The 57,671-nt window shown below is 38.8% G+C and carries 52 protein-coding genes and 1 pseudogene (1 of these 53 running past the window's edge); 37 read left to right on the plus strand and 16 right to left on the minus strand.

What is annotated here, in order from left to right:
• Positions 1 to 166 precede the first annotated feature (166 nt).
• The 3 genes from V6260_RS00005 to V6260_RS00015 all read left to right on the plus strand — a co-directional run bounded on the left by V6260_RS00005 (position 167) and on the right by V6260_RS00015 (position 2,311).
• A complete protein-coding gene (locus V6260_RS00005; RefSeq protein WP_341591905.1) occupies positions 167 to 694 on the plus strand; it encodes a VC2046/SO_2500 family protein in 528 nt (175 codons plus the stop codon).
• Between the two features lie 189 nt (positions 695 to 883).
• The gene (locus V6260_RS00010; protein WP_341591906.1) at positions 884 to 1,186 is read left to right on the plus strand and encodes a DUF6172 family protein; all 303 of its coding nucleotides are present in this window, start codon (positions 884 to 886) and stop codon (positions 1,184 to 1,186) included.
• Positions 1,187 to 1,393: 207 nt separating this feature from the next.
• Complete coding sequence (locus V6260_RS00015) at positions 1,394 to 2,311, plus strand: diguanylate cyclase (RefSeq protein WP_341591907.1); 918 nt, start codon at positions 1,394 to 1,396, stop codon at positions 2,309 to 2,311.
• A gap of 45 nt (positions 2,312 to 2,356) precedes the next feature.
• On the opposite strand, the gene V6260_RS00020 is transcribed toward V6260_RS00015, so the two are convergent.
• From V6260_RS00020 to V6260_RS00030, 3 genes are all read right to left on the minus strand, one after another.
• Positions 2,357 to 2,836: a YchJ family protein gene (locus tag V6260_RS00020; protein WP_341591908.1), complete on the minus strand. Its 480-nt coding sequence runs from the start codon at positions 2,834 to 2,836 to the stop codon at positions 2,357 to 2,359.
• A gap of 38 nt (positions 2,837 to 2,874) precedes the next feature.
• Positions 2,875 to 3,306, minus strand: a complete 432-nt coding sequence (locus V6260_RS00025; protein ID WP_341591909.1) for a SulA-like leucine-rich domain-containing protein — start codon at positions 3,304 to 3,306, stop codon at positions 2,875 to 2,877.
• A gap of 269 nt (positions 3,307 to 3,575) precedes the next feature.
• A complete protein-coding gene (locus tag V6260_RS00030) occupies positions 3,576 to 4,040 on the minus strand; it encodes a sel1 repeat family protein (protein ID WP_341591910.1) in 465 nt (154 codons plus the stop codon).
• 117 nt (positions 4,041 to 4,157) lie between these two features.
• Between V6260_RS00030 and V6260_RS00035 the strand changes: the two genes are divergently transcribed.
• Positions 4,158 to 5,450, plus strand: a complete 1,293-nt coding sequence (locus V6260_RS00035) for an NCS2 family permease (protein WP_341591911.1) — start codon at positions 4,158 to 4,160, stop codon at positions 5,448 to 5,450.
• 74 nt (positions 5,451 to 5,524) lie between these two features.
• On the opposite strand, the gene V6260_RS00040 is transcribed toward V6260_RS00035, so the two are convergent.
• Positions 5,525 to 6,283: a hypothetical protein gene (locus V6260_RS00040; RefSeq protein WP_341591912.1), complete on the minus strand. Its 759-nt coding sequence runs from the start codon at positions 6,281 to 6,283 to the stop codon at positions 5,525 to 5,527.
• A gap of 298 nt (positions 6,284 to 6,581) precedes the next feature.
• Between V6260_RS00040 and cysB the strand changes: the two genes are divergently transcribed.
• Positions 6,582 to 7,559 (plus strand): HTH-type transcriptional regulator CysB, encoded by a 978-nt coding sequence (cysB, locus tag V6260_RS00045; protein ID WP_341591913.1) that lies wholly within the window; start codon positions 6,582 to 6,584, stop codon positions 7,557 to 7,559.
• Between the two features lie 87 nt (positions 7,560 to 7,646).
• Here the strand turns inward: cysB and V6260_RS00050 are convergent, their stop codons facing one another.
• From V6260_RS00050 to pabB, 3 genes are all read right to left on the minus strand, one after another.
• A complete protein-coding gene (locus V6260_RS00050; RefSeq protein ID WP_341591914.1) occupies positions 7,647 to 9,023 on the minus strand; it encodes an L-serine ammonia-lyase in 1,377 nt (458 codons plus the stop codon).
• Between the two features lie 101 nt (positions 9,024 to 9,124).
• Positions 9,125 to 9,700, minus strand: coding sequence for a CoA pyrophosphatase (locus tag V6260_RS00055; protein WP_341591915.1), 576 nt, complete (start codon positions 9,698 to 9,700; stop codon positions 9,125 to 9,127).
• 6 nt (positions 9,701 to 9,706) lie between these two features.
• Positions 9,707 to 11,053 (minus strand): aminodeoxychorismate synthase component I, encoded by a 1,347-nt coding sequence (gene pabB / locus V6260_RS00060; protein WP_341591916.1) that lies wholly within the window; start codon positions 11,051 to 11,053, stop codon positions 9,707 to 9,709.
• 167 nt (positions 11,054 to 11,220) lie between these two features.
• On the opposite strand from pabB, the gene V6260_RS00065 reads away from it, so the two are divergent.
• The 5 genes from V6260_RS00065 (at position 11,221) to V6260_RS00085 (ending at position 19,285) form a co-directional block, all read left to right on the plus strand.
• Positions 11,221 to 12,747 carry a fumarate hydratase gene (locus V6260_RS00065; RefSeq protein ID WP_341591917.1) on the plus strand — a complete coding sequence of 509 codons (1,527 nt, stop codon included), beginning with the start codon at positions 11,221 to 11,223 and terminating at the stop codon, positions 12,745 to 12,747.
• A gap of 426 nt (positions 12,748 to 13,173) precedes the next feature.
• Positions 13,174 to 14,214, plus strand: coding sequence for a Glu/Leu/Phe/Val dehydrogenase (locus tag V6260_RS00070; protein ID WP_341591918.1), 1,041 nt, complete (start codon positions 13,174 to 13,176; stop codon positions 14,212 to 14,214).
• A 184-nt stretch (positions 14,215 to 14,398) separates the two neighbouring features.
• Entirely contained in the window at positions 14,399 to 15,037 is a 639-nt protein-coding gene (locus V6260_RS00075) for a chloramphenicol acetyltransferase (protein WP_341592569.1), read from the plus strand.
• 139 nt (positions 15,038 to 15,176) lie between these two features.
• Positions 15,177 to 16,001, plus strand: coding sequence for a M90 family metallopeptidase (locus V6260_RS00080; protein ID WP_341591919.1), 825 nt, complete (start codon positions 15,177 to 15,179; stop codon positions 15,999 to 16,001).
• Between the two features lie 104 nt (positions 16,002 to 16,105).
• Positions 16,106 to 19,285, plus strand: a complete 3,180-nt coding sequence (locus V6260_RS00085; protein ID WP_341591920.1) for an amidohydrolase family protein — start codon at positions 16,106 to 16,108, stop codon at positions 19,283 to 19,285.
• A gap of 40 nt (positions 19,286 to 19,325) precedes the next feature.
• On the opposite strand, the gene V6260_RS00090 is transcribed toward V6260_RS00085, so the two are convergent.
• Positions 19,326 to 19,898, minus strand: coding sequence for a TetR/AcrR family transcriptional regulator (locus V6260_RS00090; RefSeq protein WP_341591921.1), 573 nt, complete (start codon positions 19,896 to 19,898; stop codon positions 19,326 to 19,328).
• A 96-nt stretch (positions 19,899 to 19,994) separates the two neighbouring features.
• Here V6260_RS00090 and V6260_RS00095 point away from each other — a divergent pair, with 96 nt between their 5' ends.
• Positions 19,995 to 20,471, plus strand: coding sequence for an HPP family protein (locus V6260_RS00095; RefSeq protein WP_341591922.1), 477 nt, complete (start codon positions 19,995 to 19,997; stop codon positions 20,469 to 20,471).
• Positions 20,472 to 20,501: 30 nt separating this feature from the next.
• Here V6260_RS00095 and V6260_RS00100 read toward each other — a convergent pair whose 3' ends face one another.
• Positions 20,502 to 20,858 (minus strand): hypothetical protein, encoded by a 357-nt coding sequence (locus V6260_RS00100; RefSeq protein ID WP_007375880.1) that lies wholly within the window; start codon positions 20,856 to 20,858, stop codon positions 20,502 to 20,504.
• Positions 20,859 to 21,008: 150 nt separating this feature from the next.
• Between V6260_RS00100 and V6260_RS00105 the strand changes: the two genes are divergently transcribed.
• The gene (locus tag V6260_RS00105) at positions 21,009 to 21,761 is read left to right on the plus strand and encodes a Nif3-like dinuclear metal center hexameric protein (protein WP_341591923.1); all 753 of its coding nucleotides are present in this window, start codon (positions 21,009 to 21,011) and stop codon (positions 21,759 to 21,761) included.
• A 44-nt stretch (positions 21,762 to 21,805) separates the two neighbouring features.
• On the opposite strand, the pseudogene V6260_RS00110 reads toward V6260_RS00105, so the two are convergent.
• The 3 genes and pseudogenes from V6260_RS00110 to V6260_RS00120 form a co-directional block, all read right to left on the minus strand.
• A pseudogene (locus V6260_RS00110) lies at positions 21,806 to 22,614 on the minus strand (YdcF family protein).
• 42 nt (positions 22,615 to 22,656) lie between these two features.
• Positions 22,657 to 23,544, minus strand: coding sequence for a LysR family transcriptional regulator (locus tag V6260_RS00115; protein ID WP_341591924.1), 888 nt, complete (start codon positions 23,542 to 23,544; stop codon positions 22,657 to 22,659).
• 383 nt (positions 23,545 to 23,927) lie between these two features.
• Complete coding sequence (locus tag V6260_RS00120) at positions 23,928 to 26,297, minus strand: sensor domain-containing phosphodiesterase (protein ID WP_341592570.1); 2,370 nt, start codon at positions 26,295 to 26,297, stop codon at positions 23,928 to 23,930.
• 177 nt (positions 26,298 to 26,474) lie between these two features.
• Here V6260_RS00120 and pyrC point away from each other — a divergent pair, with 177 nt between their 5' ends.
• The 9 genes from pyrC (at position 26,475) to V6260_RS00165 (ending at position 35,018) form a co-directional block, all read left to right on the plus strand.
• Positions 26,475 to 27,524 carry a dihydroorotase gene (gene pyrC / locus V6260_RS00125; protein ID WP_341591925.1) on the plus strand — a complete coding sequence of 350 codons (1,050 nt, stop codon included), beginning with the start codon at positions 26,475 to 26,477 and terminating at the stop codon, positions 27,522 to 27,524.
• A gap of 371 nt (positions 27,525 to 27,895) precedes the next feature.
• Complete coding sequence (locus tag V6260_RS00130) at positions 27,896 to 28,099, plus strand: cold-shock protein (protein ID WP_004588138.1); 204 nt, start codon at positions 27,896 to 27,898, stop codon at positions 28,097 to 28,099.
• Between the two features lie 861 nt (positions 28,100 to 28,960).
• A complete protein-coding gene (locus V6260_RS00135) occupies positions 28,961 to 29,731 on the plus strand; it encodes a DUF3450 domain-containing protein (protein ID WP_341591926.1) in 771 nt (256 codons plus the stop codon).
• 7 nt (positions 29,732 to 29,738) lie between these two features.
• A complete protein-coding gene (locus V6260_RS00140; protein WP_341591927.1) occupies positions 29,739 to 31,103 on the plus strand; it encodes a MotA/TolQ/ExbB proton channel family protein in 1,365 nt (454 codons plus the stop codon).
• Entirely contained in the window at positions 31,103 to 31,627 is a 525-nt protein-coding gene (locus V6260_RS00145; RefSeq protein WP_002961709.1) for a MotA/TolQ/ExbB proton channel family protein, read from the plus strand. The genes V6260_RS00140 and V6260_RS00145 overlap by 1 nt, the downstream gene beginning before the upstream one ends.
• A 14-nt stretch (positions 31,628 to 31,641) precedes the next feature.
• A complete protein-coding gene (locus tag V6260_RS00150; RefSeq protein ID WP_341591928.1) occupies positions 31,642 to 32,046 on the plus strand; it encodes an ExbD/TolR family protein in 405 nt (134 codons plus the stop codon).
• The gene (locus V6260_RS00155; protein WP_007583869.1) at positions 32,046 to 32,663 is read left to right on the plus strand and encodes an energy transducer TonB; all 618 of its coding nucleotides are present in this window, start codon (positions 32,046 to 32,048) and stop codon (positions 32,661 to 32,663) included. The genes V6260_RS00150 and V6260_RS00155 overlap by 1 nt, the downstream gene beginning before the upstream one ends.
• Positions 32,664 to 32,674: 11 nt before the next feature.
• Entirely contained in the window at positions 32,675 to 33,913 is a 1,239-nt protein-coding gene (locus V6260_RS00160) for a tetratricopeptide repeat protein (RefSeq protein ID WP_341591929.1), read from the plus strand.
• A 61-nt stretch (positions 33,914 to 33,974) separates the two neighbouring features.
• Positions 33,975 to 35,018: a hypothetical protein gene (locus V6260_RS00165; protein WP_341591930.1), complete on the plus strand. Its 1,044-nt coding sequence runs from the start codon at positions 33,975 to 33,977 to the stop codon at positions 35,016 to 35,018.
• Positions 35,019 to 35,034: 16 nt separating this feature from the next.
• Here the strand turns inward: V6260_RS00165 and V6260_RS00170 are convergent, their stop codons facing one another.
• Positions 35,035 to 35,361, minus strand: coding sequence for a conjugal transfer protein TraR (locus V6260_RS00170; RefSeq protein WP_341591931.1), 327 nt, complete (start codon positions 35,359 to 35,361; stop codon positions 35,035 to 35,037).
• 61 nt (positions 35,362 to 35,422) lie between these two features.
• Entirely contained in the window at positions 35,423 to 36,403 is a 981-nt protein-coding gene (locus V6260_RS00175; RefSeq protein ID WP_341591932.1) for a tRNA-dihydrouridine synthase, read from the minus strand.
• Positions 36,404 to 36,628: 225 nt separating this feature from the next.
• On the opposite strand from V6260_RS00175, the gene V6260_RS00180 reads away from it, so the two are divergent.
• The 12 genes from V6260_RS00180 (at position 36,629) to adk (ending at position 49,068) form a co-directional block, all read left to right on the plus strand.
• Positions 36,629 to 37,015 (plus strand): hypothetical protein, encoded by a 387-nt coding sequence (locus V6260_RS00180; protein ID WP_341591933.1) that lies wholly within the window; start codon positions 36,629 to 36,631, stop codon positions 37,013 to 37,015.
• Between the two features lie 97 nt (positions 37,016 to 37,112).
• On the plus strand, positions 37,113 to 37,940 hold the full coding sequence (locus V6260_RS00185) for a DUF692 domain-containing protein (protein ID WP_425355699.1): 828 nt from the start codon (positions 37,113 to 37,115) through the stop codon (positions 37,938 to 37,940).
• Between the two features lie 36 nt (positions 37,941 to 37,976).
• Positions 37,977 to 38,729: a DNA-binding domain-containing protein gene (locus tag V6260_RS00190; protein ID WP_341591935.1), complete on the plus strand. Its 753-nt coding sequence runs from the start codon at positions 37,977 to 37,979 to the stop codon at positions 38,727 to 38,729.
• A gap of 72 nt (positions 38,730 to 38,801) precedes the next feature.
• Complete coding sequence (locus V6260_RS00195; protein ID WP_341591936.1) at positions 38,802 to 38,924, plus strand: hypothetical protein; 123 nt, start codon at positions 38,802 to 38,804, stop codon at positions 38,922 to 38,924.
• Positions 38,925 to 39,096: 172 nt separating this feature from the next.
• Positions 39,097 to 39,642 (plus strand): adenine phosphoribosyltransferase, encoded by a 546-nt coding sequence (gene apt / locus V6260_RS00200; RefSeq protein WP_007375861.1) that lies wholly within the window; start codon positions 39,097 to 39,099, stop codon positions 39,640 to 39,642.
• Between the two features lie 3 nt (positions 39,643 to 39,645).
• Positions 39,646 to 42,171, plus strand: coding sequence for a DNA polymerase III subunit gamma/tau (dnaX, locus tag V6260_RS00205; RefSeq protein WP_341591937.1), 2,526 nt, complete (start codon positions 39,646 to 39,648; stop codon positions 42,169 to 42,171).
• A 60-nt stretch (positions 42,172 to 42,231) separates the two neighbouring features.
• Complete coding sequence (locus tag V6260_RS00210) at positions 42,232 to 42,558, plus strand: YbaB/EbfC family nucleoid-associated protein (protein WP_002962306.1); 327 nt, start codon at positions 42,232 to 42,234, stop codon at positions 42,556 to 42,558.
• A 7-nt stretch (positions 42,559 to 42,565) separates the two neighbouring features.
• Positions 42,566 to 43,174: a recombination mediator RecR gene (recR, locus tag V6260_RS00215; RefSeq protein WP_341591938.1), complete on the plus strand. Its 609-nt coding sequence runs from the start codon at positions 42,566 to 42,568 to the stop codon at positions 43,172 to 43,174.
• A gap of 396 nt (positions 43,175 to 43,570) precedes the next feature.
• Positions 43,571 to 45,472, plus strand: coding sequence for an MFS transporter (locus V6260_RS00220; protein WP_341591939.1), 1,902 nt, complete (start codon positions 43,571 to 43,573; stop codon positions 45,470 to 45,472).
• Between the two features lie 4 nt (positions 45,473 to 45,476).
• On the plus strand, positions 45,477 to 46,214 hold the full coding sequence (locus V6260_RS00225) for an RluA family pseudouridine synthase (protein ID WP_341591940.1): 738 nt from the start codon (positions 45,477 to 45,479) through the stop codon (positions 46,212 to 46,214).
• A gap of 118 nt (positions 46,215 to 46,332) precedes the next feature.
• Positions 46,333 to 48,246 (plus strand): molecular chaperone HtpG, encoded by a 1,914-nt coding sequence (gene htpG, locus V6260_RS00230; RefSeq protein ID WP_341591941.1) that lies wholly within the window; start codon positions 46,333 to 46,335, stop codon positions 48,244 to 48,246.
• A gap of 177 nt (positions 48,247 to 48,423) precedes the next feature.
• Positions 48,424 to 49,068 (plus strand): adenylate kinase, encoded by a 645-nt coding sequence (gene adk, locus V6260_RS00235; protein ID WP_341591942.1) that lies wholly within the window; start codon positions 48,424 to 48,426, stop codon positions 49,066 to 49,068.
• A gap of 63 nt (positions 49,069 to 49,131) precedes the next feature.
• On the opposite strand, the gene V6260_RS00240 is transcribed toward adk, so the two are convergent.
• Both V6260_RS00240 and V6260_RS00245 read right to left on the minus strand, forming a co-directional pair.
• Entirely contained in the window at positions 49,132 to 49,920 is a 789-nt protein-coding gene (locus V6260_RS00240; protein ID WP_341591943.1) for a nucleoside-binding protein, read from the minus strand.
• A 134-nt stretch (positions 49,921 to 50,054) separates the two neighbouring features.
• Positions 50,055 to 51,368, minus strand: a complete 1,314-nt coding sequence (locus V6260_RS00245) for a Na+/H+ antiporter NhaC family protein (protein ID WP_210999663.1) — start codon at positions 51,366 to 51,368, stop codon at positions 50,055 to 50,057.
• Positions 51,369 to 51,722: 354 nt separating this feature from the next.
• Between V6260_RS00245 and dapB the strand changes: the two genes are divergently transcribed.
• The 4 genes from dapB to greA form a co-directional block, all read left to right on the plus strand.
• Entirely contained in the window at positions 51,723 to 52,526 is an 804-nt protein-coding gene (gene dapB, locus V6260_RS00250; protein WP_341591944.1) for a 4-hydroxy-tetrahydrodipicolinate reductase, read from the plus strand.
• A gap of 362 nt (positions 52,527 to 52,888) precedes the next feature.
• A complete protein-coding gene (gene carA, locus V6260_RS00255) occupies positions 52,889 to 54,025 on the plus strand; it encodes a glutamine-hydrolyzing carbamoyl-phosphate synthase small subunit (protein ID WP_341591945.1) in 1,137 nt (378 codons plus the stop codon).
• A gap of 16 nt (positions 54,026 to 54,041) precedes the next feature.
• Complete coding sequence (gene carB, locus V6260_RS00260; protein ID WP_341591946.1) at positions 54,042 to 57,260, plus strand: carbamoyl-phosphate synthase large subunit; 3,219 nt, start codon at positions 54,042 to 54,044, stop codon at positions 57,258 to 57,260.
• Between the two features lie 47 nt (positions 57,261 to 57,307).
• Positions 57,308 to 57,671: the 5' portion of a transcription elongation factor GreA gene (greA, locus tag V6260_RS00265; RefSeq protein WP_058549162.1), read on the plus strand. 113 nt of this gene lie beyond the right edge of the window; the window shows 364 of its 477 coding nt (coding positions 1-364); its start codon is at positions 57,308 to 57,310; the stop codon falls past the right edge of the window.

The following is a 57,671-nucleotide window of genomic DNA, read 5'->3' on the forward strand; positions in this document are numbered from 1 at the left end:
GGCTGAGCCGTCAGATTTACAGTCTGATCCCTTTGGCCGCTCGGGAACCCCTCCAATGCAACGGCGCTGATAATAGCAAACTGCGTATTTAAGTAAAGAGAAAAGCTAAAGAAAATTAAAATAATGCCGATAAATACCTATCAGTTATTATAATCGGCTAAAGACCATGCAAATCGATGATTTGTTAATCACAGAGAGTCAGCTTAAAAGTAAACTCAACAATAGTATTCATGAAAACCGTCGCGGTGATTTTGCACTTTTATTAGCGATGCTGTCACATAACGTACTTGACTTTAGTCAATTTCATTTACCAAAAACTGAAATAGATAACTTCGTTATAGAAGAAAAGGTGCTAAGAAAGCAGTTTGGCGCAGGTCCAAAGCAACCTTTAGCCCCTGATGAGTTTGATATGCTAGTTGGTCAATTTAATGCTTCCTTAATTTCAGAAGAAGGGGAAGTCAATGGTATGGCAAGTCTCAAGCTTTACCAGTATTTAAATCCAGAGCCTCTCGCTATTAGAAATGATGATAAATACATACCGCTTAATATCATAGATAATTGTGAGCTTGCAGTTAGAAGGCGTATTAAAAATGAGCAGACACAGTTAACAGCCCCTCTTATTGATGCAGCCGCCTTTTATGAGAGTTTAAATAATGACGCTATCCATCAACCATTAAACCTTGTTGCTGTTTAACTTATAAGTTCTCTCACATAAACATGTATGTAATAATGAACTGTTAATTTATGCTCTATCGCATTCATGCAAGCTAATAATTGATTTAATAAAAAAAAGCATCCAAAAGTTAAATGCAATTGCTATAATGATCTCAAATGGTATGACATGAAATGCCATTATCATTAAACCAAGGTAATTAGGAAAGTAATGAAGAAAACATTCACGCTAAATCACGAGAAAATCAAATACCCTCGTATGGTTGATGCTGCAAAGCACGAAGTGAAAAAATATTTGAAAAGAGAGCGCAATAAAACGCTACCTGAAGATGCAGATTACTGGGCATTTGATTGTAAATTTGGTAATACACCAGAAGATGCACAAGTTGTGCACGTAGCTGAATTAAGTAACCAAATTAGCGAAATCGAAAAGCAAGGGCTAACTTCTTTTTATGTAGAAATTTTAGCACGAGCTGCACAGCGCCAACAGTTAGATATTGATGATGGCGAATAGAAGAAGCTAGCTTATTCGGTAGCTGAGAAATATATGAAATGGGCCTAAAGGCCCATTTTTTGTTTATGAGAAGATATAATTTATTAAGTTGATAATTATAAAGAGTAAATTTGATCAAAAGTTGTATTCCAATTGCTTTAATTAACATTTGCATAACAAAAATTAACTATATAGTATTTGGTTATGAAATAACAAGTAGTAGCAAATATGCCAATCAATTATTCCGACCATCAATTAAAACTAAGTTTGAGGGGTTCCAAAGTACTTATTGTAGATGATCAGCTATTGAGTATTATTGTGCTGAGAAAAATATTATCAGTACATTTTAATATTGTAACAGCGAGTAGTGGTGAGGAGGCTATTAGCGTATGTAAACAAAATCCACCGGACATAATCTTACTTGATATTAATATGGAAGGAATGAGTGGGATTGAGACCTGTCTGAAATTAAAAAATACTTCAGAAACCCAAAGTATTCCGGTTATTTTTGTGACCTCATTTGAAAACCAAGAAGAAGAATGTTGGGAAGCGGGAGCTGTCGACTTTATTAAAAAGCCGATCAATCCTGAAACTTTGTTTAGAAGAGTTCGCGCCCATATAACGATGAAGTTACAACATGATTTGCTCAACCAAAAAGTTTTCTTAGATGATTTAACCAAAGTTTTTAATCGTCGTTATTTTGATGCTCACTTTTCTAAAATGGAACGAAGTGCATTGAGAGAGAAAGTAGATTATGCTTTATTACTTATAGATATCGACTATTTTAAGCAATACAACGATATTTATGGGCATGTGCAAGGTGATACGGTTTTAAACCTAGTTGCACAAACTATTACCAATAGCTTACAAAGGCCAACGGATTTTGTAGCACGTTATGGCGGCGAAGAGTTTGTTGTTGTTTTACCTCATACAAGTATTGAAGGCGCGATTTGTGTTGCCGATAAGATTAAGAAAAATGTCATCGATTTAGGAATACTTCATAAATATTCAGAGTATGAATTCGTCACTATCAGCATTGGTGGATCAACTTTGCAGCCCTACGAAAGTAATAAAAATACACTACAACTTGCCGATGAAAAAATGTATGAGTCTAAAAAGCAAGGGCGTAATCAAGTATGTTTTTAGCCCTTGCTTTTTACTAATACAACGATCTAGATAAAGTAAACTCTTTTATTCACCATGGCATTTTTTATATTTTTTATTACTTGAGCATGGGCATTTATCATTTCTACTTACTCTAATATCGGCAATAGGAAATATTGTTCCATTTAAATAGCGCCAAGTATTACCTTCTTTTATAAATAGTGAATATTCGTGAAGCTGGCAAAATAAATTTTGGTAAAAGTAGCTAGCTTTAAATTCAACATGACCTTTGTTTTCATCATGACTTGAGCGGATAACTTCTAAGTTTACAAATCGACAGCTATTTGCAAAATCTTTAATTTCGTCAATGGAATTTTCTGCTCGCTTTTCACTCGCATAAGTTTGATAAATGTATTTAGCATGTTTAGTGACATAAGCACTGTAGCGAGATCGCATAAGCTGTTCTGGGGTTTTAGCTTTTTTCACCAATAAATGAAGTGGTTTGCAGCAGTCAGCGTAATTTTGTTCACTGCCGCAAGGACATAGTGTGGTATTGAGTGAGACCATAATAATAATACAGAGTTTAAAAGATTAGTTTATCAATCTTATTGGGTTAACGGTATCTCTGTTGTTATGCTATCCCTTATAAAACAATATAGTTTTGTTGTTTTACTTAAATCTAGAGAGAGGTTCGTGAATAACTTATTATTTACTATATCAGTCCAAGTAACTACTGCAGCGAAATTACCATTATGCAATGCAGAGCTTAATACGTATTCTAGGTTTACTAAATGTTTTTGTCTGATCACTAATAGTTTACTTGTATTTATAGAACACGAGTCAAGTAAAGCTTTGCTAGGTACATGATCTGGTGCAATTAATAATGTCCACGCATTAGAGCTATTATAATTATGTAGAATTTTTAGAAGTTCAAAAGTTGCTGAAATTTCGTCTTCTATTTTAATTAGATTCACACACTTATTATCATTATCTTGTTGATAACTTTTAACTGTTCTTATAGTAACTGGCTGTAACATAAATCTCTCACCCACTGGTTTTTTATACAGTATTTGCATACAGTAGTTTATACAGTGTTTTGGTGCAAGCGTTTTTTGCTAATTATTTGTACAATTATTCGGTGCTAACTGTATTTCATAGTTAGAACCTAAATATATTTGTTAAAAATCAAATGATTATTTTATTGGTGTTTATACGGAGGATTGAAGATTAATAAGTACTGTATGTCAGAATATTTTATACATGTATGCGGTGCTTTCGTAGATATTATACAGTACTTTTAATAAAGCTAATCACTAGTTGAAGTTCGAGGAATTAAATGTAAAAACTGTAATTGATGAATTTGTTCGTATAAACTAGCTGCATAGCATTGAGCATCTTTAAATCGTTTTGTTTCAATATGTTTTCTAATATCATTTATGGCAGCGGTTGCTGGCTCATAACCCTGACTGCTAGCAAGGCTTAACCATGCACTAGCATGAAACACACTTTTCGGAACGCCTTCTCCTTTCACAAAAAATAGACCTAAATAAAACTGTGCTCTTTGATTACCTGCCATGGCAGCAAGTCTCATCCATTTTGCAGCCAATGGTGCCTGATTATTTTTTAAATAATATAGCGCTTTATTAAAAGTGCTTTGCTCATCTTTTTTATTATCTATAGGCATCGAGCTGTCATGAGGCTGAGTAACAAAATCTAAAATGTTATCTAGCTGTTGCTCTAAGTCCTGCTCTGATGGTGTTGTTTTAAGCATATTAATTCATTTGTTATTTAGCGACTTCAATAGTTTAGTATATCGCAAGGTAAATTGTCCTGTAAAAGATAATTTTTATGCTAAAATCTCGCCACTTTTTACTATAACAAGTTTATTATGTTTGAAGCCTTATTTAAACTGAGCGAGAATAATTCAACAGTTAAACGCGAGTGCGTTGCTGGCCTAACCACCTTTATAACTATGGTATACATTGTATTTGTAAACCCGGCAATGCTTGCAGAGGCAGGGATGGATCAAGGGGCTGCATTTGTAGCAACATGTATAGCGGCTGCGATAGGCTGTTTCATAATGGGCTTATGGGCTAATTATCCATTAGCATTAGCACCTGGTATGGGACTAAATGCCTTTTTTACTTATGGTGTAGTGTTGGGAATGGGTTACACTTGGCAAGCTGCATTAGGGGCTGTTTTTATGTCGGGTTGTATATTTTTATTTTTAAGCTTATTTAAAGTTCGAGAGTGGATTATCAATGCCATACCTCTGGTGCTTAAGCGAGCTATCGCAACAGGTATAGGTGCTTTTTTAGCATTAATCGCCCTTAAAAATGCAGGTATTATTGTTTCAAGCCCAGCAACATTAGTGCAGCTAGGTGACATTACTTCTTCCGGCCCATTATTGGCAATATTAAGCTTTTTTGTAATCGCAGCACTTTTATATCGCGATTTTAAAAGCGGCGTACTTATTAGTATTTTATTAGTGACAGGCATTGCTTTAAGTCTGGGGCTAGTTGAATATCACGGTGTTATGGCTATGCCACCATCAATAACACCTACTTTTATGCAGCTAGATTTTTCAGCAGCTTTTGATATATCAATGATGAGTGTTATTTTTGCTTTCTTGTTTGTCGATCTTTTTGATACTTCAGGTACGTTAGTTGCGGTCACTCAAAAAGCTGGTTTAGCGGATGAAAAAGGTAACATGCCTCGTTTAGGGCGTGCATTGAGTGCAGATAGTTCGGCAACTATTGCAGGTGCAATGCTTGGTACATCTACGACTACATCGTATATAGAATCGGTTGCTGGCGTATCTGTTGGTGGACGTACTGGCTTAACGGCTGTGGTTGTAGGAATTTGCTTTTTACTAATGATGTTTTTTGCACCGCTTGCACAAATGGTACCGGCATATGCAACAGCAGGTGCTATTTTGTATGTAGCTGTGTTGATGCTACAAAATTTAAAATTTGTAGATTGGGATGATATGACAGATGCAATACCTGTTACTGTGGTTTTACTAATGACCCCATTAACTTTTTCGATTGCACATGGCATTGCACTTGGTTTTATATCTTATACTGTGGTTAAGGTGTTATGTGGGAAAAAAGAGCAGGTTAGTATAAGTGTTTGGATACTGACCGTACTATTTATTTTCAAGTTTGCATTTTTATCTTAGCTGTTAGTGCTAAAAAGGCTATTCAAATTTCAAAATTTGTATAGCCTTTTTTACATTAAAGTTTAATGTAAGAGTTACCATTTCTTTTTTGGAGCAAACAATATATCTAAATCATCTTGCTCTTGCTCGGTTTTTTTCTTAAGTGCATTAGCATTCGATACTCTTAATTCTACACTAATATCTTCTAAGTATTGCTCAACTTCTTGACGCTTAGTTAAAACGTATTCATCAGAATAAGAGATAGCATTTAATGTTGCTTGAACTTTCTCAAAATATTGTCTTGCAGAACCAACCATATTAGCATCTCTTGCAGATAAGCCTCTCTTAATTTGGCTTTCAATATTTATGCGTAACTGAAATTTCTCTAGCTTTTTATCTTCTAGTACAAACAACTGACTATCAACCCGTCCTTTACTGTGCTCAGAACGTAATATAGCGCGAAGCTTTTTTATACTCTGAATAAGGCTTATTAGTTGTTTATCGTTGTTAGGAAGTGATAGAGCCTCAGAATTATTACCATTAGAAGCATTTGAAAGGTTTTCCTTTGCTTCACTTAAGCGATCTTTTAGAGCTTTTGAGCTCGGTGAGTTTTCGAACATTACTTTTAATGCTTCATAAACTCGACGTTTTAACACGCTTAGAATTTGCTCAGATAGAGGGATATTTGAGTTATTTATAAGTGCCTCTTCTGTTTCCTCTATAATTGCCTTTTGTTTAGTGAGTTCTTTCCTGCGGGCTATTTCTTGCTTTTCTCTATGTTGCTGAATTGCACTAACGAATAGAGCAATTACTATTAATGAGACTATTAGCGTAATTATAATAGAAACAATCATTGTAAAATTCTCGAATTCATATCCTGATTATTTAATCTTACATTAAATATATACTAACAGGGTAGTTTTGCGCAGATTAACTTTAAAATATGCATATCTTTGAAGTTAGTTTGCCTAATTATAAGATAAATCCGAATATTCACCGCTACCTGAAGCATATTTATTATGCTAGCCTTGAGCTCTAATCAGATAATTGCACACCTAAAGACCTAAAGTGCTATTTTACGTAAATAACACTTGGTTTTAAGCAGTATTGCCTTTATAAATAATATGAATAATAACGTTAAAATTTGCAGCCATGAAATTACAACAACTCAGATACATCGTAGAAGTACAAAATCATAAATTAAATGTTTCAGCGACTGCTGAGAGTTTATTTACCTCGCAGCCAGGAATTTCTAAGCAAGTACGCATGTTAGAAGATGAGTTGGGTGTACAAATTTTTGGTCGCAGTGGTAAACATTTAACGCATGTAACCGGTGCTGGCGAAGATATAATTAATATTTCTCGTGAAATATTATCTAAAGTTGAGGGGATTAAAGCGGTCGCAAATGAACACACATTGCCTGATCAGGGGAAGTTGAACATTGCAACTACTCATACCCAAGCTCGTTATGCTTTGCCTAACGTTATTCAAGGGTTTATGAAAAAATACCCTGCGGTATCGCTTCATATGCACCAAGGTACTCCACAGCAAATATCGGATGCTGCAGCACGCGGTGATGCCGACTTTGCTATTGCAACAGAAGCACTGCATCTGTATTCAGATTTAGTTATGCTGCCTTGCTACCATTGGAACCGCAGTATTGTGGTTGCTAAAGACCATCCGCTCGCTAAAAAGGCAAATAGTTTAACCGTTGCTGATATTGCCCAATATCCACTCATTACATATGTATTTGGTTTTACGGGGCGCTCAGAGTTAGATAAAGCGTTTAGCGCACACGGACTAGAACCACACATTGTATTTACTGCAACCGATGCTGATGTCATAAAAACATACGTACGACTGGGTTTAGGAGTTGGTGTTGTTGCTTCAATGGCGATAGATCAAGTGAGCGATACCGATTTAGTGTGTATTGATGCAAGCCACTTATTTGAAGCAAGTACGACTAAAATTGGTTTTAGAAAGGGCAGCTTTTTACGTACTTACATGTATGATTTTATTGAACGGTTTGCACCACACTTAACTAAAGAGCTAGTAGAGCGAGCAAGCTTATTACGTAACCAAGATGACGTAGATAAATTATTTGCAGATATAGAGTTACCTGTTAAATAGCTCTTAATTAACCTGAGCTACGTTCCACGAAAAATAAAAAACCACCTATTTAAAAAAATAGGTGGTTTTTTTATTTTAGAGAACTGATTAACATTCGATAATATTAACTGCTAATCCACCGCGAGCGGTTTCTTTGTATTTGGTTTTCATATCGTTACCGGTTTCAAGCATGGTTTTTATCACTTTATCAAGTGATACCTTTTGTTCGCCACTGCCACGAATAGCTAAACGTGAGGCATTAATTGCTTTAATCGCTCCCATTGCATTACGTTCAATACACGGCACTTGTACTAAGCCACCAACAGGGTCGCATGTGAGGCCTAAATTATGCTCCATACCAATTTCTGCTGCGTTTTCTACTTGCACAACATTGCCACCAACAATTTCTGTTAATGCGCCTGCAGCCATAGAGCATGCAACGCCAACTTCACCTTGGCAACCTACTTCAGCACCCGATATAGAGGCATTCTTTTTATATAAGATACCAATAGCAGCAGCGGTTAATAAATAACGCGTGGCTATATCGCGGTCTACTTCTTTCACAAATGTGTGATAGTACATAAGCACAGCCGGTAAAATACCCGCAGCACCATTAGTTGGTGCGGTAACTACACGGCCACCTGCTGCGTTTTCTTCATTTACGGCAAGGGCAAATAAATCAACCCAGTCCATTGCACGAAGCGGATCGTTACTGACCTCTATATTTAGTTTTAAGTATAAGCTGGGTGCACGGCGCTTTACTTTTAAGCCGCCAGGTAAAATACCTTCTGTACGCATTCCACGCTCAATACAGGCCATCATTACTTTCCAGATATGAAACAACGTATCTTTTATTTCATCTTCAGTGCGCAGTGTTTTTTCGTTCTTCATCATCAAGCTTGAAACACTAAGCCCTGACTCTTTACACATTTCTAGTAGCTCTTTTGCGCTACTGAAAGGGAAAGGTGCAGGGTTTTCTTCTCTAATATCAAGCGCTGCTTGTTTTTCTTTTTCAAATTCTTCATCGGTAACAATAAAGCCACCACCAATTGAGTAGTAAACTTTACTATAAATTTTTTCGCTATTGTTTGAGGCAATAATTTCCATTGCATTAGAGTGTTTAGGCAGTGTTTTTCGACGATGAAAAACAATTGCGCCTTGCTTAGGAAATTTTGCTTTATGAGTTTGATTCAGGTAAATCACCTGCTCATTTTCAATAGTTGCTAAAATATTGTCAACTAAATCGGCATCTATTGTTTCTGGGTCGTAGCCGGCAAGGCCTAAAATTACCGCTTTACCAGAGCCATGGCCTACGCCTGTTTGCCCTAATGAACCGTATAACTCTACTTTTATATCGGTAACATTTGCTAATAATTGTTGTTCTTGTAATTCATTAACAAATAAACGTGATGCGCGCATTGGGCCAACAGTGTGTGATGAAGAAGGGCCAATACCAATGCTAAACATATCAAATGCACTGATCATAGTGTGTGTCTCTACTTTGTTTACTCAGCATGAAGCTGTTCTTTGAACGGTCGATTATAATAACGTGGAATTGTTGGCATGTAACCAACAATAGTGAAGATTTACACTGGTAGGGCGAGCTGTTTTGTAAAGTTTTTTATAATGCTCGCCGTTGCTCCCCAAAGTAATCCGTGTTGAGTTGCAAAGCCTTGTAAGGTAATTTTTTTACCAAAGCGTTGAAAAGGCAAAGGCTGCCAATTAGCATCGTTACTTAAATCACTAAGCGAGAGTAAAAAGCTTGCCTGAACTTCATTATGGTCGTTCTCCCATCTAGTGTTTTTATTAAGCAAACCCACAAAGGGGCTAATACTAAAACCAGTTAAGGTAGAGTGCTCAGGTAGTTGTCCAAGCACTGTTACGTTACTTGGCGTAATATTAAGCTCCTCCTCAAGTTCACGAAGTGCAGTCGTACGAAGTTTAATATCGCTTGGCTCAAATTTACCGCCAGGCAAACAGATTTCCCCTGGGTGGTGGTGCAAATAAGTGGGGCGTTTACACAATAAAATATGCGCATGATTATCTATATCGATAATGGGTAGCATAACTGCACTGGCACGCTTTTTACGTGTATCTTTTAGCTGGTTAGGCACAGCAATTGAGCTTAATTGAAACCGCGCTCTAATATATTCACTATTCAAAGCCACCTACTGTGTTAATAAAGGAAGGATTTTATTCACTTTATCGTATGTTTCTTGATATTCCAATTCGACTTTAGAATCAGCCACTATGCCTCCGCCTGCCCAACAGTAAATTTGTTGGTTATGGCAGACTAAAGTACGAATAGTAATACTGGTATCCATATTACCGCAGGCACTTAAATAGCCAATAGAGCCACAATAAATACTGCGACGATGTGGCTCGAGTTCTTCAATTATTTCCATCGCTCTAATTTTGGGCGCACCGGTGATTGAGCCGCCCGGAAAAGCCGCTTTTAACTGATCAACTGCTGTTTTACCTTCATCAAGTTCTGAGGTTACCGTGCTTACCAAATGATGCACTGCCGGAAAGCTCTCAATAGCAAAAAGGGAAGGGACGTGAACGCTGCCGGGTTTTGCTACTTTGCCTAAGTCGTTACGCAGTAAATCGACAATCATCACATTTTCTGCACGATCCTTTGCTGAAGTGGCCAGTAAGTTAGCTTGATGCTGATCCTCAAGCGCATCGCCTTTGCGTGGTAGGGTGCCTTTAATAGGTTTGGTTTCAACTCTGTTATTATTTACCAAAATAAAGCGCTCAGGGGAGATGGATAATATGGCCCCTTGCGGATGATTAATAAAGCTTGAAAAAGGGGCCTTGTTGGCCTCGCGCAATTTTATATAAGCACTCCATGGTGAGCCTTTGTAGTGAGCACTAAAGCGCTGTGCTAAATTAATTTGATAGCAGTCACCACTTTTTAAATAATCTTCGATTTTTGCAAATCTTGAAGCGTAGTCTGCTTGGTTCATATTAGATTGCCACTGGCTATTAAGAGCAAACTTTTCAACTGTTACGTTTTTATCTAAATATTGCTGATACAGAGCTAAGCGGTCAATGTTTGGCTGAGATACATAAAACCAACTTTGTTGAAGTTTATCGTAAATTAGGGCGTCTAAATAAAGACCAATAGCCATTTGTGGTAAGTTAATATCATGAATCGCTTTACTTGGCATGCTCTCTATTGTGCGGCCGAGGTCGTAACCAAAGTAACCAAGCCAGCCACCATTAAACGGCAGGTCGTAATCTGCTTTAGTGCAATCGAGTTTTAAAAGCTCACTGTTCATAATTTCAAAGCACGATTGATTGCTTTCAATATTATTAAAAAAACTTTGGTTATTTTTTATTTCAAGGGTACTTTGCGGCTCAATAGCAATAATATCAAAACGACTATTTATATGATTACTATTGGCTGAGTCTAAAAGAATTGCGTAAGGCAAATGCGAAAAATGCGCAAAAACGTCAATGCAGTTTTGCGTTATGGCTAATTTAGTACAATTTTTTTTATTGTTTAGCATTTACTGCCCCTTTAAGAACTGGCTCGAAACGGGCTGGGAGGGTATCATAAGTCAAATTTTTTTGGCAGCGTTTAAGTAAAAGCGCTGTAATTAAACAGTGCAAACCACCGTCACCGGTTTGATATAGATTACGCGACTATGCGTAACGGTAACTTAAGGAACCACTAATGAGTACAATCCGTCAGCAAGACTTTATTGATAGCATTGAAGATGCATTGCAATACATCTCTTTTTATCACCCACTTGATTTTGTTCAAGCACTCGAAAAAGCTTACAACAAAGAACAAAGTAAAGCGGCAAAAGATGCAATAGCTCAAATCTTAATTAACTCGCGTATGTCGGCTGAGGGCAAACGTCCACTGTGTCAAGACACAGGTATTATTACGTGTTTTGTAAAAGTGGGTATGGATGTTAAGTGGGATAAAACAGATTTAACTGTTCAGCAAATGGTTGATGAAGGTACTCGCCGTGCGTATTTGAACCCAGATAACCCGCTACGTGCTTCTATTGTTGCAGACCCTGCAGGCACACGTAAAAACACTAAAGACAATACGCCTTCAGTTGTTCATATTGATTTAGTTGCTGGTGGTGAAATAGAGGTAATGGTTGCGGCTAAAGGCGGCGGCTCTGAAAACAAAAGTAAAATGGTAATGCTAAACCCATCAGATGACGTTGCGGCATGGGTTGAAAAAACACTACCTACAATGGGTGCTGGTTGGTGTCCGCCAGGCATGCTAGGTATAGGTATTGGTGGAACGGCTGAAAAAGCAGCAGTAATGGCAAAAGAGTCATTAATGGACCCGGTTGATATCCATGAACTAATGGAACGCGGCGCAGAAACTACTGAAGAAAAACTTCGCTTAGAAATTTTCGAACGTGCTAATAAATTAGGTATTGGCGCGCAAGGTTTAGGTGGTTTAACAACGGTTGTTGATATTAAAATTAAAACAGCACCTACGCATGCTGCATCAAAACCAGTGGTAATGATCCCTAACTGTGCTGCGACTCGCCATGTACACTTTACTTTAGATGGTTCAGGCCCAGCTGACTTAAAAGCACCTAAACTTGAAGATTGGCCACAAGTAACATTTGAAGTAGGTGAGGGTACTCGCCGTGTTGATTTAAACACATTAACAAAAGCAGATGTTCAAGAATGGAAAATGGGTGAAACCGTTTTACTTTCAGGCACTATTTTAACAGGCCGTGATGCTGCGCATAAACGTTTGCAAGACATGATCAATTCAGGTGAAGGTTTACCTGAAGGCGTAGACTTTGATAACAAGTTTATTTACTACGTAGGCCCAGTTGATGCCGTTGGTGATGAAGCTGTAGGCCCTGCAGGCCCAACTACAGCCACTCGCATGGATAAATTTACCGATATGATGCTAGAAAAAACAGGCATTGTAGGCATGATTGGTAAAGCCGAACGTGGCCCTGCAACGGTTGAGTCTATTAAAGAGCATAAATCTGTTTACTTAATGGCTGTAGGCGGCGCAGCTTATTTAGTATCTAAAGCGATTAAAAAAGCACGTGTTGTCGCTTTTGAAGATTTAGGTATGGAAGCAATCTACGAATTTGAAGTAGAAGATATGCCAGTAACTGTTGCTGTAGATAGCGAAGGCGCCAATGCGCACACGCAAGGACCAGCAATTTGGAAAGCTAAAATTGAAGAGCTTGATAGCAAACTAAAATAACGTAAGTTATGCTTTTAGAAGCGAGCCTAGTGCTCGCTTTTTTGTTTTTTAAATCGAGCCATTATCAAACTTACAGCTCTGACCAGTTTGAAAAAAAGCTCACTTTTTACTGGAAACCTATAGGCAGCAGGACGTGGCGGGCAAGCAGTACTTGTATATTAAACTTTACATGCAAACATTGTATTACGTTCACGTAAACGTAATTTTGTGTGGTTCTTATATTTATAGTTTTTAAAACTTACAAATGACAGTTTTGTGAATTTTTTATCTGTATAGAAGTTTTAATTGGGTTATTTAATTTAAGATTGATGTTTTCATTGGTTTTATCTTCTGTGAGTATAGCGAACTCGAATATGAAGTGATAAAGTCTCGGCAATTTCCAGCGCACATACCCTCTCAAGGGTTAACTATTTCGGAGTATTTTAAGTGGCTGTGTTTAATCGAGTTGAATTTGATAATCATGAACAAGTGGTTTTTTGTTCTGATGAAGAGTCGGGTTTAAAAGCAATTATTGCTGTACATAATACCAACCTAGGTCCTGCAGTTGGCGGGTGTAGAATGTGGGATTATGCAAACGACGAAGATGCTGTTTACGACGTGCTACGTTTATCAAAAGGCATGACGTATAAAAATGCAGTTGCGCGCTTGCCATTTGGTGGCGGTAAATCTGTTATTATTGGTAATGCAAAAGAGATTAAATCTGAGCAATTATTCCGTGCATTTGGTCGTCAGTTAGAGCGATTAAATGGCAGCTATTATTCAGCAGAAGATGTAAACATCACATGTGCTGATGTCGCTATTATGAATAAAGAAACTAATTACGTACTGGGTCTTGAGGGTAAAAGTGGTAACCCATCACCATTTACAGCCTACGGTACTTTTTTAGGAATTAAAGCCGCGTTACAACATCAACGTGGCCACCAAGACTTTGCAGGCGTGAAAGTAGCTGTTCAAGGTTTAGGTGCTGTTGCTTATGGTTTATGTAAACATTTACATGATGCAGGTGCTGAGTTGTTTGTAACTGATATTAACCAAGCAGCAATTGACCGTGTAGTTAATGATTTTGGCGCCACAGCAGTTGGTATTGATGAAATTTACGACTTAGATGTTGATGTTTATGCACCTTGTGCATTAGGCGCAACCGTTAACGATTTAACGATACCGCGTTTAAAAGCGACTATTATTGCAGGCTGTGCTAACAATCAGCTGGCAGAGTCTCGCCACGGTGAAGTTATTCGTGAAAAAGGCATTTTATATGCACCAGATTACGTAATTAACGCTGGCGGTATTATTAATGTTTATTACGAAACAGCACCTGAAGGTTACAGTAAAGCTGCATCTAATAAGCATGTTGAGGTGATATTCGATACTTTGACTGAAATTTTTGCTCGCAGTGAAAAAGAGCAAAAATCAACGCATTTAATTGCCGATGAGTTAGCACAAGAGATCATTAAAAACGGTCTGTAAATTTAAGCTAAATGAAATAAAGGTGTGCAATTGCACACCTTTTGTTTATCTGTAAGTTAAAGGGTGTTGATCTTTGCGGATTTAACCTTGAAAGATTAACAGACCCTAATGCAATTATTATTGAACAGCGGTACACTTTATTTTTAATTTTGTGCGGCAAATTATGACTCACTCAACTTCTCTCATGCAGCCTATCGATTTAGATAATTGGCCTAGAAAGCAACACTTTGAATTATTTAAACACTTTTCCCAGCCTTATTTTAATGTGTGTGTGCGTTTAGATGTTCAAGCACTGTATAACTATTGCAAAACCAATCAATTTTCTTTTTTTCAAGCATATGTATATTGCACTTTAAAAGCGTGCCATGAGTACGATCCAATAATGCTACGTATAATAGACGGTAAGCCGTGGCTACTTAACTGTGTTCGCGCAAGTGTGGTTGAGCTATCTGAAAACGATACGTTTGTTTTTAGTTATTTTAATAGCACAAGTGAGTTTAAAGAGTTTGCAAGCCATGCAAATGCTGTAAGCAAAAAAGCGAAACAACAGCCGTTATTTTCTGATGCATTTACCCAAACTGAAGGGCAGGCAGATTTAATTCACATATCTGTTTTGCCGTGGCTGAATTTTAGTGCGTTTTCGCATGCATTTAGTGAAGGGGAGAGTTTAGGCATTCCTAAATTTGTATTTGGTCAGTTTGATAAACACACAGGCACAATGCCTTTAGCTATTGATGTACATCACTCATTAATGGATGGTTTGCATGTCGCTAAATTTATCAACGTACTGCAAAGTGCCTTTGATGACTTTTGTAATAACTGATTGGCAGGTAAGCTAAAGCTTATTATTAAACAATTTTAAAATAACGTGTTGGCTCTATATTAAATGTGGAGCCATGTGCAGTTGAAAAACAACATCCCCGGACATATTTATATAACATAAATTAATTTAGGACGTCCTTATGATAAATGGACTGTTATTACTCATTTTAGTTGTGTTTGTTATTGTGTTTTGGCGATGGCCTTCAATACAAAACCGCTTATGGCAAAAAAAGTATAAAACTCTCTCCTTAAATTCTCAGCAAAAAGATATTTTACTCCGCTGCATGCCTATTTATAAAAAAATGACTGACGCAGATAGAGAAAAGCTAGAGCGCCATATTGTCTGGTTTTTAAACGAAAAACGCTTTTTAGGGCGCGATGGTTTAAAGCTAACACCTGCCATGAAATTAATTGTAGCTGCCGACGCGTGCGTACTTGTGCTAAATAAGCCATGGCCGCTTTATAAAAACGTGAAGGAGATATTATTATACCCAAGTGCTTACTATGCGCCGCAATCGACCCGTGATAGTGCAGGGCTTGTTAGTTATCATAACGCTGTACGTTTGGGTGAATCATGGCCTGGCGGCACGCTTGTACTCAGTTGGCATGATGTGCTTGAGGGTAATCGTTTACCAAGCGATGGACATAACTTAGTTTTTCATGAATTTGCCCATCAGCTTGATCAAGAAACAGGTAAAACATCGGGTACGCCACTTTTAAAAAACGCTGCGCAATACACAGAATGGGGACGTGTATTTAGCCGTGCATTTACTCAGTTAAAAACACATGTGGCGTATAGTATGAGCCATGTTATACATAGTTATGGCGCAACTAATGAAGCCGAATTTTTTGCTGTTATAACCGAAACCTTCCTTGAAAAACCCGCAGAGCTGCGTCGGTACGATCCTGAAATCTACAGAATGCTCGTTAATTACTATCAGTTTGACCCTATAGTTTGGCATTAAACCTATATAAACCACGCTTTAGCATATAACGCTGGTAAGTTACGCTTGTTTTTGTTGCAATTGTGTAAAATAGTTTTACAGCAACAAAAATAAGCGAGAAACGCATGAAAAAAATGCTTCATACAGTACTGGCGCTGTCGGTGTCATTAGCGATAGGGCAGGTAAATGCCGCCGAGAAAGGCGAACGAAAATGGCAAGTAGATTCACCTAAAGGGCAATTTGTTGATGCTGCAATAAATGTTGAGCAAGGCACCTGGATGAATATCGATGTAAGCCCAGATGGTAAAACAGTGGTATTTGACTTACTTGGCGATATTTACACTATGCCAATGAGTGGCGGCACAGCTACAAAGCTCACCTCTGATATTGCATGGCAAATGCAGCCTCGCTTTAGTCCTAATGGCAAAAGTATTGCGTTTACCTCCGATCAAGGTGGTGGCGATAACATTTGGATAATGGACTTAAATGGCGAAAATCAACACACTGTTACCGATGAAACCTTTCGATTGCTAAATAGCCCTGCATGGAGTCCTGATGGGGATTACTTAGTTGCACGTAAGCACTTTACGGCGAGTCGCTCATTGGGAGCAGGTGAAGTGTGGCTGTATCATAAAGCGGGCGGCAAGGGCGTACAGCTTACAAAACGCGAGAACGATCAAAAAGATTTAGGTGAGCCTATGTTTTCACCTGATGGTCGTTATGTTTATTTTTCGCATGATGCAACACCCGGTAAAACCTTTCATTACTCAAAGGATTCTGTAGCGGGCATTTATAAAATTAAACGTTACGACCGAGAAACGGGCGAAATTGAAACCATAATCGATGTTATGGGCGGCGCAATTAGGCCTACACCGTCACCTGATGGTAAAAAGCTTGCTTATATAAAGCGTGATGACTTTCAAACAAGCCTCTATTTATATGACTTAACCAGTGGTGAGCACACTAAGCTTTACGATAAGCTTGAGCGAGATATGCAAGAAACCTGGGCTATTCATGGGGTTTACCCAACTATTGCATGGACACCCGATAACGAAGAGTTAGTATTTTGGGCTGGTGGTACAATTCATAAGCTAGATGTTGCAGAAAAATCTGTACAAACCATTCCTTTTAAAGTGCAAACAAGTAAAAAAATTCAAAAAGCGGTGCGCTTTACACAAAACTTAGATACTGATGAGTTTGATGTAAAAATGCTGCGTAATGTGCAAGTAAGCCCAGATGGCGAAACGGCAATATTTGAAGCGCTTGGGCATATTTATAAACGTGATTTAGAATCGGGTAAAATAAAGCGTTTAACAAAGCAAATAGATCATTACGAATTATTTCCACAGTACTCTCGCGATGGTAAAAAAATAGTTTACACCACATGGGATGATAATAAACAAGGGTCTGTAAGGGTTGTGTCTGCGCGCAGTGGCCGTGGCGATACCATTACAACGCAGCCAGGCAAGTATGTAGAGCCAACTTTTAGCCCAGATGGAAAGACGGTTGTTTATCGTAAAGCCACAGGAGGCAGTATTTTAAACCCTAAGTGGTCACTTAATCCGGGGGTTTATAGCGTAAGTACTAAAGGTGGTAAAAGTGAGCTTATTTCAAAAAGTGGTTATCAACCACAATTTGGAGATGCAAACGATCGCGTTTTTATAATGAGTCCTTGGCCAAAACCAACGCTTAGTGTAGTTGAGCTTGAAAGTAAAAAAGTTCGCAAACTATACGAGTCAGAGCATGCGACTGAATTTAGAGTATCACCAGATGGGCAATATCTGGCTTTTGCTGAGCGATTTAAAGTATTTGTAACGCCGCTTGTTCAAAGTGGTAAAACAATTAATATTGGGCCTAAAGACAGTCAATTTCCAATAGAGCAGTTATCAGTGCGTGCTGGTGAAAACATTAGCTGGAGTGCTAAGAGCAACAAACTTTATTGGACATTAGGGCCTGAGCTTTATCATGCAAGTCTTGAGGGGATGTTTGCCATTAACAAAGCCGAAGATGCCGACTTTAAAGTGAAAAGTGGCGATAATATCGGTTTCAGTAAAAAAATGGCAGAGCCTAAAGGTGTGATTGCGCTCACTGGTGCAAAAATTATAACTATGGATGGCGAAAAGGTTATTGAAAATGGTGTAATCATAACTGATGGCAAACATATCAAAGCAATTGGTACAGCCAGCGATATAAGCATCCCTAAAGGTGCTGAGGTTATTGATGTAACAGGCAAAACTATTATGCCTGGTATTGTTGATGCTCATGCACATGGCTCGCAAGCAAGTGATGAAATTATACCTGAGCAAAACTGGAAAAACTTTGCAGGTTTAGCGCTGGGTGTAACTACAATTCACGATCCATCAAACGATACCTCTGAAATATTTACCGCAAGCGAAATGCAAAAGGCAGGGATGATTGTTGGTCCGCGTATTTTCTCAACCGGTACTATTTTATATGGCGCAAATATGCCAGGTTATACGTCGCATATTGACTCCTTAGACGATGCTAAATTTCATTTAGATCGCCTTAAAAAAGTAGGTGCGTTTAGTGTTAAGTCGTATAACCAGCCACGCCGTGAGCAGCGCCAACAAGTTATTGAAGCAGGGCGGATGCTTGAAATGATGGTTGTTCCTGAAGGCGGCTCATTATTGCAACATAACTTAAGCATGGTGGTTGATGGCCACACAGGCATTGAACATTCTATTCCTGTTGAGCATATTTACGATGATATAAAACAGTTATGGTCGCAAAGTGATGTAGGCTATACACCTACATTAGTTGTTGCTTACGGAGGTATATGGGGTGAAAACTATTGGTATGATAAAACGGATGTGTGGAACCACCCACGTTTAAGTAAATTTGTGCCTAAAAATCAATTATTACCACGTTCTATGCGCCGCATTAAAGCGCCTGATCATCACTATAATCACTTTAATAATGCACGTGTGGCAAAAGAGCTGCAAGACTTGGGCGTACTGGTTAATTTAGGTGCCCATGGGCAGCGTGAAGGGCTTGGTGCACATTGGGAAATGTGGATGTTCGCTCAAGGCGGAATGACACCGCTTCAGGCAATACGTGCATCAACGCTCGACCCAGCGAAATATTTAGGGCTTGATAAAAACGTAGGCTCGCTTGAAGTAGGTAAACTTGCCGATTTAATGGTAATAGATGGCGATCCACTTAAGAATATTCGAGATTCGGATAAAGTTGATTACACCATGATCAATGGTCGACTATTCGATGCAGAGACAATGAATGAAGTGGGTAAAAAAGAACGCAAACCACTTTATTTTGAAGAGCTGTAATTTATTTTGATCTTTGAAAGCGGCTATTAGCCGCTTTTTTTTAGCTTTGTGTTATGTGTTTTAGCAAGGTAATACTTGGCATAACGAGAAATTGGTTATGCATTACGCGTGCTTGACATATTAATCCCTCTTTAATAGTAAGTAAGGTATGTGCAATTTCTAGTGCTTTAACTTTATTATTTTTGAGTTCGGGTGTAGCAAGTAATGCAGTTAAAATGATGTCTAATATGGTTTGTTTATGTTGCATACATTGCTTTGCTATAGGGTGTTGAGCATTAGGATACTCTGCTGCAGCATTTATAAAAAAACAGCCATTGAAATTCCCAAGCTTTGGGACTTGGTTGGCAAACCATAGTTTTAACCCAGCAAATAGCGAAATAGCGACTTCAATAGCAAGTGGTTTATTACAGACCTCTTCAAACCAGCTATTAAATTGTGTATCTCTTTTGGCTAAGCACGCGCAAATTAACTCATCTTTACTGGCAAAATGATTATAAAGTGTTTTTTTTGCCACGTTAGATTCTGCTAGAATTTCATTAATGCCAACAGCATGTAAGCCTTTGGTGTAAAACAAAGTAAGTGCAGTATTTACAATATGTTCTTGTTTAGTCATTTAGTCCCCTCAAAAACAAAGGTTGACACAAGTAGACTGATTTGTCTACTCTGTGTATGTAGACAAGTCGGTCTACTTTTGATGTAAGAGATTGAAATGAACTTGAGTGATATCAAATTAGCTTGTGTTGCCGGTGTTTTTTCAGCGCTTGTGCTTGGATTTCTAGCGTGGTTAAACAATATGGGTGATTATGGGATATGGTTAATGGCACCTTTTGGTGCAACAGCAGTACTTGTATTTGGTATTCCAAATAGTCCATTAGCACAGCCAAAAAATGTGATTTTTGGTCATCTTTTAACTGCATTTGTGGGTATCGTTTTTGTAACTTATGTTGGCGATGGCAGTACATCAATTGCATTGGCCGTTGGCATTGCAATTACATTAATGATGCTCACTAAAACAGTACATCCGGCGGCGGGTGCTAATCCTATTCTGATTATCGCATCAGGGCAGAGTTGGGACTTTTTGATTATGCCTGTATTGACCGGGACAATTTTTATTGTTATTTGTGGCTTTGCTGCAAAATGGTTACTGGCTTTTTCGGTAAATAGCAGGCATAAAAAAACCGCTTAACGCGGTTTCTTTTAAAATCATAAATGTTGATTAAACAACACCGCGTGGTAAGCGACAATCATGATCTTTACGAGCTAAAATTACAATCCAAAGCTCTTCCGCTGTATAACCTTCTTCATTTTCGGTAACAACAGTGAATGGGGCTTTTTTCTGTGCTTTTACAGGCGCAGCCGCTTTGGTTTTAGTTTTTTTAGCAGGCGCTTTTGGTGTCGTTTTACCAGAGCTTAATTCTTCAGTCAGCTCTACTAAATCAGCTAGGCGTAAGTTCTTACCGCCATCGATGCTGTACCAGCCAGGTTTAGTTGTGATTTCAGGTTTTTTACCATTGGCAGCTTCGTACGCTGATTCAAAGGCAGATAACACTTCTGTTTTGTCTAGTTTGCTCATCAGAGACCCTATACGTTGTGAACACAGATAAAGAAGACGTATTTATACCTATTTTAAAACAGTTTTTCAATTTTTTGCGATTTTCCTTCCATTTTAACCCTATAAACGCCAAAATTTGTACAAAATTCAGTGCAAAGTAAGGTAAGTTATATGCAACGTAGAGAATTTAACCAACTCCTAAATGACATTTTAAAACCTCATTTAATTAAAGATTTTTGCCCAAATGGTTTACAGGTCGAAGGTAAAAACGAAATTAAAAAAATTGTGACCGGTGTAACCGCGAGTCAAGCATTAATAGATGCAGCTATTGAGCAACAAGCAGATGCTATTTTGGTTCACCATGGTTTTTTTTGGAAGGGGGAATCCCAACCTATAACGGGAATGAAAAAGCGTCGTATAGGTGCGTTATTAGCACACGATATTAATTTATTTGGCTATCACTTACCACTCGATATTCATCCAGCAGTTGGCAATAACGCGCAACTTGCAAAGTTATTGGATATTGAAATTGAAACAGGGTTAGAGCCAACTTCAAATAGCGTAGCGATGAAAGGGCGTTTGAAAACACCATTAAGTGGTGAAAATTTTGCAGATAAAATTGCAAAAGTGCTTAATCGAACCCCGCTCACAAGCTTAGTACGCTCAGCTAAAATTGAAACCATTGCACTGTGTACTGGTGGTGGGCAAGGATATATTGATTTAGCAGCAGAGCAAGGCATTGATGCTTATTTAACGGGTGAGGCATCGGAGCAAACTATTCATAGTTCTCGTGAGCAAAACATTGATTTTTTTGCCGCAGGGCATCATGCAACTGAGCGCTATGGCGTAAAAGCACTAGGTGAGTTACTTGCTCAAAAGCATGGTTTTGATGTGACATTTATAGACATAGATAACCCAGTTTAATTAGGCTATTTATTAGCTAACCTGAGCTTTGGTTGAAATAGGTTTTATTGTCTAGAGTTCAGGTTAGGGTTATATAATTTACAGGCCTCTGGATCTATCCAGCGGCGCAAACTTATCCATATATTTCCTACGACTTCGTGACTGTATTGCGTAACCACAAGTAAGGCTTGAGCATTGGGAATAAACTGTTTGTTCCACGGCAGTGCTGCAAAATTATGATAATCTGTGGCTGCAGTTATGACTTCAATACCTTGGGCATTAAATAAGTCTTTGGCACGGGGTATGTGCAGTACAGATGTTACTAGTGCAACTTTAAAGTCGACTAATTTTGCTGCCAGTAACTTAGCTTCTTCACTTGTATCCATCGCTTTAGGGTTTTGGAAAATACGACTCTTATTAACGCCTTAATTAATTGTCGTTTGATACATAAGCCCATTGTTAGTAGTATTTTGATAACCACCGCCTGAAACTATAAGCCCTACATTAGGGTAGTACTTGGCAAGTTTTACACCTTCTACTAAGCGCGTTAGTGCACAATTACCTAATTGATTATTTGAACTTAAGGCCGAATTTGGGTTTATATCGCAACCCAGTACGACTATTTTGTCCATTCTAGGGTGCTTTAGGGCATTAAATGCAAGCGACGCAGGTTCATTATTTTGGATAATTAAATTGGCGGTAAAGGGTGTGCTTAATGCAAGTAATACAATTAAGCTTAAAGTAGATAAGAAGAGAGCTGATTTGCGGCCTTTGAATGCGAGTAGGAGCATTAGGCACGCAAATAAACCAAATAGAGGTAGTGGCATAAGTAAACCACCAATCATTTTTTAATCACAAACTTAATAAGCAACATAAAAACAAGAGTATTGCTTTATGTTACTCATTAGATTGCGATTTATCGACCGTTATTTAGCTTACAAGTATTTAAGAAGTGGCGATAAACAGGGTTATCTTTCATGTCTTTTTTCATCGCTAAATACATAGGGCGAGTAAGGCCAAGGGCGCCTAAGGGAATTGATTTAATTAAGCCTTGGCTTTCATAAGGTGTAACCAGCCAATCAGGCAAAGCAGCAACGCCCATTCCAGCACTTACTAGTTGAAAAATAAGTAGTCCTTGGTCGACAGTTTTTAACGTACCGTCAAAACGAGCATTTTGAATGAAATGCTTAAATATATCCTGGCGTTCACGCGGGATAGGGTATGAAATAATAGTTTCGCTTTTTAAATCAAGCGCTGTTACATAGGCTTTTTTAGCAAGTTCATGATCCGGTGCCACAATAAGCTTCAATTTAAAATCAAATAAGTGCGCGTATTCTAATGTGTCGGGTTCGCGTATGTCAGACGTTAAAACTAAATCGAGCTCATCATTTAGTAAGTCCGGAATAGCGTCGTAACTAAATCCACGTTCATAATCAATTTTTATATCAGGCCAAAAGTTATTAAATTCTTTAATAGTAGGCAATAACCAATGGAAACATGCATGACATTCGACACTTAAACGCAGTTGAGAAATAGGCTGATTTAAGCTTTCTTTCAATCGGCATTTAGTCGCTTCCATTTTTGGCAGTATTTCGTGAGCTAACTCAAGTAATAACATTCCTTGAGGGGTAAAGCGTACAGGTTGAGTTTTTCGTTCAAATAATTGGCAATCTAATTTGCTTTCTAAGTCTTTGATTTGATGAGATAAAGCCGATTGCGTTAAAAATAACTCTCGTGCTGTATTAACCAAAGATCCAGTTTCTTTTAAGGTTGCTATGGTTTTTAAATGTTTAATACCAATCATCTTTAAAAATTCTCATGTAAAAAGTGAGTTAAACTCAGATTAACTATATACTACGCCTAAATAAAAAACGTTTCAACGTCTAGATGGCTAAATCTTGTTTGTTTATTACCATTAATCGTCCAGTTATTAAAATCATTTAATAACTAGAGTCAGAAAAAATTGATTTGTTGAGTTTTAGATGAGTTTGCTTCACGTTGTTTTTTGAGGTTTTCTAATTGCGGTATTTTTCATCTAATCATTTACGTAGTTGAGTGGGGAGGACGTCATGGAAAATAATTTTAGAGTGTGTTCTGAAAATCAGAACACGCTCATTCAAAGTATGGTTTAAGTAAACTAAAATTAGTGTCTTGATAAAAGCAAGACCAGAGTTGAACGCTGGCTTTTTACAGGGGGTTATTAATTAGCAATATTGCTTCTTTGGCAGTTACAGGCTTGGACTTTAAAAAGCCTTGGCCATAATCGCATGCGGTTGATTGTAAAATTGTTAATTGTTCTTGTGTTTCTATTCCTTCTGCAACTACAGCAAGCTTTAAAGATTGTGCAAGAGACAAAATAGCTTCGACCAATGGATTAGTTGAATCTTGTAGATGATCAATAAAGCTTTTATCGATTTTCAAAACGTGGATTGGCAATTGATGTAAATAACCAAGTGCCGAATAGCCGGTGCCAAAATCATCTAAACATAACCTGACTTTCAACGGTGATAAGCCTTCTATAATTTGTGTTGCAAGTTCTAAATTTTCTATTAAGCCGGATTCAGTGATTTCTAAGCATAAAGAGCCTAGAGGTAATTGGTACTTATTATAAATTGAATGAATTTGAGCTACGAAGTCGAGACTTGCAAAGTGGCGAGATGATACATTGACAGTGATTTTTAAAAAACGATGCCCTAATTTATGCCAGTTTGAAATATGTTGTGCGGCTAAGTCGAGAAGGTGTAAATCAAGGTTTATAATTTGCCCTGTAGTCTCGGCAATCGGTATAAAGTCATTTGGTGGAACAAATCCTTTTTTAGGATGGTGCCAGCGCACTAAGGCTTCAAATCCAACAATTTCACTTTTAGCTATTGTGAAAATAGGCTGAAAATAGAGTTCAAATTCGTTGTGCTCAATGCCGTGTTGTAAATCATTTTCAATATCTGCATGTGTTTTAAGTTTTTTACGCATTGTGTTATTAAAAAATTTAACGTGTCCACGCCCACTGGATTTGGCTTCATACATTGCAGCATCTGCTTGTTGCAATAATATATAGGCTTTATCGTTAATATTATTGCTGTATGCTATACCAATACTAGTTGATGCTTGGAGTAAATGACCATCAATATTTAATGGTTTGGAAAGAACACTTTTCATTCGTTTTAATGCTTCATTAACTTGGTTTTTATGCGTGATATTTTCCATGAAAATAGCAAATTCATCCCCACCTAAACGTGCAAATGTATCGGTGCTTCTTACTGTATTTTTTATTAGCTCACATATCTTTATTAAAAAATGGTCGCCTACTTCATGACCAAGCGAATCATTAATACTTTTAAAGCGATCGAAATCTAAATATAGGAGGGCATGGCACGTCCCTTTTTTTGATCTGGATAAACGTAATATCGCATGCTTAGCTCTTTCTATTAGTAAAGAGCGATTAGCAAGCCCAGTAAGTTCATCATGCAATGCTTTATGCTCAAGCTCTTGACGCGCTAGCTGGCGATCTATTGCCATGCTGATTTGACGACTTACATAAGTTAGAAGAGCGCCGTCATGTTCGTTGTAATGCAATGCTTTATCATAGCTTTGTACTACTATAACACCGCTTATACTATCATTTGTCTTAAATGGAACTCCTAACCAAGACTCAGATTGCCTACCAACCATTTTAAAATTACCTTCATCAATATGTTTTTGAAAGCTTTTTTTGTTAAGGAGTAGTGTTTTCTCTGTTTTCAGTAAGTAATATGAAGCGGTATCTTTTAATTGTTCTTTAGATATTTTTTGATGTGTTTTAGTTTGAATACCTTCTTCTACAATATATACAATATCAAGCACATCTATACTTTTATCATAAAGGCCAATAAAAAAATTTTCAGCCCTAAGTAAACTATTAATGATAAAGTGTAGGGATTCAAAAAATGTGTCTAAATCATTAGCTTTATAGGTTAAGTTTGCTATCTGCAATAAACTATTTTCTAGTTTATGTGCATCATTAAGTTTCTCAACCGTTTTTTGTAAACTACTGACAGTATTAACTTGATTTATTTTAGCGCTAAGTAAATGAGCTACTGTGGTAAGAATTTCAAGATGAGCATTAGTAAAGTAATTTTTTATGTGGTGTTCGCAATCTATAACGCCGAGAATGTGTTCTTTATATATAAGTGGTACACACAATTCTGATTGAGCAGGACGTTCATCAGCAATATATCGCTTATCTTTTGTTACGTCGTTAATAATAACAGCTTGGCCGGTTGTTGCCACTGCACCAGTAATACCTTCATTAAAGCTTATAACTTTACGCCCTGCTTGGTATTTATCTCGCGTATGGGCAATCCCCATTGAGGCAACTTGGTTTAAAATAGAACCTGATTCATCAGCAAGATAAATTACGCAATCAACGAAACCTAAACGATTAACAACGTGTGTTGTAACGTACTTAAATAGTTCATCAAGAGTATCAAGCTGTAATAAGCTAGATGAAAATTGATTGATAATACTCAACTGATCTGTTTTTATTTCGAGCGCTTTGGAAGCATCTGTTTGGTAAGGTATTGGCAATTTATATTATTCTTTTTATTTTTATACACGTAACTAAGTTAACCTAATATCTAATATTTGTACAAAATAAAACGATATGCAACATTAATAAAATAGATTCTTTTTAATAAAATCTTTACTCGAAAACACCATGTGCCTATGATCAGATAAATTCAGTCGTGGAACAAAGTAATGAAAAATAATACAAATTCTATAACAACTCTGACTATCACTCGTCCAGATGATTGGCATGTGCATTTACGCGATGGTGATCAACTAAAAGATACTGTGCGTGACATTAGCCGTTACATGGGGCGGGCTATTATTATGCCGAATCTTGTTCCACCGGCAACCTGTACGGATACTGCACTTTCTTACCGAGAACGTATTTTGGCTGCAAAACCGCAAGGGCAGTTTGAGCCTTTAATGGTACTTTACCTTACTGATAAGACAACACCGGATGAAATAAAAAAAGCAAAAGCAACAGGCAAAATAGTAGCCGCAAAACTGTACCCTGCCGGTGCTACTACTAATTCTGATTCAGGGGTCACATCAATAAAAAATATTTACCCTGTTTTTAAAGCAATGCAAGAAGTAGGTATGCTACTTTTAATACACGGTGAAGTTACTGATTCATCAATTGATATTTTTGACCGTGAGAAGGTTTTTTTAGAAACAATTTTAGGTGATGTTATTAGCGACTTTCCTGAACTAAAAATTGTACTTGAGCATATTACTACTAAAGACGCTGTTGAATTTGTTGAAAAAGCATCATCTAATGTAGCAGCAACAATCACAGCGCACCACTTACTTTATAACCGTAACCATATGTTAGCAGGTGGAATACGCCCGCATTTCTATTGTCTACCAATACTCAAGCGTAATATTCATCAGCAAGCTCTAATAGGGGCTGCGACAAGTGGTAATAAAAAATTCTTTATTGGAACTGATTCTGCACCACATTATAAAGATAAAAAAGAAGCAGCATGTGGTTGTGCTGGTGCTTATACCGCGCATGCCGCAATTGAACTTTATGCTGAAGCTTTTGATGAAGTCGGGGCGCTTGATAAACTAGAAGGTTTTGCGAGTCATCATGGACCAGACTTTTACAACCTCGAACGTAATACAGACACAATTACCTTAGTCAGAAAACCTTGGCAAGTACCATCAAGTTATGCATTAGGTGATTCAGAAGTTGTACCAATAAAAGCTGAGGATATGATTGACTGGCAAATAAAATAATAGTTAGTACAGCTTTTCAGCCGCAAAAATTATGTTGCGGCTTTTTATTTATTGATGACTTTGTAATAAGCATAATATATTTCTGACTTTTTACTTTTGAATTAGCCATTTAACATCATTTTAAAGAAACAAAGATTTCTTGCTAAATAATTTCTAATTAATAGAGCCAAAAAAAAATTATTGTGTTAATCTTACCTTGCTTTGAGTTTTTGCGTATTGAATTTACGGATATTGTGCTGCGTTTAAGGTTACCGGTTAGGTTATTACTTCTTCCTGTACTATACCTCCAGATTTTTGGGCATTGACTCAGGGAGGATATAGCCATAATAATATGGCTGAATTTTAATTATTGACTTACAGGAAAATTTAGTATGTCGGTTACTGGTAAAGTAAAGTTTTTCAACGAAGCTAAAGGCTTTGGTTTCATTGAACAAGAAAATGGTCCTGATGTGTTTGTACACTTCAGCGCAATCACTGGTTCTGGTTTTCGCACTCTTAGCGAAGGTCAGGCAGTGACATTCAGCATCAAACAAGGTCAAAAAGGCCCTGAAGCTGAGAACGTAGAAGTAGCATAATTAAATTATGTGAACCTTAGTTCAACGTGGTGAAGCAGGTCTCTGTTTCACCATAATCCCTCTTAATATCTAGCTATCAATCTTCCGCTCCCAAAATTACCTATAGAACTAATAGAAGTTCGTGCAACTAATTAAAATCAAAGTTAATTGTAATAGGCTTCAAAAATTACTGTAATCTCAGCTGATATTTGATATTAAAGACCCTGTTTAAGTTAAGTAAATATTAAATGAGTTTTTACAAACTATCATCTAACGGCTATATCAATCCGCAATAGTATTTAATCAATTAAATCTGATGCTAATTGGCTTGAAAATTCTGATACAGAACAACTAAATAACAGGATTCTTACCTTGTTGTTGATACTATTTCCTTACCTCAAAACAGTTCACTTAGTTAACTGAATTGGTGTTGGAGCTGATTTTTTGTGCGATAAACTGTTTGTTTTTTCAGATGAAGTGCTAAAAGCAAGGTGAAATACGTCAAAATCGTCTAAAAAACAACTTTTGTTATATTGCGTTTGCTTTTTTTTATTTTTTTTTCAGCGCGAATTCAGCTTTAGTTAAATGTTGCATTTATGTTTTTTTATGTCGGCGTTATATGAATAAATACGCCCATCGAAAGGCTTTAATTGAAGTGTCAAAGTTGATATTGGTTGCAATTATGTTAATGGGGAGGTGGGGCTACTTTAGTTTAAGCTTTAACTTAGTGATTTATTTACTGAGATTAGTAAACATCAAGTTGACAGCGCTAATTGCATTTAGCATTATTGGAAGGTTGATATCTATTAAAAGATATCAGGGTTGTTTCCTTCGGGGGATAATTAAATTATAAAAGTAACATTACTTAATTGGTTGGGAACTATGTCTGTTAAAATCAGAAAGAGTCTTGTAGCAACTGCGTTGGTTGGCGCTTTTGCATTTGCAAGCAGCAATGTGATTGCAGATCCTTTGAATGACGTGCAAAAAGCAGGTCAACAAATTCAAAAGGCTGCAGTTAAGTCTCAAACTAAAATTGACAATGTATATGGTCAAACTCAGGAGCTAATAGCTGAGTACCGTAGCGTTGTTGATGAGACTGAACTTATGAAAGTATACAACGATCATGTAGCACGTTTGGTCGCAGACCAAAATGCTTCGATTGAATCGTTTGACCGTCAAATCGCTACGATTGATAACACAAAACAAAACGTTGTGCCTTTGATGTATCGCATGATCGATACGCTTGAGCAATTCATCAAAGCGGACGTTCCATTTAATCTTGAAACTCGTTTAGGACGTGTTGAAAGACTTCGCGATATTATGGCTTCTGCGTCTGTAACGACGTCAGAGAAATTCCGCCAAGTTCTAGAAGCATATACAGTAGAAACTGCATATAGTTCAGCTGTAAACGCTTCTCAAGGTACTTTAGAAGTTGATGGTAAGAACATTAACGTTGATATCGGTCGTTTAGGCCGTATCACATACGTAGCACAGTCGTTTGACTTAAAACACGCTTGGGTTTGGGATAACAATACTAAACAGTGGAAAGAATTAGGTGAAGAATACCTAAAACCTGTTAAAGAAGTTATTCGTATGGCGCGTAAGCAAGCGACATTAGAACTTGTTAAACTACCTATCTTTGGCGCGGAGTAATTAAATAATGAAGAAACTATTTAAAGGTTTTGCTGTTGCAGCAGTACTGTCTGTTTCTGCAGGTACCGCGCTTAATGCACACGCAAATACTGGTGCTTTAGATAAAATTCTTGAGCAAGTAAAGCAAGAACGTATCTCTGAAGGTAAAATCAATAAGCAACGTGAGCAAGAGTTCTTATCAGAACGTGCTGACAAGCAGTCTTTACTTAATAAAGCTAAAAGCCAACTAGCTGCAGAAAAAGCACGTGGCGATAGCTTAGCTAAGCAATATGCACAAAATGAAAATACTTTGGCTGAAAAAGAGCAAGCTCTTCAAAACGCTCAAGGTACACTTGGTGAAATGTTTGGTGTTGTACGTCGTGCAGCTCAAGACGCTATCGGCTCTATCGAAGCTTCACTAGTAAGTGCTGAAAAACCAGGCCGTGCTGAAGTATTACGTTCATTAGCAGCTGCTAAAGAACTTCCAACAGTTCGTGAGCTTGAAGAGCTTTGGATTTCACTTCAAACAGAAATGACTGAGTCAGCTAAAGTTTCAACTTTTGAAACTGAAGTTGCTGGTCTTGACGGAAACCCGTCAATGAAAAAAGTAACACGTATCGGTAACTTCAATTTAGTTACAGATGATGGTTACTTAATTTATTCGCCAGAAACTAAGTCTATTCAACCTCTAGGTAAACAACCAGATGGTTATATTTTAGACGGTATCACAGCTCTTGAAAATACATCATCAGATAATTACGCTGGTGTTTATATTGATCCGACTCGTGGTGCTATCTTGCGTATTAACACTCAAAAAGCGACCCTTATGGAATACTTCCACCAAGGTGGCATTGTTGGTTATATCATCACAGCCTTACTTGGCTTAGGTATGCTAATTACTCTAATTCGTTTTGTAGACCTTACACTTACTACTGGTAAGATTAAGAGCCAGCTTAAAAATGTTGCTACACCGAATACAAATAACCCACTGGGTCGTATTCTTAAAGTGTACCATGATAACAAGAACCAAGATGTTGAAAATCTTGAACTTAAACTTGATGAAGCGATTCTACGTGAAACGCCACGTATTGAAGCTGGTATCAATATCATTAAGATTCTTGCTGCAATCGCACCGTTACTTGGTCTTTTAGGTACAGTAATCGGTATGATCTTAACGTTCCAAACAATCACATTGTTCGGTACGGGTGATCCGAAGATCATGGCAGGTAACATCTCTCTAGCACTTGTAACTACAGCGCTAGGTCTAATTGCTGCATTACCACTAATTCTACTTCATGCTCTTGTAGCTGGTCGTAGTAAGTCGGTATTACACATCCTTGATGAGCAAAGCGCGGGTATCGTTGCTACTCACGCGGAGAAGGAGAAAGCCTAATGCTAGTCCTGATGGAGATATGGGAATCTATCAGGGATTTTGTTGGCACAGGCGGCCAGGTTTTATACGTGGTCGCGATAGCACTCTTTCTGATGTGGGTTTTAATGATTGAGCGCTATTGGTTCCTACTTGCAGAGTTTCCTCGCACAGCGAAAGAAATTGTAGCAAAGTGGGATGCCCGCCAAGACACTACGTCTTGGTACGCACACAGAATCCGTGAAGCATGGATTTCTGAAGCGTCTGAAAAATTAGATCAGCGTATGTTGTTGATTAAGACATTAGTAGCTGTTTGTCCTTTAATCGGCTTACTTGGTACTGTTACAGGTATGATTTCAGTGTTTGAAACCATGGCTAACCAGGGCACAGGTAACGCACGATTAATGGCATCAGGTATTTCAATGGCAACAATCCCGACTATGGCTGGAATGGTTGCGGCACTATCTGGAGTATTTTTTAGCTCTCGTCTTGAGACAAAAGCTAAAATGGTGAAAGCCAAACTTATTGATAGTATGCCTCATCACTAGAGAGAGAATTAAATATGGCACGTAAACAACGTTTTCGTGAAGAAGAAGAAGCAGCGGTTGATATGACGCCAATGCTTGACATCGTATTTATCATGCTTATTTTCTTTATCGTAACTACATCGTTCGTTAAAGAGGCTGGTATCGAGGTCAATAAACCTAAAGCGGCTCAAGCTACTAAGCAAAAAAATGCTAACATTTTTATTGCTATTCGTAGTAACGGCGAGATCTGGATTGATAAACAGCAAGTTGATGTTGAACGTATTTCAGCAAAAATCGAAAGTTTGTTAGCAGAACAACCTACTGAAGTTGTAATTTTGCAAGCTGATAAAGAAGCAAAACATGGCACAGTGGTTAAAGTTATGGACCAGATTAAAGCAACGGGTGATAACCTGAGAATTTCAATAGCTGGAGATCAGTAATGATTCGTTTTCTGTTTTCACTGATTGCAGGTGGGGCAGTTACTTTCGGCTTGTTCTACTTCATGGCATTCCTCATCTCTGGTGGGGCTGACCGTAATACGGAACAAAAAGAGCAGATCATAGTCGAAATAATGACGAATCCGCCTGAATCTAAGGTGCAGGAGAGGAAGCGTGTACCGCCTCCTCCTCCGCCACCGCCAAAGCAGCCGCCTAAACCGCAGCCGCCACAGCCGGAAAATAATAACCCTAATCCTGGTGCTATGTCATTTAACATGGGTAGCATTGATGTAGGTAGTTCAGCTGGTGGGCTAAGTGGTCCAGGTGCATTTGGACGAGATGGTGATGCGACACCTATCGTTCGTATTGAACCAAAATATCCAACACAAGCAGCACGTGATGGCAAAGAAGGTTGGGTACAACTTTCATTCACAATTGATGAGTTAGGTGGTGTGACTGACGTTGAAGTAATTGACGCAGATCCAAAACGTATCTTTGACCGTGAAGCTAAACGCGCACTGCGTAAGTGGAAGTACCGTCCTAAAATAATTGACGGAAAACCACAGAAACAACCAGGTTTACAAGTTCAATTAGACTTTAAACTTAACCAAGGCAACTAAGGAGGCGAGTAATGAGAAATTTTTCTAAAGTAACTGCGCTTGCAATTCTTATGTCTGTGACTGGTGCAACTTTTAGTGCATCTGTTTTAGCGGCGCCAGATTACGCAAAGATTGAAGAGCGTAAAAAAGCAAAAACTAAAATCATGGGCGAGCGTACTGGTAAAAAAGTAATTAAAGCATTTGATTTGTACAACGAAGAAAAAGTTGATGAAGCTATTGCTTTGCTTAGAGAGATTGAACCTTCGAATGACTTTGATAAAGCGACCGTAAATCGTTACCTAGGTAGCATGTACGCTCAAAAAGAAAAGTATGCCGATGCGATCAAATACGCTAAGCAAGCAGTTGCGCCTGATGTTTTAAACTTTGCTGACCAAGAACAAACGCTTAAGTTGTTAGGTGATTTATATGCCGGTACTGAAAAGTATCAAGAAGCCAAAAAAGCTTATGTAGCTTGGATGGACTTTACAGGCGAAGAAGATCCAACAGTTTACACGCGTATCGCTCAAGCTAACTATCAGTTAGAGCAATACCGTGACGTTTTTGAACCAGCTGATAAAGCAATTAAACTTCAAAAAGAGCCTAATAAAGGCCCTTACCAATTAAAACTTGGTGCATACTTTGAGCTTAAAGATTATGCAAACATGGTTAAGGTTGGTGAAGAGATTGTTCGTGTATGGCCTGATGATAAAAAAGCTTGGGTTAGCTTAGGTAAATATTACCTGCAAACCGAAGACTATTCTAAAGGCTTGGCAACTATGGAAGTTGCATACAAGAATGGTTACTTTGAAAATGAAGTTGAATATAAAGTTTTATCTAACTTTTACTCTTTAAACGAAATTCCTTTTAAAGCGGCAATAACGCTTGAAAAGGCCGTTAAAGGTGAAAAAGTTAAACGTACTAAGCAGAATGTTAGCGCGATTGCGAGTAACTACCATCGTTCTAAAGACTTAGAAAAAGCTGCTAAATTTGATGACGACGCTGAGCTTTTCCGCAAAGCAGGTTCATTACTTTTACAATCTGAGAAATTCAGTGCTGCTGTTGTTCGTTTGAACAAAGCATTAGAGCTTGGCTCTGACAAAAAAGGCACAATTTATTCAGATTTAGCTGAAGCGTATTACTACCAAGGTAAGTATAAGCAAGCATATGCTGCAATTACTAAAGCTATGGATGACCCTCGCACGCGTAAGTTTGCTAAAGGTTGGTCTACTTATATTAAAGATAAAGCCGCTCGCAACGGTGTAAAAATTTAATTTTATTTAGCTTAAGCAACTTATAAAAAGCCCCACTGGGGCTTTTTTTATTGGGACTACTATGTATAAAAAGCTCTTTTTTTCATTATTACTGTGCCTATTTTTAGCAGCATGTTCAAAGCAGCCTCAACTTTATGAGTCGTTTGAGGACGCACAATTTGCTTTAAAAACTTTGAATATAGCAATTGTACAACCAAGCACTACTAAAACCAATAATATAGATAAAGATCAATTGGTTTTCTCTGATGCATACTTAACAAAACGTCATACTATTTATCAGAGCCTAATGGGGATGGATCTTAATCTCAATCAAATTGCGCAAGTAAACTATTTGGTAATTGCAGAGCGTTTCCCTGAACGCTACTTTAATTGGCCGGCCCAAGTAAATGTTTTAAAAAACATGCTTGCCTTTGAAGGCTCAAAAAATACACCTGATAATGTTATTGCTTGGCTTAAGCTAACCCAAGATACGTTAGACAGTGCTAAACAAAGCAATTTAAAGCTGAATAAGGTGGAACTTACATTGTTACAAAGTTATGTATCAAGTGCGATAGTGAACACCGACGTTCAACCAGCGCTTAAAAGTCATATAAGAGCTTTTAGTGATTATTTAGCTAGTTATAAGCCAAGAGGTAGTATAGGCCTAAGAGGTTTGTCAAATGGTAGCCAGTGGTATCAGAGCAAACTTAATTACTTCAGTGGCGAAGTACATTCACCGTTAGAGTGGGTTACCATTTTAAATGAAAAAATAAAAGTATTAGATCGTGTACCATTTGACAGTAAACTGCCAAACTCTCACCAAAAATCGTTTTTAGTTCAGTATCTATCTAATGAAAAATTAATAGAAGGCTTGGATTGGCAGGCTAACTATCAAGACTTACCTGCAATGACGAGTAACATGAACATGTCTGATAAAGATAAAACACTGATGCTTGCAATGATGGAATCAGATATTGGCATTCATTACCATGCGTGGACTTTGCCACAAGCAAAGGTCAACCTTATAAAGCGCCTGCAAATGAGTCCAGAAGAGGCCCAGTACTTGGTAGAAGATATAATTCTCTACCCAGCGCAATCATTTAGCTTCATACAACACATTATATAATGATTTTAAAGTGCGCTTATTGTGCGCACTTTGTACACCTTTGAGCAGCGGGGTCTAGTTCAAGTGACTTGGCTGATATTTTTTCCTCACAATCACAACAGTAGCCATATTGCCCAATTTCTATTTGGCTTAGTGCCGCTTCTAATTTAGTCATGCGACTGATCAAAAATGCATACTCAGGACCTAGCTTCTCTGCTGCACAGTCTAACCATTCAGTGTTTGCTGTATTATCTAAAATTTGTATTAAATGCTGATGTGTAGGGTAGGCTGATTTAGAAAGCATAGTTAATATATTTAATTTAATTTGTGCTATTTCATCGCTTAGTCTTTTTTGATGATGCATTATCAGTACAACCTTATTAAATTGGCTTCACGTTATACTGATATTATCTAGAGTCTTTAAGTTAGTCGTTATGATTTGAATCAAGTTGCGGTGCTTTGGCATATTTATTTAATACGCTTGCCACATCATCTTTACTTTTTAAACGTCTGATTTCATCAAATAAATCGATTGCTTGCGGGTATTGGCGTTTTAGATAACCAAGCCATTGTTTAGTACGTGAAGCAAAATACTTTTCATCTTTTGCAGGATCTTGATGAATAGCCGAGTGAATTAAGTGATAAATAATATGCTCCCATTGAAGGCCATCATATTGCTCATTATTTACATAGGCTTTAATTTTTTTTGCTAAATCAGGGTGCGAAAGGGCGCCACGACCAAGCATCAAATCAGTACATCTACTTCGTTGTTGGCAAAGCATTGCGTCCTCAACTTGCCAAATTTCACCATTGGCAACAACGGCAATATTTTTATCTTTTATTATTGGTGGAATTTTTTCCCAATAAGCTGGCGGATTATAGCCATCACGTTTGGTTCTGGCGTGTATAGCAATACTATTTGCGCCTGCGCTTACCACAGCATCAACAATTTCTTGGCTGTTACTGTCATCATCAAAGCCTAAGCGAATTTTTGCACTTACTTCATGTTCATCATCTACAGCATCTCGTACTGCTTTGATGATCGTATACATATGATCAGGGTCTTTAAGCAGTACAGCCCCCCCTCGGCTACGATTAACCGTTTTTGCTGGGCAACCAAAATTAAGGTCGACCCCATGGGACCCTAAGGCGATTGCCCTTATTGCATTTTTGGCTAACGGATTTGCTTCTTGGCCGAGTAATTGAACGCGCACAGGAGTACCTGCTCGTGTATATCCATTATTATGTAGCTCAGGGCAAAATCGATGAAAAACTTTGTCAGGTAAACATGTATCAACCACTCTTACAAACTCTGTAACGCATAAATCGAACCCACCAATGTCTGTGAGTAATTGGCGCATTTTAAAATCAACGACACCTTCCATAGGTGCTAAAACAAGTTTCATAAGGAGATTAATTTTGATAAAAAACTGGAGGCATAGTTTACCTGTAAATCGCACATTGATAAATCTGTAATTACCGACCATATTTAATGTAGAAATTGCAAAAGTAAATATTTTGAAGATAAATGAAAGTTTTTATTTTTGTACGGGTCTACTTAAGCATACAAGCAATTTAAAATACATTTTCATTGCTGATATTTACAATCCTTGATTAAAGAGAGTCATAAAATGAATACAGTTAAAAAAAATACAATCGCGTTAACTTTAGGTGCAGTAGTAGTTGGCTCTGCAAGTTTTGTATCAGCAGATGTACAAGCTAACCCATTTGAGTTTCAACAATTAGTAACAGGTTACCAATTAGATGCTGCAGAAGGTAAGTGCGGTGAAGGTAAATGTGGCGGCGACGCAAAGGGTAAAAAAGAAGGTAAATGCGGCGAAGGCAAATGTGGTGGCGACGCAAAAGATAAAAAAGAAGGTAAATGCGGCGAAGGTAAATGTGGCGGCGATGCAAAAGCTAAAACAGAAGGCAAATGTGGTGAAGGTAAATGTGGCGGCGACGCTAAAAAAACTAAAAAAGAAGGTAAATGCGGCGAGGGTAAATGTGGTGGCCGTTAATATCTTATTCTAAATAAGTTATGCTAAAAGGGCCCAAAGGCCCTTTTTTGTTAAGTTAGAGGTAGTTATGATACAAACTCAAAGTAAAGATTTTGGGATGGTGGGCCTGGGCCTACGACGAGAAATGCTTGATGAGCTGCTTGAACATGTACCCAATCAAGTAAATTTTTTAGAAGTTGCGCCAGAGAACTGGTTAAAACTAGGTGGGCGCTTTAAAAAACAATTTAAAACATTAACCGATGCTAATAATTTTGTGTGTCATGGATTATCACTGTCTATTGGTTCTCCCGAACCTCTGGATGTTGAATTTGTTAAGTCTTTAAAGGTGTTTTTTGAAGATCACAACATAAAGATTTTTAGTGAGCACTTAAGTTACTGCTCTGGTACAGGGCATATGTATGACTTAATGCCAATTCCGTTTACACAAGATGCCATAGCACATGTTGTTCCTCGTATTAAACAAGTTCAAGACATACTAGAGCAGCAAATTGCGATAGAAAATGTTTCTTATTATGGCGCTCCTGGACAGCAATTATCAGAGCTGGAATTTACAAATATTATCTTAGAGCAAGCAGACTGCAAGCTTTTACTGGATGTGAATAACATTTATGTGAATTCGATTAATCATGGGTATAACGCACAAGACTTTTTAACTGGGTTACCTTCTAATCGTATTGCCTATGGGCACGTTGCAGGCCATTATAATGAGGCTGATGACTTAATAGTGGATACACATGGCGCTGATGTCATTGATCCAGTTTGGGAGCTACTCGATAAAGCATATGAAGTGCATGGCGTATTTCCGACTCTACTTGAGCGGGATTTTAATATTCCTACCATGAATGTTTTAACCAAAGAGTTAGATATAATTCATGAGTTGCAAGCTAAACACTTTGATTCAACTGTTTCAAAAAAACGAGCTTAATATAAGCCTTTATCAACATTAAAAGAGTGCCTGGTTATGAGCTTTATTGAAATACAAAACGAATTTATGGCGCATATTCGCGAGCCTCAAAAAAATAAAAAGCCCAGCGATATAGAAAACAGGCGTATGGCTATTTATCGCGACTTATTTTTTAATAACATTGAAGGTTTTATATCATCAGGTTTTCCGGTATTAAAAACTTTATATACCCAGAAGCAATGGCAAGCCCTCGTACGCCAGTTTTTTAGTGAATATGATTGTCATTCTCCGTACTTTTTAGATATAGCAGGGGAGTTTATTAATTACTTATCAAGTGATTATAAAATGAAAAAATACGATCCCGTGTTTATGCTAGAACTTGCTCATTATGAATGGGTAGAGCTAGATGTATCCATTGCACACGAAGATGAGCAAGAAAAGAAATTACTAACAACAGCGCTTACAAGTTCAGTGTTGTATTTATCGAAAACGGCAAGAAATTTAAGCTATCAATTTCCGGTTCAAAATATTAGCAACCGCTTTAAACCAAAGGAACCATCACCTCAACCTAACTATTTTGTGGTATATAGAGATGAAAATGATGACGTTCAATTTTTGGCTACGAATGCGATGACAGCTTTGCTATTGTCAATTATAGAGGCGAGTGAAGGCGCGACATTTGACAACGTTTGCCAACAGGTATTAGCTCATGCACCACAATTTAATGCAGAGCAAATTGCTCAAGGCGCATTGGTTACTCTTAATGCAATGGTTGAACGTGGAGTCATTGTGACAAAAAATCAAGACTAAGGTCTTTATTGATGATTTTACATCGTCTATCATGGCGGACTTATTTGTCGTGCTTAATAAAAGGTTGTACCAATGTCAGATGATAAAGACTTTAAAGATCCGTTCAACGCCACTTACCTTCTTGCTTTTTTAGCTATATTTGCAGGAATTGGTTGTTTAAATGCAATATTAGGCTGGATCACTAGCTTAACTTAAAATGCATAGCGTTTATTGAGGCTGTTGCTTACTTCAGCCTTAAGTCTCTTTATTTTTAATTATACTCCTTTCACTTAATACTTCTTTTATAATAACGCCAAACTCGCAATTAAAGGTTAGTTAAGGTTATAATCACCTGCTTTGTAATATAAACAATTGAGCAGTTAAAATTATGACTCAAGTAACACCAGCAATTATCAAAAACAGCATCACAACAATTGCTGATTATCCAAAAGCGGGCATCATGTTTCGCGATGTAACCACTTTAATGGCAAATCCAGAAGCCTTTAAAGCAACTATTGACGCGTTTATCGCAGAATATAAAGATCAGGGCTTTACTAAAATCATAGGCACGGAGTCACGTGGTTTTATTTTTGGTGCGCCATTGTCTTATGCGTTAGGCATTCCGTTTATTCCAGTACGTAAACCAGGTAAGTTACCACGCGAAGTTATTCGTCAAGACTACTTACTTGAGTACGGTGAAGACACGCTAGAACTGCATGTTGATGCAATTGTACCTGGCGATAAAGTACTATTAGTTGATGACTTATTAGCAACTGGTGGCACAATTGAAGCCACTGCTAAATTAGTTCATAAACTAGGTGGCGAAGCCACAGATGCTGCATTTGTTGTATCACTACCAGAACTGGGTGGCGAGCAGCGCATCAAAAAAATGGGTATTAAAATCCTAAAATTGGTTGAATTCGAAGGCGAGTAATCGATGAGTTATCAGGTTCTAGCGAGAAAATGGCGTCCTCAAACCTTTCATGAATTGGTTGGGCAGTCTCATGTTAAGCAAGCGCTTGTAAATGCGCTTACGCAAAATAGACTGCATCACGCTTATTTATTCACTGGAACTCGCGGTGTAGGTAAAACGACCATTGCACGTATTTTTGCTAAAAGCTTAAATTGCGATGAGGGTATATCTGCAAATCCGTGTGGTCAATGTAGCAGCTGTTTAGATATAGAAGCAGGGCGCTACATTGATTTACTCGAAATTGATGCGGCTTCTCGCACCAAAGTAGAAGACACTCGCGAAATACTTGATAATGTTCAATATGCACCAACACGTGGACGTTATAAAGTATACCTAATCGATGAAGTTCACATGCTTTCTAAACACAGCTTCAATGCGCTTTTAAAAACGCTTGAAGAGCCACCAGAGCATGTGAAATTTTTATTGGCGACCACCGATCCCCAAAAACTACCAGTTACTATATTATCTCGCTGTCTACAATTTAACTTAAATGCCTTGTCGCAAAGCGAAATTAAAACACAGCTTGAACACGTACTTACTCAAGAGCAGCTTAGCTTTGACACCGATGCACTTAGCATTATTTCAAAAGCCGCTGATGGCAGTATGCGTGATGCACTTAGCTTAACCGACCAAGCTATTGCGCAAACAAATGGTGATATTAATAATCAAGCAGTACAAACTATGCTTGGTTTAATGGATACCCATTACAGCCAAAGCTTGCTTGCAGCATTACTTGCACAAGATGGCGCTGCATTAATGGATGAGATTGCGCAGGTGGCAAGTCGTAATCCTAATTATGTTGCGTTACTTGATGATTTAATTGCACTTATGCATTTGACCCAACTAACCCAGTTAGTGCCAGAGGCGGCGGGGCTTGATGAAAAAAATGTAGATTATATTGCTCATGTTGCACAGCATACGAGCCCACAGCAAATTCAAGTTTATTATCAGTTGCTGTTAAATGGTAAAAAAGATTTACAATGGGCACCAGAGCCTCGTTTAGGCTTTGAAATGATCATGCTAAGACTATTAGCATTTAAGCCTACAGACGCTCAACAAACTGTACACACAGCAAACGAAGAGCCAGCCCCAAATAAACAAGGCCGCGCAAATGCACTGCGAGATATATTAAATAAAAATAAAACATCGCAAAACACCGTAGCTGGCCAAAGCAGTGCTCCAGTAAATAATATTAAGCCAGTTAGCAATGCCGAGCAGCCTAAAACAGTTGAGATAGAGCCTTTACCAAATGTTGCCGCTCAGACATCGAATAATGACGTCAAACAAAGTAATAATGAGCCTGCCCAATTTGTAGTAGAGCAACCGGTTCAACAAAGTGAAAACGCTTCAAAGCAACAGGCTTCAGATAATGAGCAACCACAAACGAATGTTGTTTCAGATGCTCAAGCCCAGCGCCAAAGTGAAGATGAAGCTTACATGCAACATAGTGATGCTGAACAAACGCTAGCCTCTCAGTTTGACGATATAATGAGTAGCGCTGTAGATCAGGGCTTTAACCCTGCAACGAATGCAAACTCAGAGTCTTCACCAGAGCCCTTAACAAATCACAATGCAAGTACGCCAATAGCTGAACAAGAAGCGCAGGCGCAATCTGCCATTGCTCGTATTTTGCGTGACCGAAACATATCCGGTGCGGGTAGGTTATCAAGCAAGAGTACAAGCACCTCTGCAAATAATGTAGCAGCGCAGCCAAACCAAACGCCCGCTAAAAAGCCTGAACACCAGCCAAGAATGCCTGAAGCTCAAAGTGTTAACCAAGATAGCACCGCTGAGAATACAAACGAGCTCAACAGCGTTACAAACGTAGCACCTAGCGATCCCCCTCCTTGGGTGACTGATAGTGCAGGTGCAAGTGAAAAAAAGCATGAGCTCCCACTAACAGGGAGCGAAAGCCAGGCACATGGTCACGCTAATACAAAACCAGCACGAAAAGTTGATTTTAAAGAAAAGCACCAAACAATTACCGAAAATCTAGCGCCAGAGCTACTTGAGCAAATAAACCCTCAAAAAGTACCTGAAGCAGCTCCAGAGGAAACTAGCATTCCCGTACCTGACGATTTTCAAAGTCCAATCAGTGAAATTAGGTTTGCACATCAACAAGATGAGTGGGCTTATTTAATTAAACGTATGGGGCTTGGTGGTCGTATGCGCCAATTTGCGTTGCATTCAATTTTTACCAAGCAAGGCAACAGTTTACATATAGACGTTGATGAATCACAAAAGCATTTAGATACACCGATGCTTCGCCAAAGATTAGATGCCGCATTGTCGAGTATTTATGAGCATAACGTGTCGTTAAGTATTAATTTTGCTAAGGGAGTTATTGACTCTCCTTATCTTATTCAGCAAAAAATAGATGCAGGTCGTCATCAGCAAGCAATCGATGTGATAACATCTGATGAAAACATAGTACAATTTCAGCAAATATTTAGCGCCGAAATTGACGAAAACAGTATTCAGGCATTGTAATTACTTACAATCGCCCTTATGTTCATGTTAATTAATGTATTAAAAGAAAGAGAGAAAGTTATGTTTAAAGGTGGAATGGGCAACATGATGAAGCAAGCGCAGCAAATGCAAGATCGCATGCAAAAAGCCCAAGACGAAATCGCAACATTAGAAGTTGTTGGCGAAGCCGGTGCCGGTTTAGTTAAAGTAACTATGCTTGGTAACCACAATGTACGTCGTGTTCAGCTTGATGAAAGCCTTATGGAAGACGACAAAGACATGATTGAAGACTTACTTGCAGCAGCGTGTAACGATGCTGTACGCCGTGTAGCAGAAGAAACACAAGAGCGTATGGGTAAAGTAACTGGCGGTATGCAATTACCGCCAGGTATGAAAATGCCGTTTTAAGTAAATAATGCAACTTTCAGATAGTTTAAATCAGCTTATAGAAGCACTGCGCTGTCAACCGGGCATTGGTCCAAAGTCAGCGCAGCGTATTGCTTTTCACTTGCTTGAGCGCGACCGAAAGGGAGGCACTCAGCTAGGCAATGCACTCACTAAAGCAATGACCGCCATAGGGCACTGTCAGTCTTGTCGTACTTTTTGCGAACAAGCTCAGTGCGATATTTGTTTAAGTACAAAACGCCAAGACAGCGGTATACTATGTGTTGTGGAATCGCCTACTGACGTACTTGCTATCGAGCAAACAGGGCAATATCAAGGTTTATACTTTGTTTTAATGGGACATTTATCACCTATTGATGGTATTGGTCCTAAAGAAATTGGCCTTGATGTACTAGAGCAAAAACTTTCTCATGGTGGTATAAACGAAGTTATTTTAGCGACTAACCCTACGGTTGAAGGCGAAACAACAGCGCATTATATTGCTCAGCTTTGCCATAAATATAAAGTAGGCGCATCAAGAATTGCTCATGGTATACCTGTCGGTGGTGAGCTCGATTTGGTCGATGGCACCACACTTATGCACGCCTTTAGTGGCCGACGTGCGGTAATGCAAGACTAAAGCAGCTATTTGAAACTTACTTTAAAAGCCTACATTGTAAAATATGTAGGCTTTTTTGTTTTTAAAGCAAAACATAAGGTAAGATTAACGCTTTATATGATTAATCATTAGCTAGGGGCTGTTGATCTTTGCGGATTAAAATTTGTTCAAATTAGGGGCTATTTAATCGCGGCGCGAGGTTTGTAACCTAGTGGGCTAAGTAAAAACCGAGCAACAAAGAGTAAATAGCCCCTAGGAAAAACCCTTTGGGCAGCGCCTGTTTGGCATTAATGCTGCGTTATCGCCTATTTATGGGGAATAACCACACTACATAGGCTCTGCCTTGCCTAAATACCAAACAGACTGCTGCAAATTTAACCTTGAAAGATCAACAGCCCCTAGTGACTAAGGGACAAAATGCAAAATAATAAAAAACATCCAAGTGCACTACTAAACAGTAAGCGTTTTCTACCGCTTTTTGTTACGCAGTTTTTATCAGCCATAAACGATAACGTATACAAGCAGTCGGTGCTTATTTTATTGGTTTTTCAAGCGGCAACACTTGCAGACGGTGCATTATATTCAAATATTGCTGCTGGGTTATTTATTCTTCCGTTCTTTTTATTTTCAGGGATGGCAGGGCAGCTTGCAGAAAAAACAGAAAAATCCAAACTAATCAGAATCGTAAAGCTATGTGAAATTCCTATTATGGTTGTAGGGGCTGTGTCGATTCTAACGCAGTATGTGTGGCTAATGTTAGCGACCGTATTTTTAATGGGTGCGCAAAGTACGTTTTTTGGTCCATTAAAATATTCTATTTTACCGCAGCACGTAGCCCCTAATGAATTAACAAAAGCGAATGGTTTGGTTGAATCAGGCACGTTTGTGGCGATACTAATGGGTACAATTTTTGGCACCTATTATATTACTCAATCAGTAGGACCCACGCTTATAGGTATTGCAGTATTAGTACTGACTGTGATGGGTTATGTGAGCAGTCGCTTTATACCCATAAGTGAGGCTAACGAGCCTAACTTAAAATTTACCTATAATATATTTTCATCCACAAAAAACGTATTTTCAGCGCTTAATTCGCAAACAGAGTCGGTTGGTAAATCGGTACTTGGGATCAGTTGGTTTTGGTTAATTGGCGCCATTGTTTTAACGTCCTTACCAAATTATGTAAAACATACAATGGGTGGTGATGAGTTGGTTGTAACTAGCGCGCTTGTTGTGTTTTCACTAAGTATTGCTATTGGTTCGTTACTGTGTGAAAAGCTTTCTCGCTCTCGAATAGAATTAGGGATTGTACCTTTTGGCGCTATTTTAATTACCTTATTTTTATACTTACTGAGCCAAGAAAGCGCTATTAGCGCGTATATGCCTCAAAATACTCAATCATTAACACTTGAGCAGGTATTAGAAACAGGCGACATGTTGTGGCATTTTGTTTGGATGGCAGGCATTGGTATTGGCGCTGGTTTTTACACTGTACCGCTGTATGCGCTTATTCAACAGCGTACTGAAGAGGCGAGTCGCTCACGCGTTATTGCCGCTAATAATGTATTAAATGCATTGTTTATGGTGGGCTGTGCTATTTTGAGTATTGTAACACTGTCTGTTTTTCAGTGGAGTATTTCAGAGCTGCTACTGTTACTTGCTGGGCTAAACTTGCTTATTTCTGTTTATATTTATACTAAAGTACCAGAGTTCTTTTTACGGTTTGTTATTTATATTTTGGCTATTTGTATGTACCGCGTGCGCACAAAAGGTGAAAGTAATATTCCAGATGAAGGCGCCGCGGTTGTAGTGTGTAATCACGTAAGTTTTGTTGATTGGATGTTTATTTTAGCAACGTCACCAAGGCCGATTCGATTTATGGTTTTTGCCCCTATTTATTATTCGCCAGCCCTGCATTGGCTTTTTAAAATGGCCAAAGCTATTCCCATTAATAGTGAAAAAACCAACCCAAAAGCGTTTAAAAAAGCCTTTGATGACGTTGCTGCGGCGCTTGATAAAGGTGAGCTTATTGGGATTTTCCCAGAAGGGAAGCTCACGAGTGACGGCTCAGTAGATATTTTCCGCCGTGGAATCGAGCGTATTATTGAGCGCTCACCTGTGCCCGTTATTCCTGTGCACTTAGGTGGTTTATGGGGCAGCATGTTTAGTCGTAAAGCTAAATGGCAACTCCCTCGGTTAAAATGGTCTTTGGTGTCTGTTTCAGTCGGTGCCGCGATTGCTGCTGATGAGGTAGTAGCAGATGATTTACGTGAAAAAGTATTGGCTTTAAAAGCGCTTCATTCAAAAGATATTGACTAATTTAATGGTTAACTTAAAGGCTAACTCAACATCGCAAACAGCTTCGGAGCAATCCATTATAGTTGATTATTTTGTAGCCCCTAAGTGCGATGGGTTTATTAAAATACTATATCAAGATGACGATATTTTATTGATTAATAAACCCAGTGGGTTATTGAGTTTGTCGGGTAAAAATCCGCTTAACTGGGACTCAGTGCATTACCGTTTAGTACATGGTCAAAAAGAGTTAACAGCTGCATTTGCAGAGGCTAAGTTACCGCACCGGTTAGATTTGGGTACGTCGGGTATTATGATTGTTGGATTAAACGCGATTGCCTCAAAGCACCTTAATAAGCAATTTCAAGCGCGTACTATTCAAAAGCGTTATGTAGCTATGCTTGAAGGGTACTTGGCTGTGGATGAAGGGGTCATTACTGCGCCAATAGCAAAAGATAAACTGCTTTTTCCGCGCGTTAAAATTTGTCAATCGACCGGTAAAACAGCAGTCAGTGAATATAAAGTGTTTGCGCGATTTGAACAACCATGCAGAACTTTAGTGCAGTTTACGCCTGTGACAGGGCGTACTCACCAGTTACGGATACACAGCCAGTTTATAGGTCTCCCTATATTAGGTTGCGATTTATATAAAAATGCGCAAAGTGAACACATGGCAGGGCGCTTACAGTTACATGCCAGCGATTTATATTTTGAGCACCCCAGCAGCGGCGAGAGAATCCATATTAACTGCCCGCATTCGTTTTAAACAAATTAATGGTTCTTTGTTTTCGTTTCACCTTTTTTAATATTTTCCCTTGAAGTTCTAACACCTCACCCCATATTAAGTGCATAACGCAGACACTTTGCAAATTGGAGATACATAAATGACTGCAGCACAAAAAGAAACATTAGGCTTTCAAACAGAAGTAAAACAATTATTAAACTTAATGATTCATTCTCTTTATTCAAATAAAGAAATATTTTTACGTGAACTTGTATCAAATGCATCTGATGCAGCAGACAAGTTACGCTTTTTAGCGCTTTCTAATGGCGACCTTTACCAAGGTGATGCCGACTTACGTGTACGTATTAGCGCAGACAAAGACGCCAACACGGTTACTATTTCAGATAACGGTATTGGTATGACGCGCGATGAAGTAATTAGCTCTTTAGGCACAATTGCAAAATCAGGTACTGCTGAGTTTTTTAAAAACTTAACCGGCGATCAAAGTAAAGATTCACAGTTAATTGGTCAATTTGGTGTTGGTTTTTACTCAGCATTTATCGTTGCCGATTTAGTCACTGTACGTACCCGTAAAGCGGGTGAAACAACTGCTTATGAGTGGGAATCTCAAGGCGAAGGCGAGTACACACTTCAAGAAATTGAAAAAGAAGGTCGTGGTACAGAGATTATTTTACACCTTCGCGATGAAGAAAAAGAATTTGCTGATGACTACCGTCTACGTAGCATTGTTACTAAATACTCAGATCATATTTCTACGCCTGTACAAATGTACAAACCAGAAGTGCCAGAATCTGAAGGCGAAGATGGTGAGAAAATCCCAGCGGTTCCAGGTGAATGGGAAAGCATTAACCGTGCTACAGCATTATGGACGCGTGATAAATCGGAGCTTTCTGATGAAGAGTACAAAGAGTTTTACAAACATGTAAGCCATGATTGGGAAGATCCACTTAGTTGGGCACATAACAAGGTTGAAGGTAAAACTGAATACACGAGTCTTTTATATATTCCTAAAAAAGCGCCATTTGATTTATGGAATCGTGATCGTCAAAGTGGTTTAAAACTTTACGTACAACGCGTATTTGTAATGGATGATGCTGAGCAGTTTATGCCAAGCTACTTACGTTTTGTAAAAGGTTTATTAGATTCAAACGATTTACCACTAAACGTATCTCGCGAAATTTTACAAGACAACAAAGTTACTCAAGCTATTCGTAAAGGGTGTACATCGCGCATTATCAAAATGCTTGAACGTATGGCTAAAAACAAAGCTGATGACTACCAAGTGTTTTGGAATGAGTTTGGCCAAGTAATGAAAGAAGGCCCAGCGGAAGACGCAGCAAATAAAGAAGCTATTTGTAAGTTATTACGTTTTTCTTCAACTCATACTGATTCAGAAACGCAAGATGTATCGCTTGAGCAATACGTTGAGCGCATGAATGAAGGCCAAGATAAAATATACTACGTAGTAGCTGATACCTTCACTGCAGCTAAAAATTCTCCGCATTTAGAGATTTTCCGTAAGAAAGGCATTGAAGTGTTACTGCTAAGTGACCGTGTTGATGAGTGGATGATGAGCCACTTAACTGAATTTGCTGATAAGCAACTGCAATCAATTACGCGTGGTGATTTAGACTTAGGTAAGCTTGACGACGAAGAAACTAAAAAAGCGCAAGAAGAGTCTGAAAAAGAAATGGCAGGCCTTGTTGAGCGTATTAAAACAGCGCTAGGTGATGATGTTAAAGAAGTGCGCTTTACGCACCGTTTAACTGATTCTCCTGCGTGTGTTGTAAGTGACGACAACGACATGAGCTCTCAAATGCAAAAATTAATGGAGTCTGTAGGTCAAGCAGCCCCAGAAGCTAAACCTGTGTTTGAGTTAAACCCTGAGCATCAGCTTGTTAAGCACCTAAATGATGAGCAAGATGAAGATAAGTTTGCACAGTGGTCAAATGTATTATTAGACCAAGCATTACTTGCAGAGCGCGGTACTTTAAAAGATCCAACAGGGTTTGTTACACGCCTAAACAAACTTATGTTAGAACTAAGCAAGTAATTGCTTATTAGCTAAGTAAATAAAAGTACAAAGTTTGTACATATTTAAAAAGGAAGCGTTTGCTTCCTTTTTTTATGCGCTGCAAGGTAGGCAATTAGTATAAGTTACTTGAGTATCAGCGGCGCTTATGGAAGAATTCAGGCTTTAAAATAAACTTCCATACTAGGGGACAATGATATGCGCATTATTCTTTTGGGCGCGCCGGGTGCTGGTAAAGGTACTCAAGCTCAGTTTTTAATGGACAAGTACGGTATTCCACAAATTTCTACTGGCGACATGCTTCGCGCAGCTATTAAAGAAGGCACACCACTGGGTCTTGAAGCAAAAAAAGTAATGGATGCAGGTCAGTTAATTTCTGACGATATCATTATCGGTTTAGTTAAAGAGCGTATTGCTAAAGCTGATTGTGAAAAAGGTTTTTTACTTGATGGCTTCCCACGCACCATTCCACAAGCAGATGCAATGAAAGAAAATGGCGTAGTGGTTGATCACGTTATTGAATTTGATGTGGCTGATGAAGTAATTGTAGAGCGTATGGGCGGACGTCGTGTACACCCAGGCTCAGGTCGTGTTTATCATGTTGTTTACAACCCACCAAAGGTTGAAGGTAAAGACAACGAAACAGGGGAAGACTTAATTGTTCGTGCAGATGATACAGAAGAAACAGTGCGTAAGCGTTTAGGTATTTACCACGAGCAAACTATGCCATTGGTTGATTACTACCAAGCTGAAGCACAAGCAGGTAACACGCAGTACCATAAAATTGATGGTACGCAAGCTGTTGAAACAGTGAGTCAGCAACTAGCAGAGCTTTTAGGTTAGTAAATTAAATAAAAGCGATGTAAAGATTTATTACATCGCTTTTACTTTATAAGGTTCGGCTTGCTAAAAAGTCCACTCAATGTGTATTTGTGGAACCGATTCAGTTGCCTCAGTGCCTAGCTTGTTATGCCAATATTGTAGTTCCATACCCAGTAATAGGGTGTTTTCTTTCATTTCTAACGCGTGGCCCATATCCCATACTAAAATAGGTTGTGCGAGTATCCAGGCTTCTACATCGTTACCAAATTCATCTTCGCGCTCTGCAATGTACTCGGCGTGCCCTTTAAAGCTAAATTTTTGTGATCCTACGGTAAACGGGTATTCAAAGGCCACATCAAACATCCAGCTGTTAGTTTCAATAGGGGCGCCGCCTTTTGCTACGCCTTCACTGTCGTCAATATAGGCAGTTACAAGTGTTTGAAAAAAGTTGAACCCGGGTACATCCCAGCTTAATTTAACGCCCGGTAAATATTTGACAATTTTTGCATCATGGGCAACATTAATCCCTGCAGTCAAACCAACATCTAGTAAGCGACCGGTCCCGACTCTTTCATCATAGAGTTTAGACATACTAACAGTCGTGTAAAACTCCCCATAAAAGTCATCATCTTGGTAACCATCTTCTCTAATATCGTTACTGTAATCAATAAAGAAAAAATTATCACCAAACTCATAACCAGAAGCATGCTGAATAGAGTAAACGGTTGTATTTGATTTCTTTTCGGTAAAAGGGTTTTTTTGAAAACCGTTATTAATATGTAATGCAGTGCTGCTCCAGTTTGCTGCTAAGGCAGATGATGGTAAAACGAGAGAAGTAAGAGTAACAATAGGAAGTAATTTTTTAAATTTCATAATTGTTTTAATTAATATAATTTTAATGACACGCGGAGGCGCGCATTATAGCAGAAGAGACTAATTTGTTGAGTGTTAATTTTAACATATGTTGCAGCTTACTTATTAAGCTGCAACATATTAGTATGCGTTAATTATGCTTTATTGCGGCGTAAACAAATTATAGCAATTGCCGTAAACGCTAATATAAAGCAGTAGTACGACGAAGTAGACACTTCCCACGGGCTTATTTTGAATGTAGCACCTAATAGTAGCGCTTGTGCGCCATATGGCAGTGAACCTTGTGTTACACACGCAAAAATATCAAGTAAACTTGCAGAACGCTTACCGCTTATTTCACCGTCATCAGCAAGCTTTTTAGCGATTGGGCCGGCCACAATAATAGACACGGTATTATTAGCAATACACACATTGCTGGTTAAAACTAGAGCGGCAATGCCAAGTTGGTCGGCCACTTTACGATGCCATTTAGCGATTATTTTGGTTATGGCTTGAATTTTTTGAGCAATATAATCAAGGCCGCCATTTATACGAATAAATTCAGATAAGCCACCAATAAACATAGAAAGTAAAAATATTTCCTGCATATCAGTAAAGCCTTTGTAAATGTCTTTTACAAAGCTTGCGCCTTCGTAACTACCGGTAAAGCCCATTAATGCGGCAAAAATAATACCGCTAAACAACACTACAAATACGTTTAAGCCCGCTACCGCCAACACTAAAATAAAGGCATAAGGAAGTACTAACCAAACATCGTAATCTTTAGTTTCAACAACTTGCGCAGCAGGCGTGAGATAAAATAATAAAGCAATGGTGAGTACGGCTGCAGGAACAGCTATTTTTAAGTTTTCTTTAAACTTATCTTTCATTTCACAGCCTTGCGTTCGAGTCGCTGCAATAGTGGTGTCAGAAATAATAGATAGGTTATCGCCAAACATAGCGCCAGATACAATAGTACCTGCCATTAATGCTGGATCTATACCTGTTTTAATTGATACCGCATAAGCAATTGGGCCAATAGCGCCAATAGTACCCATTGAGGTCCCCATCGCAGTAGAAACAACGGCCGCAATTAAAAACAAACCAGGTAATAATAGTGATGGTGGAATAAGCGATAAACCGGCATTAACAACCGCATCAACACCACCAGTTGCACTTGCTACAGCTGAAAAAGCACCTGCAAGTAAATATATTAAACACATGGTAATAATATTGTTGTGTCCGGCACCTTTAATAAAGGTCTCTACACATTGGTTTACCGTGCCTTTATTTAATATAAACGCAAGCATAATGGCGGGTAATATAGCAACAGGTGCGGGTAGTTGGTAAAAAGCGTAATCAACCCCTTGCGATTGCAAATACAAACCAGAGCCTAAAAATAGCGCTACAAAGGTAAGTAGGGGAAGTAAAGAAAGTATTGCTTTGTTTTTATTAAATGATGGCTGCATCATATTCCTCATAACCAGTAAAATTTATCACAGCCAAAACTCCTCTTTTAGCTGAATTTAGCAGTACAACTTTTAATTTAAAAAAGTTGTTAGCCGCAGCGTCCGCAAGCCAAAGACCAAATCGACGCGAAAGGGAAGTTTAAATGTATAGATGGCTAAAGTAAACTGGTATTGTTATTATTATAAAATTAAAAGGTCACCTGACTATTGCATGACTTTTAGATAATATCTACAAAGCAACGCGATTTTCAGCGATTAATATTTATCCAACTGCATAAAAATACCCAGCTGCGTATTTTGCAATGGCCGGATATATGACTAATAAACGGATTCAAATTAAATTAGGTAAAAACCATGACGACAAATCGAATAGGTGTATTTGGTGCTAACGGAAGAATGGGCTTAGCCCTATTAGAAGCTGCGACAATTAAAGAGCAAACACAACTTACAGGCGCATATGTTCGTAGCAGTTCATCGTTATTAGGTATTAATGTAAGCCAAGTAAATAGTGCAGCCGACAGCGCAGTAAGCTTTAGCGTTGAAAGCGAAGTAGATAATGTAGATGTGTTAATCGACTTCACATTGCCGCAAGGTATGCGTAATCATCTAAAAACAGCTGTTGCACAAAAGCTACCAATGGTTATAGGTACTACAGGGCTTAGCGCCGATGACATGACGCTATTACACGATGCAGCAAAGCACATTCCTATTGTGTTTGCTCGCAATTACAGCGTAGGTGTAAACGTGCTCTTAAATTTGGTACAAACAGCAGCTACTAAATTTGGCGATGATTTAGATATAGAAATATTTGAAGCGCACCATCGTCATAAAATAGATGCACCATCGGGCACTGCCTTAGCTATTGGGGAATCAATTGCAGATGCAAAGGGCTGGAACCATGACGAGGTAGCTGTATACGACCGCAGCCAAGTAGAAACGGCTAAATCGCAAAATGAAATAGGTTATTCGGTACTAAGAGGTGGCGATATAGTAGGTGAACATACCGCCTACTTTGCAACTATGGGCGAAAGGCTAGAATTAACCCATAAAGCAAGTTCAAGAATGACCTTTGCGCTAGGTGCTATAAGGGCTGCGTGCTGGTTGAAAAATAAACCAGTAGGACTTTATGATATGCAAGATGTGCTAGATCTTAAGTAGTTTAGTTACCTTTTTACCTGTTTGGGTCTAATTTTTCCTAAAAGCACTTATTTGTAACGATTTACCAAATAGTGTTAGACCTAAATAGCAACTTAATGTAGAATGCAGCCAATTTGCCAAAAATTACTAAATGCGTGTTTCCAATTATACCCAAGTGGCTAGTAAAACCAGGGGTTTCAGTGGGAATGAAAGAGTTTTAGGCAAGAAAAAATGATTGAAGGTTTAGCGTTTTATATCGGCATCATTTAAGAATGCGTAAAACAATTTAAGCTCACAAAAATCTGGTTTTGACGATCCCTCTGGGTATTGGCGGGGTGTTAAGCAATTGCTTACTCCCGTTTTTTACTGTTAGGAGGTTTAACTTGACTAAATCCGCTCTGTTAGTCCTAGAAGACGGCACAGTGTTTCGCGGTACTACAATTGGCGCTGACGGCATGTCTGTCGGTGAAGTAGTATTCAATACGTCTATGACTGGTTACCAAGAAATTTTGACTGATCCATCATACGCGGAACAAATCGTAACTTTGACGTACCCACATATCGGTAATACGGGTACCAACAGCGAAGACGAAGAAGCGAATCAAATATGGGCTAAAGGCCTAGTGATCCGTGATTTGCCACTGCTAGCAAGTAACTTTCGTAACGAGCAATCGTTAGATGATTACTTAAAAGAACGTAATATTTTAGGTATTGCGGACATCGACACCAGAAAGCTAACACGTATTTTGCGCGATAAAGGCGCACAAAACGGCTGTATTATTGCTGGTGACGAATTAGACGAAAACAAAGCGTTACAAGCCGCGCAAGCCTTCCCAGGTTTAAAAGGTATGGATTTAGCAAAAGTTGTCTCAACCAAGGAAAATTTTGAGTGGCGCGAATCAAGCTGGACATTAGGCGAAGGATTTAAAACCCTAGATACCGCTGATGAAAAGTTTCATGTTGTTGCCTACGACTTCGGTGTTAAACGTAACATATTACGGATGCTAGTTGATCGCGGTTGTAAACTAACCGTAGTACCAGCGCAAACCTCAGCAGCCGATGTACTTGCTTTAAACCCAGATGGTATCTTCCTATCTAACGGCCCTGGTGATCCTGAGCCATGTACCTATGCTATTGATGCAATTAAAGCCTTTTTAGAAACCGACACACCTATTTTTGGTATCTGTTTAGGTCATCAGTTATTAGCCCTTGCCTCAGGTGCTAAAACAGCAAAAATGAAATTTGGCCACCACGGTGGTAATCACCCAGTAAAAGATTTAGACCGCGACGTAGTAATGATCACCGCACAAAACCATGGTTTTGCTGCAGATGAAGCGTCATTACCAAGTAACTTACGTGCTACGCACAAATCGTTATTTGACGGCACGCTTCAAGGTATTCATCGTACAGATAAGCCAGCGTTTAGCTTTCAGGGCCACCCTGAAGCAAGCCCAGGCCCGCACGATGCAGCCCCATTATTTGACCACTTCATCGACCTGATGCAAGCGCGTAAACACTAATTTAACTGGAGTAATAATGCCAAAACGTACCGACATAAAAAGCATTCTTATCTTAGGAGCAGGCCCAATTGTAATTGGTCAAGCTTGTGAATTTGATTACTCTGGTGCTCAAGCGTGTAAAGCACTCAGAGAAGAAGGCTATAGAGTTATATTAGTTAACTCAAACCCTGCAACTATCATGACTGACCCAGAAATGGCCGATGCAACGTACATCGAACCAATTCACTGGGAAGTGGTAGAAAAAATTATTGAAAAAGAAAAGCCAGATGCAGTACTGCCAACTATGGGTGGTCAAACTGCATTAAACTGTGCCCTTGATTTAGACAAGCACGGTGTACTGGCTAAGCACGGCGTTGAGCTAATTGGTGCAACGGCTGATGCAATCGACAAAGCAGAAAACCGTGAACGCTTTGACGTAGCAATGAAAAACATTGGTCTAGAATGTCCTCGTGCTGAAATTGCTCATTCAATGGAAGAAGCTAAAGATACAATGAGCCGTATTGGCTTACCGTGTATCATTCGTCCTTCTTTCACTATGGGTGGTACCGGTGGTGGTGTTGCTTACAACATGGAAGAGTTTGAAGAAATTTGTGAGCGTGGTTTAGACTTATCACCAACGAACGAATTATTAATTGATGAATCACTGATTGGTTGGAAAGAGTACGAAACTGAGGTTGTCCGTGATAAAAATGACAACTGTATTATTGTTTGTACTATTGAAAACTTTGACCCGATGGGTGTTCACACAGGCGACTCAATTACCGTTGCACCAGCGCAAACGCTAACCGATAAAGAATACCAAATTATGCGTAATGCCTCTATGGCAGTACTGCGTGAAATAGGTGTTGAAACCGGTGGCTCTAATGTTCAGTTTGGTATTAATCCAAAAGATGGCCGTATGGTTATTATTGAGATGAACCCACGCGTATCACGCTCTTCTGCACTTGCATCAAAAGCAACGGGTTTCCCAATTGCAAAAATTGCAGCAAAACTTGCAGTAGGCTACACGCTTGACGAACTTCAAAATGATATTACTGGCGGTAAAACGCCTGCCTCTTTTGAGCCTTCAATCGATTACGTTGTAACTAAAATACCTCGCTTTAACTTTGAAAAATTTGCCGGTGCTAACGATCGTTTAACCACGCAAATGAAATCGGTAGGCGAAGTAATGGCCATTGGTCGTAACCAACAAGAGTCATTACACAAAGCATTACGTGGCCTAGAAGTTGGCGCAACGGGTTTCAATCCAATTGTGGCACTTGACGATCCAAAAGCACGTGAAAAAATTATTCGTGAATTACGCGAGCCAGGTGCTGAGCGTATTTGGTACATTGCCGATGCAATGCGCCACGGTATGAGTGTTGAAGATGTTTACGAGCTGACTAAAGTTAACCGCTGGTTCTTAGTGCAAATTGAAGACATTTTAAAAGACGAAGCAAAAATTGGTGAAGTAGGTATGGCTGGCCTAAATGCAGACTTCCTACGTAAACTTAAACGCAAAGGTTTCGCAGACCCGCGTATAGCTGAAATTGCCGGTGTTTCTGAAGCTGAAATTCGTAAAAAACGTCATCAATTAAACATTGTGCCGGTGTACAAACGCGTTGATACGTGTGCGGCTGAATTTAGCTCAGACACCGCTTACATGTACTCATCTTACGATGAAGAGTGTGAAGCAAACCCAACAGACAAAGACAAAATCATGGTTATTGGTGGCGGTCCTAACCGTATCGGCCAAGGTATTGAATTTGATTACTGTTGTGTACATGCCTCGCTTGCGCTTCGTGAAGACGGCTACGAGACCATCATGGTTAACTGTAACCCTGAAACGGTTTCTACCGACTACGACACATCGGATCGTTTATACTTTGAACCAATTACGCTTGAAGACGTACTAGAAATTGTACGTGTTGAAAAACCAAAAGGCGTTATCGTTCAGTACGGTGGTCAAACACCACTTAAACTAGCGCGTGAGCTTGAAGCGAATGGCGTGCCAGTGATTGGTACTTCACCTGATGCGATTGACCGTGCAGAAGACCGTGAGCGTTTCCAACAGTTAGTAGAGCGTCTTGATTTACTACAGCCTGAAAACGCGACAGTAACATCAACTGAAGAAGCATTACTTAAATCAGTTGAGATTGGTTTCCCACTGGTTGTGCGCCCATCGTATGTTCTAGGCGGGCGCGCGATGGAAATTGTATACGACGAGCAAGATTTACGTCGCTACATGACCGAAGCCGTATCAGCATCAAACGAGGCACCAGTATTACTTGACCGTTTCTTAGATAACGCAATTGAAGTTGACGTTGACGCTATTTGTGACGGCGAGCAAGTGATTATTGGCGGTATTATGGAGCATATTGAGCAAGCGGGTGTACACTCTGGTGACTCAGCATGTTCGTTGCCAGCACACTCTTTATCTCAAGATGTGCAAGATGTAATGCGCAAGCAAGTAACCGATATGGCTCTTGAGCTTGGCGTTGTTGGCTTGATGAATACACAGTTTGCTGTAAAAGATGGCAAAGTGTACTTAATCGAAGTAAACCCGCGTGCAGCGCGTACAGTACCGTTTGTATCAAAAGCAACCGGTGTTGCACTTGCAAAAGTGGCAGCACGTTGTATGGCAGGTCAGTCTTTAGCAAGCCAAGGTATTACAAAAGAAGTCATCCCTCCATATTACAGCGTTAAAGAGGTAGTTTTACCATTTGCTAAGTTCCAAGGTGTGGATCCTATCCGTGGTCCAGAGATGCGTTCAACAGGTGAAGTGATGGGTGTTGGCGATACTTTCGCCGAAGCGTTCGCAAAAGCACAATTAGGTGCAAGCAACACTTTACCACGCGGTGGTCGCGCGTTACTATCTGTACGTAACAGCGATAAGTCTCGTGTTGTAGAGCTTGCAAAAACCATGACAGACCTTGGTTTTGAAATTGATGCAACAGGTGGCACAGCAGAGGCTTTAAAAGAGGCCGGTATTGAAGTACGCCGTGTAAACAAAGTATATGAAGGCCGTCCGCATATTCTTGATAACATCAAGAATAAAGAGTATAGCTATATCGTAAATACCACCGAAGGTCGCCAAGCGATCGAAGATTCGAAGGTGTTGCGTCGTGGTGCATTGCAAAACAAAACCAACTATACGACAACCTTGAACGCGGCATTTGCTAACTGTACTGCTAACCAAGCAGACGACCGTAGCAAAGTGACGTCAGTTCAAGAGCTACACCAGCGATTGAACTAAGGAAATGTACCAAGGCCATTAAGGCCTTGGTGTTAAGTGAGAAAAGTATGCAATCAATTCCGATGACAGTTCGTGGCGCAGATTTACTGCGCAAAGAGCTTAACGAATTAAAAACAGTTACCCGTCCTAAAATCGTAAATGATATTGCGATTGCACGTGAACATGGTGACTTAAAAGAAAACGCTGAATATCATGCTGCGCGTGAGCAACAGGGTTTTTGTGAAGGCCGTATTCAAGAAATTGAAGCGAAACTTTCGAATGTGCAAATTATCGACGTAACTAAAATGCCTAATACGGGTAAAGTTATTTTTGGCACTACTGTAACTATTGTAAACGTAGAAACAGATGCTGAAGTAAAATACCGTATTGTAGGTGATGATGAAGCAGATATTAAAAACAACTTAATTTCTG

It is taken from the genome of Pseudoalteromonas aliena (assembly GCF_038155085.1).
Lineage (GTDB): Bacteria > Pseudomonadota > Gammaproteobacteria > Enterobacterales > Alteromonadaceae > Pseudoalteromonas > Pseudoalteromonas aliena_A.

Coding starts and splice junctions, on each gene's coding strand:
- V6260_RS00005 (WP_341591905.1), top strand. CDS start 167: ATGCAAATCGATGATTTGTTAATCACAGAGAGTCAGCTTAAAAGTAAA.
- V6260_RS00010 (WP_341591906.1), top strand. CDS start 884: ATGAAGAAAACATTCACGCTAAATCACGAGAAAATCAAATACCCTCGT.
- V6260_RS00015 (WP_341591907.1), top strand. CDS start 1,394: ATGCCAATCAATTATTCCGACCATCAATTAAAACTAAGTTTGAGGGGT.
- V6260_RS00020 (WP_341591908.1), bottom strand. CDS start 2,836: ATGGTCTCACTCAATACCACACTATGTCCTTGCGGCAGTGAACAAAAT.
- V6260_RS00025 (WP_341591909.1), bottom strand. CDS start 3,306: ATGTTACAGCCAGTTACTATAAGAACAGTTAAAAGTTATCAACAAGAT.
- V6260_RS00030 (WP_341591910.1), bottom strand. CDS start 4,040: ATGCTTAAAACAACACCATCAGAGCAGGACTTAGAGCAACAGCTAGAT.
- V6260_RS00035 (WP_341591911.1), top strand. CDS start 4,158: ATGTTTGAAGCCTTATTTAAACTGAGCGAGAATAATTCAACAGTTAAA.
- V6260_RS00040 (WP_341591912.1), bottom strand. CDS start 6,283: ATGATTGTTTCTATTATAATTACGCTAATAGTCTCATTAATAGTAATT.
- cysB (WP_341591913.1), top strand. CDS start 6,582: ATGAAATTACAACAACTCAGATACATCGTAGAAGTACAAAATCATAAA.
- V6260_RS00050 (WP_341591914.1), bottom strand. CDS start 9,023: ATGATCAGTGCATTTGATATGTTTAGCATTGGTATTGGCCCTTCTTCA.
- pabB (WP_341591916.1), bottom strand. CDS start 11,053: ATGCTAAACAATAAAAAAAATTGTACTAAATTAGCCATAACGCAAAAC.
- V6260_RS00065 (WP_341591917.1), top strand. CDS start 11,221: ATGAGTACAATCCGTCAGCAAGACTTTATTGATAGCATTGAAGATGCA.
- V6260_RS00075 (WP_341592569.1), top strand. CDS start 14,399: ATGCAGCCTATCGATTTAGATAATTGGCCTAGAAAGCAACACTTTGAA.
- V6260_RS00080 (WP_341591919.1), top strand. CDS start 15,177: ATGATAAATGGACTGTTATTACTCATTTTAGTTGTGTTTGTTATTGTG.
- V6260_RS00085 (WP_341591920.1), top strand. CDS start 16,106: ATGAAAAAAATGCTTCATACAGTACTGGCGCTGTCGGTGTCATTAGCG.
- V6260_RS00090 (WP_341591921.1), bottom strand. CDS start 19,898: ATGACTAAACAAGAACATATTGTAAATACTGCACTTACTTTGTTTTAC.
- V6260_RS00095 (WP_341591922.1), top strand. CDS start 19,995: ATGAACTTGAGTGATATCAAATTAGCTTGTGTTGCCGGTGTTTTTTCA.
- V6260_RS00100 (WP_007375880.1), bottom strand. CDS start 20,858: ATGAGCAAACTAGACAAAACAGAAGTGTTATCTGCCTTTGAATCAGCG.
- V6260_RS00105 (WP_341591923.1), top strand. CDS start 21,009: ATGCAACGTAGAGAATTTAACCAACTCCTAAATGACATTTTAAAACCT.
- V6260_RS00115 (WP_341591924.1), bottom strand. CDS start 23,544: ATGATTGGTATTAAACATTTAAAAACCATAGCAACCTTAAAAGAAACT.
- pyrC (WP_341591925.1), top strand. CDS start 26,475: ATGAAAAATAATACAAATTCTATAACAACTCTGACTATCACTCGTCCA.
- V6260_RS00130 (WP_004588138.1), top strand. CDS start 27,896: ATGTCGGTTACTGGTAAAGTAAAGTTTTTCAACGAAGCTAAAGGCTTT.
- V6260_RS00135 (WP_341591926.1), top strand. CDS start 28,961: ATGTCTGTTAAAATCAGAAAGAGTCTTGTAGCAACTGCGTTGGTTGGC.
- V6260_RS00140 (WP_341591927.1), top strand. CDS start 29,739: ATGAAGAAACTATTTAAAGGTTTTGCTGTTGCAGCAGTACTGTCTGTT.
- V6260_RS00145 (WP_002961709.1), top strand. CDS start 31,103: ATGCTAGTCCTGATGGAGATATGGGAATCTATCAGGGATTTTGTTGGC.
- V6260_RS00150 (WP_341591928.1), top strand. CDS start 31,642: ATGGCACGTAAACAACGTTTTCGTGAAGAAGAAGAAGCAGCGGTTGAT.
- V6260_RS00155 (WP_007583869.1), top strand. CDS start 32,046: ATGATTCGTTTTCTGTTTTCACTGATTGCAGGTGGGGCAGTTACTTTC.
- V6260_RS00160 (WP_341591929.1), top strand. CDS start 32,675: ATGAGAAATTTTTCTAAAGTAACTGCGCTTGCAATTCTTATGTCTGTG.
- V6260_RS00165 (WP_341591930.1), top strand. CDS start 33,975: ATGTATAAAAAGCTCTTTTTTTCATTATTACTGTGCCTATTTTTAGCA.
- V6260_RS00170 (WP_341591931.1), bottom strand. CDS start 35,361: ATGCATCATCAAAAAAGACTAAGCGATGAAATAGCACAAATTAAATTA.
- V6260_RS00175 (WP_341591932.1), bottom strand. CDS start 36,403: ATGAAACTTGTTTTAGCACCTATGGAAGGTGTCGTTGATTTTAAAATG.
- V6260_RS00180 (WP_341591933.1), top strand. CDS start 36,629: ATGAATACAGTTAAAAAAAATACAATCGCGTTAACTTTAGGTGCAGTA.
- V6260_RS00185 (WP_425355699.1), top strand. CDS start 37,113: ATGGTGGGCCTGGGCCTACGACGAGAAATGCTTGATGAGCTGCTTGAA.
- V6260_RS00190 (WP_341591935.1), top strand. CDS start 37,977: ATGAGCTTTATTGAAATACAAAACGAATTTATGGCGCATATTCGCGAG.
- V6260_RS00195 (WP_341591936.1), top strand. CDS start 38,802: ATGTCAGATGATAAAGACTTTAAAGATCCGTTCAACGCCACTTACCTT.
- apt (WP_007375861.1), top strand. CDS start 39,097: ATGACTCAAGTAACACCAGCAATTATCAAAAACAGCATCACAACAATT.
- dnaX (WP_341591937.1), top strand. CDS start 39,646: ATGAGTTATCAGGTTCTAGCGAGAAAATGGCGTCCTCAAACCTTTCAT.
- V6260_RS00210 (WP_002962306.1), top strand. CDS start 42,232: ATGTTTAAAGGTGGAATGGGCAACATGATGAAGCAAGCGCAGCAAATG.
- recR (WP_341591938.1), top strand. CDS start 42,566: ATGCAACTTTCAGATAGTTTAAATCAGCTTATAGAAGCACTGCGCTGT.
- V6260_RS00220 (WP_341591939.1), top strand. CDS start 43,571: ATGCAAAATAATAAAAAACATCCAAGTGCACTACTAAACAGTAAGCGT.
- V6260_RS00225 (WP_341591940.1), top strand. CDS start 45,477: ATGGTTAACTTAAAGGCTAACTCAACATCGCAAACAGCTTCGGAGCAA.
- htpG (WP_341591941.1), top strand. CDS start 46,333: ATGACTGCAGCACAAAAAGAAACATTAGGCTTTCAAACAGAAGTAAAA.
- adk (WP_341591942.1), top strand. CDS start 48,424: ATGCGCATTATTCTTTTGGGCGCGCCGGGTGCTGGTAAAGGTACTCAA.
- V6260_RS00240 (WP_341591943.1), bottom strand. CDS start 49,920: ATGAAATTTAAAAAATTACTTCCTATTGTTACTCTTACTTCTCTCGTT.
- V6260_RS00245 (WP_210999663.1), bottom strand. CDS start 51,368: ATGCAGCCATCATTTAATAAAAACAAAGCAATACTTTCTTTACTTCCC.
- dapB (WP_341591944.1), top strand. CDS start 51,723: ATGACGACAAATCGAATAGGTGTATTTGGTGCTAACGGAAGAATGGGC.
- carB (WP_341591946.1), top strand. CDS start 54,042: ATGCCAAAACGTACCGACATAAAAAGCATTCTTATCTTAGGAGCAGGC.